At 64.2% G+C, this 55,697-nt stretch carries 59 protein-coding genes (2 of these 59 running past the window's edge); 15 read left to right on the forward strand and 44 right to left on the reverse strand.

Annotation, left to right across the window (positions count from 1 at the left end; all coding sequences use genetic code 11):
• Window positions 1-388, forward strand: partial view of a flavin-containing monooxygenase gene (locus AB3X86_RS04435; RefSeq protein ID WP_368595076.1) — the 3' end only. 1,103 nt of this gene lie to the left of the window's left edge; the window shows 388 of its 1,491 coding nt (coding positions 1,104-1,491); its start codon lies off the left edge, out of view; the stop codon is at window positions 386-388.
• A gap of 27 nt (window positions 389-415) precedes the next feature.
• Here AB3X86_RS04435 and AB3X86_RS04440 read toward each other — a convergent pair whose 3' ends face one another.
• The 5 genes from AB3X86_RS04440 to AB3X86_RS04460 all read right to left on the reverse strand — a co-directional run bounded on the left by AB3X86_RS04440 (window position 416) and on the right by AB3X86_RS04460 (window position 4,688).
• Window positions 416-541, reverse strand: coding sequence for a hypothetical protein (locus AB3X86_RS04440; RefSeq protein ID WP_255208739.1), 126 nt, complete (start codon window positions 539-541; stop codon window positions 416-418).
• A gap of 45 nt (window positions 542-586) precedes the next feature.
• Window positions 587-1,405, reverse strand: a complete 819-nt coding sequence (locus AB3X86_RS04445; protein ID WP_176108333.1) for an ABC transporter permease subunit — start codon at window positions 1,403-1,405, stop codon at window positions 587-589.
• On the reverse strand, window positions 1,402-2,334 hold the full coding sequence (locus tag AB3X86_RS04450; protein ID WP_368595077.1) for an ABC transporter permease subunit: 933 nt from the start codon (window positions 2,332-2,334) through the stop codon (window positions 1,402-1,404). The genes AB3X86_RS04445 and AB3X86_RS04450 overlap by 4 nt, the downstream gene beginning before the upstream one ends.
• Window positions 2,331-3,497 (reverse strand): ABC transporter ATP-binding protein, encoded by a 1,167-nt coding sequence (locus tag AB3X86_RS04455; protein ID WP_368595399.1) that lies wholly within the window; start codon window positions 3,495-3,497, stop codon window positions 2,331-2,333. Before AB3X86_RS04455 ends, AB3X86_RS04450 begins: the two co-directional genes overlap by 4 nt.
• A gap of 90 nt (window positions 3,498-3,587) precedes the next feature.
• Window positions 3,588-4,688, reverse strand: coding sequence for a polyamine ABC transporter substrate-binding protein (locus AB3X86_RS04460; protein WP_368595078.1), 1,101 nt, complete (start codon window positions 4,686-4,688; stop codon window positions 3,588-3,590).
• Between the two features lie 534 nt (window positions 4,689-5,222).
• Here AB3X86_RS04460 and AB3X86_RS04465 point away from each other — a divergent pair.
• The 3 genes from AB3X86_RS04465 (at window position 5,223) to AB3X86_RS04475 (ending at window position 7,780) form a co-directional block, all read left to right on the forward strand.
• Entirely contained in the window at window positions 5,223-6,524 is a 1,302-nt protein-coding gene (locus AB3X86_RS04465; RefSeq protein WP_368595079.1) for an Nramp family divalent metal transporter, read from the forward strand.
• Window positions 6,525-6,648: 124 nt separating this feature from the next.
• Window positions 6,649-6,852, forward strand: coding sequence for a DUF1289 domain-containing protein (locus AB3X86_RS04470; protein WP_090800501.1), 204 nt, complete (start codon window positions 6,649-6,651; stop codon window positions 6,850-6,852).
• A gap of 151 nt (window positions 6,853-7,003) precedes the next feature.
• Window positions 7,004-7,780 (forward strand): uracil-DNA glycosylase, encoded by a 777-nt coding sequence (locus AB3X86_RS04475; protein WP_368595080.1) that lies wholly within the window; start codon window positions 7,004-7,006, stop codon window positions 7,778-7,780.
• A gap of 103 nt (window positions 7,781-7,883) precedes the next feature.
• On the opposite strand, the gene AB3X86_RS04480 is transcribed toward AB3X86_RS04475, so the two are convergent.
• On the reverse strand, window positions 7,884-9,476 hold the full coding sequence (locus AB3X86_RS04480) for an ABC-F family ATPase (protein WP_368595081.1): 1,593 nt from the start codon (window positions 9,474-9,476) through the stop codon (window positions 7,884-7,886).
• 93 nt (window positions 9,477-9,569) lie between these two features.
• Window positions 9,570-10,511: an NAD(P)-dependent oxidoreductase gene (locus AB3X86_RS04485; protein WP_368595082.1), complete on the reverse strand. Its 942-nt coding sequence runs from the start codon at window positions 10,509-10,511 to the stop codon at window positions 9,570-9,572.
• 246 nt (window positions 10,512-10,757) lie between these two features.
• Here AB3X86_RS04485 and AB3X86_RS04490 point away from each other — a divergent pair, with 246 nt between their 5' ends.
• Entirely contained in the window at window positions 10,758-10,967 is a 210-nt protein-coding gene (locus AB3X86_RS04490) for a dodecin (protein ID WP_176125571.1), read from the forward strand.
• Window positions 10,968-11,075: 108 nt separating this feature from the next.
• Here the strand turns inward: AB3X86_RS04490 and AB3X86_RS04495 are convergent, their stop codons facing one another.
• The 4 genes from AB3X86_RS04495 to AB3X86_RS04510 form a co-directional block, all read right to left on the reverse strand.
• A complete protein-coding gene (locus AB3X86_RS04495; RefSeq protein ID WP_368595083.1) occupies window positions 11,076-12,170 on the reverse strand; it encodes a BMP family ABC transporter substrate-binding protein in 1,095 nt (364 codons plus the stop codon).
• Window positions 12,171-12,234: 64 nt separating this feature from the next.
• A complete protein-coding gene (locus AB3X86_RS04500) occupies window positions 12,235-13,164 on the reverse strand; it encodes an ABC transporter permease (RefSeq protein ID WP_176108325.1) in 930 nt (309 codons plus the stop codon).
• A gap of 40 nt (window positions 13,165-13,204) precedes the next feature.
• On the reverse strand, window positions 13,205-14,311 hold the full coding sequence (locus tag AB3X86_RS04505) for an ABC transporter permease (protein ID WP_176379244.1): 1,107 nt from the start codon (window positions 14,309-14,311) through the stop codon (window positions 13,205-13,207).
• Window positions 14,312-14,404: 93 nt separating this feature from the next.
• Window positions 14,405-16,003: an ABC transporter ATP-binding protein gene (locus tag AB3X86_RS04510; RefSeq protein WP_368595084.1), complete on the reverse strand. Its 1,599-nt coding sequence runs from the start codon at window positions 16,001-16,003 to the stop codon at window positions 14,405-14,407.
• Window positions 16,004-16,275: 272 nt separating this feature from the next.
• On the opposite strand from AB3X86_RS04510, the gene AB3X86_RS04515 reads away from it, so the two are divergent.
• Window positions 16,276-17,208: a LysR substrate-binding domain-containing protein gene (locus tag AB3X86_RS04515; RefSeq protein ID WP_368595085.1), complete on the forward strand. Its 933-nt coding sequence runs from the start codon at window positions 16,276-16,278 to the stop codon at window positions 17,206-17,208.
• 82 nt (window positions 17,209-17,290) lie between these two features.
• Here the strand turns inward: AB3X86_RS04515 and AB3X86_RS04520 are convergent, their stop codons facing one another.
• A complete protein-coding gene (locus AB3X86_RS04520; protein WP_368595086.1) occupies window positions 17,291-18,679 on the reverse strand; it encodes an 8-oxoguanine deaminase in 1,389 nt (462 codons plus the stop codon).
• Between the two features lie 499 nt (window positions 18,680-19,178).
• Here AB3X86_RS04520 and uraH point away from each other — a divergent pair, with 499 nt between their 5' ends.
• The 4 genes from uraH to AB3X86_RS04540 all read left to right on the forward strand — a co-directional run bounded on the left by uraH (window position 19,179) and on the right by AB3X86_RS04540 (window position 22,775).
• Complete coding sequence (gene uraH, locus AB3X86_RS04525) at window positions 19,179-19,532, forward strand: hydroxyisourate hydrolase (RefSeq protein ID WP_184227198.1); 354 nt, start codon at window positions 19,179-19,181, stop codon at window positions 19,530-19,532.
• A gap of 170 nt (window positions 19,533-19,702) precedes the next feature.
• Window positions 19,703-20,896, forward strand: coding sequence for a urate hydroxylase PuuD (locus AB3X86_RS04530; RefSeq protein WP_176125567.1), 1,194 nt, complete (start codon window positions 19,703-19,705; stop codon window positions 20,894-20,896).
• Window positions 20,897-21,165: 269 nt separating this feature from the next.
• Window positions 21,166-21,432, forward strand: a complete 267-nt coding sequence (locus AB3X86_RS04535) for a helix-turn-helix transcriptional regulator (RefSeq protein ID WP_008920757.1) — start codon at window positions 21,166-21,168, stop codon at window positions 21,430-21,432.
• Window positions 21,429-22,775, forward strand: a complete 1,347-nt coding sequence (locus tag AB3X86_RS04540) for a type II toxin-antitoxin system HipA family toxin (protein ID WP_368588680.1) — start codon at window positions 21,429-21,431, stop codon at window positions 22,773-22,775. Before AB3X86_RS04535 ends, AB3X86_RS04540 begins: the two co-directional genes overlap by 4 nt.
• Before the next feature lie 95 nt (window positions 22,776-22,870).
• Here AB3X86_RS04540 and AB3X86_RS04545 read toward each other — a convergent pair whose 3' ends face one another.
• The 7 genes from AB3X86_RS04545 to AB3X86_RS04575 all read right to left on the reverse strand — a co-directional run bounded on the left by AB3X86_RS04545 (window position 22,871) and on the right by AB3X86_RS04575 (window position 29,551).
• Window positions 22,871-23,383 (reverse strand): ureidoglycolate lyase, encoded by a 513-nt coding sequence (locus AB3X86_RS04545; protein WP_176368916.1) that lies wholly within the window; start codon window positions 23,381-23,383, stop codon window positions 22,871-22,873.
• Window positions 23,380-24,390 (reverse strand): allantoicase, encoded by a 1,011-nt coding sequence (alc, locus tag AB3X86_RS04550; RefSeq protein WP_368595087.1) that lies wholly within the window; start codon window positions 24,388-24,390, stop codon window positions 23,380-23,382. Before alc ends, AB3X86_RS04545 begins: the two co-directional genes overlap by 4 nt.
• 67 nt (window positions 24,391-24,457) lie before the next feature.
• Window positions 24,458-24,979, reverse strand: coding sequence for a 2-oxo-4-hydroxy-4-carboxy-5-ureidoimidazoline decarboxylase (gene uraD, locus AB3X86_RS04555; protein ID WP_368595088.1), 522 nt, complete (start codon window positions 24,977-24,979; stop codon window positions 24,458-24,460).
• Window positions 24,976-25,926, reverse strand: a complete 951-nt coding sequence (gene puuE / locus AB3X86_RS04560; RefSeq protein ID WP_368595400.1) for an allantoinase PuuE — start codon at window positions 25,924-25,926, stop codon at window positions 24,976-24,978. The genes uraD and puuE overlap by 4 nt, the downstream gene beginning before the upstream one ends.
• Window positions 25,927-26,136: 210 nt before the next feature.
• Window positions 26,137-26,931 carry an aspartate/glutamate racemase family protein gene (locus AB3X86_RS04565; protein ID WP_368595089.1) on the reverse strand — a complete coding sequence of 265 codons (795 nt, stop codon included), beginning with the start codon at window positions 26,929-26,931 and terminating at the stop codon, window positions 26,137-26,139.
• Window positions 26,932-26,986: 55 nt separating this feature from the next.
• The gene (locus tag AB3X86_RS04570; protein ID WP_368595090.1) at window positions 26,987-28,468 is read right to left on the reverse strand and encodes an NCS1 family nucleobase:cation symporter-1; all 1,482 of its coding nucleotides are present in this window, start codon (window positions 28,466-28,468) and stop codon (window positions 26,987-26,989) included.
• Window positions 28,469-28,837: 369 nt separating this feature from the next.
• The gene (locus tag AB3X86_RS04575; protein WP_368595091.1) at window positions 28,838-29,551 is read right to left on the reverse strand and encodes a GntR family transcriptional regulator; all 714 of its coding nucleotides are present in this window, start codon (window positions 29,549-29,551) and stop codon (window positions 28,838-28,840) included.
• 15 nt (window positions 29,552-29,566) lie between these two features.
• Here AB3X86_RS04575 and AB3X86_RS04580 point away from each other — a divergent pair, with 15 nt between their 5' ends.
• Entirely contained in the window at window positions 29,567-29,755 is a 189-nt protein-coding gene (locus AB3X86_RS04580; RefSeq protein WP_368595092.1) for a hypothetical protein, read from the forward strand.
• 113 nt (window positions 29,756-29,868) lie between these two features.
• Here AB3X86_RS04580 and ldcA read toward each other — a convergent pair whose 3' ends face one another.
• The 6 genes from ldcA to AB3X86_RS04610 form a co-directional block, all read right to left on the reverse strand.
• Window positions 29,869-30,795, reverse strand: coding sequence for a muramoyltetrapeptide carboxypeptidase (gene ldcA, locus AB3X86_RS04585; RefSeq protein WP_176108311.1), 927 nt, complete (start codon window positions 30,793-30,795; stop codon window positions 29,869-29,871).
• A gap of 26 nt (window positions 30,796-30,821) precedes the next feature.
• Window positions 30,822-31,436 (reverse strand): tRNA adenosine(34) deaminase TadA, encoded by a 615-nt coding sequence (gene tadA, locus AB3X86_RS04590; RefSeq protein WP_368595401.1) that lies wholly within the window; start codon window positions 31,434-31,436, stop codon window positions 30,822-30,824.
• A gap of 113 nt (window positions 31,437-31,549) precedes the next feature.
• Window positions 31,550-31,951 (reverse strand): DnaJ family domain-containing protein, encoded by a 402-nt coding sequence (locus AB3X86_RS04595; protein WP_176125601.1) that lies wholly within the window; start codon window positions 31,949-31,951, stop codon window positions 31,550-31,552.
• A gap of 53 nt (window positions 31,952-32,004) precedes the next feature.
• A complete protein-coding gene (locus AB3X86_RS04600) occupies window positions 32,005-32,196 on the reverse strand; it encodes a hypothetical protein (RefSeq protein ID WP_368595093.1) in 192 nt (63 codons plus the stop codon).
• Window position 32,197: 1 nt separating this feature from the next.
• Window positions 32,198-32,797, reverse strand: a complete 600-nt coding sequence (locus AB3X86_RS04605) for a 2'-5' RNA ligase family protein (RefSeq protein WP_368595094.1) — start codon at window positions 32,795-32,797, stop codon at window positions 32,198-32,200.
• Window positions 32,798-32,880: 83 nt separating this feature from the next.
• Window positions 32,881-33,060 (reverse strand): hypothetical protein, encoded by a 180-nt coding sequence (locus tag AB3X86_RS04610; protein WP_368595402.1) that lies wholly within the window; start codon window positions 33,058-33,060, stop codon window positions 32,881-32,883.
• Here AB3X86_RS04610 and AB3X86_RS04615 point away from each other — a divergent pair.
• Window positions 32,992-33,180 (forward strand): hypothetical protein, encoded by a 189-nt coding sequence (locus AB3X86_RS04615; RefSeq protein ID WP_368595414.1) that lies wholly within the window; start codon window positions 32,992-32,994, stop codon window positions 33,178-33,180. The genes AB3X86_RS04610 and AB3X86_RS04615 overlap by 69 nt on opposite strands.
• A gap of 129 nt (window positions 33,181-33,309) precedes the next feature.
• Here AB3X86_RS04615 and guaA read toward each other — a convergent pair whose 3' ends face one another.
• The 4 genes from guaA to AB3X86_RS04635 form a co-directional block, all read right to left on the reverse strand.
• Complete coding sequence (gene guaA, locus AB3X86_RS04620; protein WP_368595095.1) at window positions 33,310-34,893, reverse strand: glutamine-hydrolyzing GMP synthase; 1,584 nt, start codon at window positions 34,891-34,893, stop codon at window positions 33,310-33,312.
• 215 nt (window positions 34,894-35,108) lie between these two features.
• Complete coding sequence (locus AB3X86_RS04625) at window positions 35,109-35,828, reverse strand: hypothetical protein (RefSeq protein ID WP_368595096.1); 720 nt, start codon at window positions 35,826-35,828, stop codon at window positions 35,109-35,111.
• A 6-nt stretch (window positions 35,829-35,834) separates the two neighbouring features.
• Window positions 35,835-37,295 carry an IMP dehydrogenase gene (guaB, locus tag AB3X86_RS04630; protein WP_176368962.1) on the reverse strand — a complete coding sequence of 487 codons (1,461 nt, stop codon included), beginning with the start codon at window positions 37,293-37,295 and terminating at the stop codon, window positions 35,835-35,837.
• Between the two features lie 51 nt (window positions 37,296-37,346).
• The gene (locus AB3X86_RS04635) at window positions 37,347-37,493 is read right to left on the reverse strand and encodes a hypothetical protein (protein ID WP_184228378.1); all 147 of its coding nucleotides are present in this window, start codon (window positions 37,491-37,493) and stop codon (window positions 37,347-37,349) included.
• 98 nt (window positions 37,494-37,591) lie between these two features.
• Here AB3X86_RS04635 and AB3X86_RS04640 point away from each other — a divergent pair, with 98 nt between their 5' ends.
• Window positions 37,592-38,578, forward strand: coding sequence for a DMT family transporter (locus AB3X86_RS04640; protein WP_368595097.1), 987 nt, complete (start codon window positions 37,592-37,594; stop codon window positions 38,576-38,578).
• Between the two features lie 69 nt (window positions 38,579-38,647).
• Here the strand turns inward: AB3X86_RS04640 and AB3X86_RS04645 are convergent, their stop codons facing one another.
• The gene (locus AB3X86_RS04645) at window positions 38,648-38,980 is read right to left on the reverse strand and encodes an RnfH family protein (RefSeq protein WP_368595098.1); all 333 of its coding nucleotides are present in this window, start codon (window positions 38,978-38,980) and stop codon (window positions 38,648-38,650) included.
• On the reverse strand, window positions 38,977-39,414 hold the full coding sequence (locus AB3X86_RS04650; RefSeq protein ID WP_013089685.1) for a type II toxin-antitoxin system RatA family toxin: 438 nt from the start codon (window positions 39,412-39,414) through the stop codon (window positions 38,977-38,979). Before AB3X86_RS04650 ends, AB3X86_RS04645 begins: the two co-directional genes overlap by 4 nt.
• A 100-nt stretch (window positions 39,415-39,514) precedes the next feature.
• On the opposite strand from AB3X86_RS04650, the gene smpB reads away from it, so the two are divergent.
• The gene (gene smpB / locus AB3X86_RS04655; RefSeq protein ID WP_013089686.1) at window positions 39,515-39,961 is read left to right on the forward strand and encodes an SsrA-binding protein SmpB; all 447 of its coding nucleotides are present in this window, start codon (window positions 39,515-39,517) and stop codon (window positions 39,959-39,961) included.
• Window positions 39,962-40,064: 103 nt separating this feature from the next.
• Here smpB and AB3X86_RS04660 read toward each other — a convergent pair whose 3' ends face one another.
• The 3 genes from AB3X86_RS04660 to ppsA form a co-directional block, all read right to left on the reverse strand.
• Window positions 40,065-41,012, reverse strand: a complete 948-nt coding sequence (locus AB3X86_RS04660) for an SPFH domain-containing protein (protein WP_368595099.1) — start codon at window positions 41,010-41,012, stop codon at window positions 40,065-40,067.
• 147 nt (window positions 41,013-41,159) lie between these two features.
• The gene (locus AB3X86_RS04665) at window positions 41,160-41,615 is read right to left on the reverse strand and encodes an NfeD family protein (protein WP_368595100.1); all 456 of its coding nucleotides are present in this window, start codon (window positions 41,613-41,615) and stop codon (window positions 41,160-41,162) included.
• Window positions 41,616-41,732: 117 nt separating this feature from the next.
• Window positions 41,733-44,135: a phosphoenolpyruvate synthase gene (ppsA, locus tag AB3X86_RS04670; RefSeq protein ID WP_176108300.1), complete on the reverse strand. Its 2,403-nt coding sequence runs from the start codon at window positions 44,133-44,135 to the stop codon at window positions 41,733-41,735.
• Between the two features lie 495 nt (window positions 44,136-44,630).
• Between ppsA and AB3X86_RS04675 the strand changes: the two genes are divergently transcribed.
• Window positions 44,631-45,446 (forward strand): pyruvate, water dikinase regulatory protein, encoded by an 816-nt coding sequence (locus AB3X86_RS04675; RefSeq protein WP_013089690.1) that lies wholly within the window; start codon window positions 44,631-44,633, stop codon window positions 45,444-45,446.
• 57 nt (window positions 45,447-45,503) lie between these two features.
• Here AB3X86_RS04675 and AB3X86_RS04680 read toward each other — a convergent pair whose 3' ends face one another.
• The 10 genes from AB3X86_RS04680 to AB3X86_RS04725 form a co-directional block, all read right to left on the reverse strand.
• Entirely contained in the window at window positions 45,504-46,292 is a 789-nt protein-coding gene (locus tag AB3X86_RS04680) for a TrmH family RNA methyltransferase (protein ID WP_368595101.1), read from the reverse strand.
• Between the two features lie 105 nt (window positions 46,293-46,397).
• Window positions 46,398-47,147, reverse strand: a complete 750-nt coding sequence (gene rnhB, locus AB3X86_RS04685) for a ribonuclease HII (RefSeq protein ID WP_368595102.1) — start codon at window positions 47,145-47,147, stop codon at window positions 46,398-46,400.
• Entirely contained in the window at window positions 47,144-48,313 is a 1,170-nt protein-coding gene (lpxB, locus tag AB3X86_RS04690) for a lipid-A-disaccharide synthase (RefSeq protein WP_368595103.1), read from the reverse strand. Before lpxB ends, rnhB begins: the two co-directional genes overlap by 4 nt.
• A gap of 3 nt (window positions 48,314-48,316) precedes the next feature.
• Window positions 48,317-49,105, reverse strand: a complete 789-nt coding sequence (gene lpxA, locus AB3X86_RS04695) for an acyl-ACP--UDP-N-acetylglucosamine O-acyltransferase (protein ID WP_176108295.1) — start codon at window positions 49,103-49,105, stop codon at window positions 48,317-48,319.
• 97 nt (window positions 49,106-49,202) lie between these two features.
• A complete protein-coding gene (gene fabZ / locus AB3X86_RS04700; protein ID WP_176108294.1) occupies window positions 49,203-49,667 on the reverse strand; it encodes a 3-hydroxyacyl-ACP dehydratase FabZ in 465 nt (154 codons plus the stop codon).
• A gap of 185 nt (window positions 49,668-49,852) precedes the next feature.
• Window positions 49,853-50,965 (reverse strand): UDP-3-O-(3-hydroxymyristoyl)glucosamine N-acyltransferase, encoded by a 1,113-nt coding sequence (gene lpxD, locus AB3X86_RS04705; protein ID WP_368595104.1) that lies wholly within the window; start codon window positions 50,963-50,965, stop codon window positions 49,853-49,855.
• A 95-nt stretch (window positions 50,966-51,060) separates the two neighbouring features.
• A complete protein-coding gene (locus tag AB3X86_RS04710; RefSeq protein ID WP_026225318.1) occupies window positions 51,061-51,582 on the reverse strand; it encodes an OmpH family outer membrane protein in 522 nt (173 codons plus the stop codon).
• Window positions 51,583-51,671: 89 nt separating this feature from the next.
• Window positions 51,672-53,984 (reverse strand): outer membrane protein assembly factor BamA, encoded by a 2,313-nt coding sequence (gene bamA / locus AB3X86_RS04715; RefSeq protein ID WP_176108292.1) that lies wholly within the window; start codon window positions 53,982-53,984, stop codon window positions 51,672-51,674.
• A 67-nt stretch (window positions 53,985-54,051) separates the two neighbouring features.
• Entirely contained in the window at window positions 54,052-55,446 is a 1,395-nt protein-coding gene (rseP, locus tag AB3X86_RS04720) for an RIP metalloprotease RseP (RefSeq protein WP_368595105.1), read from the reverse strand.
• A gap of 7 nt (window positions 55,447-55,453) precedes the next feature.
• Window positions 55,454-55,697, reverse strand: the end of a protein-coding gene (locus tag AB3X86_RS04725; RefSeq protein ID WP_368595106.1) for a 1-deoxy-D-xylulose-5-phosphate reductoisomerase. Its footprint extends 962 nt past the window's final position; the window shows 244 of its 1,206 coding nt (coding positions 963-1,206); its start codon lies beyond the right edge, outside the window; it ends in the stop codon at window positions 55,454-55,456.

Consider the following 55,697-nt stretch of genomic DNA (forward strand, 5'->3'; position numbering starts at 1 on the left):
CACGCTATGGCTGCGCGACGGTCCGGAGGCCTATCTCGGCACGAGCATCGCGAACTTCCCGAACTTCTTCATGATCGTCGGCCCGAACACGGGGCTCGGCCATAACTCGATGATCTACATGATCGAGTCGCAACTGCGCTACATCGGCGATTGCCTGCGCGTGCTGCGCAAACGCAATGCGCGCACGATGACCCTACGCGCCGACGTGCAGCGCGAATTCAATGCGCGTTTGCAGCAGGAGATGCGGCACGCGGTATGGACGAGCGGCTGCCATAGCTGGTATCAGACCCAGAGCGGCAAGGTCACCGCGATCTGGCCCGGCTTCACGTTCAGCTTTCGCAAGCGTACGCGGCGCGTGCGGCCGCAGGATTACCGCTTCGCGCGTTGAATCGGCCTCGCGCGGCGGCAGGCGCAATCACTGCCCTCCGCCACCGCTTAGCAATCGCAACAGCTCCCATAGAAACTTCACGATGATCACGATCAGTTCCCACAGCCGATAAAGCGGCTGCCAGTCCAGCACGCGCAGAAGGGACTCGAACATCGCTATCGCCAGAAGAAATGAAGGCGCCCAACGCGTCGCGCGACCTCAAACCGCCATCACGGCCCGCTTGCGCTCCGCGCGCTGCATGAAGAAGTTCGCCGCGACCACGCCGACCGTGACGACCGCGATGAACAGCGTCGCGAGCGCATTCATCTCCGGATTCAGGCCGAGACGCACGCGCGAGAACACGACGAGCGGCAAGGTCGTCGAGCCGGGACCCGACAGGAACGCGGACAGCACGAGGTCGTCGATCGACAGCGTGAACGACAGCAGCCAACCCGACACCAGCGCCTGTGAAATCAGCGGCAGCGTCACGGAGAAGAACACGCGCAACGGAGTCGCGCCGAGGTCGAGCGCGGCTTCCTCGAGCGACGGATGCAACTCCCGCACGCGCGACTGCACGATGATCGCGACGTACGAAATACACAGCATCACGTGGCCGATCCAGATCGTGAAGATGCCGCGTTCGGCCGGCCAGCCGATCCAGCGCGCCATTTCGATGAACAGCAGCAGCAGCGAAATGCCCTGAATCACTTCGGGGATCACCAGCGGCGCGTTGATCATGCCCGTGTACAGCGTGAAGCCGCGAAAGCGGCCCATCCGCGCGAGCACGAAGCCGGCCCACGTACCGATGATCACCGACGCGAACGCCGTCAGCAAGCCGATCCGCAGCGACAGCCACGCCGACGTGATGAGCTCGTCGTCCCGCAACAGCGCCGCGTACCAGCGTGTCGAAAAGCGTGTCCACACCGTGACCAGTTGCGATTCGTTGAACGAATACACGACGAGGCTAACGATCGGGATATACAGAAACAGAAAGCCGATGCCGAGAGCAATCAGCTGCAGCATGCGATTCGGTTTCATTGGCGGCCCTCCTCCAATGCCTTCGCCTGCGCATGCTGGAACAGCGCCATCGGCACCAGCAGCAGCAACACCATCGCGCAGGTGACGGCGGACGCCATCGGCCAGTCCGCATTGTCGAAGAACTCGTTCCACATCACGCGGCCGATCATCAGCGTGTTCGCGCCGCCGAGCAGTTCCGGAATCACGTACTCGCCGACCGCCGGAATGAACACCAGCAGGCAGCCCGCGACTATGCCGTTCTTCGACAGCGGCAGCGTGATCTGCCAGAACGCCTTCCACGGCTTCGCGCCGAGGTCGTAGGCGGCTTCGAGCAAGGTCAGGTCCATTTTCACGAGGTGAGCGTAAAGCGGCATCACGAGAAACGGCAGGTACGAATAGACCATGCCGATGTAGACCGCCGTGTTCGTGTGATACAGCTCGATCGGCGTATGGATCAGGCCGACCGACATCAGGAAGTTATTCAGCAGCCCGTTGTTCTTCAGAATGCCGATCCATGCGTACACGCGGATCAGGAACGAAGTCCAGAACGGCAGCATCACGGCCATCATCAGCAGATTGCGGGTGGCTGCATTGGAGCGCGCGATGTAGTACGCCATCGGATAGCCGATCAGCAGACACAGCAGGGTCGAAATCGCCGCGACCACGACCGAATTCACATAGGTCGCGAAGTACAGGCTGTCGGTCAGCAGAAACGCGTAGTGCGATAGATCGAGCGTGATGTGCAGCGCGCCTTCCGCGAAGGTGACGAGCTGCGTGTACGGCGGAATGCCGAGCTGCGAATCGGCGAAGCTGATCTTCACGACCAGCAGGAACGGCACGAGGAAAAACAGCAGCAGCCAGATGAACGGTCCCGCCACCACCGCGGTGCGTCCCGTGAGCTTCAGACGCCGCACGGGCCACGTGAAAAACGAGCGAAGCGCTTCTTTCATGACGTCAGCACCACGCCGGCCGATGCGCTCCAGCGCACGTAGACTTCGTCGCCCCAGGACGGCGGATCGATTTCGGTGAGCGCGAGGCTCGTCACGTTCGCGATGACGGTCTTGCCGCCCTCGAGCTTCACGTGATACAGCGAATAGCCGCCCATGTACGCGATATTCGTGACGACGCCCTTGCCCCAGTTGTAGGCGCCCTCGGGCGGCTTGCGCGTGAGCGCGATGCGTTCGGGCCGCACCGAGATCGTCACCGGCATGCCGAGCGGACCGGTGATGCCGTGATTGACGTGCAAACGGCAGGTCAGATCCGGCGTTTCGATGAACACGTGATCGGGTTCGTCCTCGACCGTGCGGCCTTCGAACAGATTGGTCGAGCCGATGAATTCCGCCGAGAAACGGCTGTTCGGATACTCGTAGACTTCATGCGGCGTGCCGAGCTGCACGATCTGACCTTCGCTCATCACGGCGAGGCGGTTGGCCATCGTCATCGCTTCTTCCTGATCGTGCGTGACCATCATGCAGGTGACACCGACCTGGTCGAGAATGTTGACGAGCTCGATCTGCGTGCGCTGGCGGATCTGCTTGTCGAGCGCCGACATCGGCTCGTCGAGCAGCAGCAGCTTCGGCCGCTTGACGAGCGAGCGCGCGAGCGCGACGCGCTGCTGCTGGCCGCCCGACAGCTGATGCGGCTTGCGCTTCGCGAAGCGGCCCATCTGCACGAGTTCGAGCGCGTTGTGCACGCGGTCTTTCAGACCGGCCTTCGGCACGCCTTCCTGCTTCAGGCCGAACGCGACGTTCGCCTCGACCGTCATGTGCGGGAACAGCGCGTACGACTGGAACATCATGTTGACCGGCCGGCGATACGGCGGCAGTTGCGCGAGGTCTTCGCCATCGATCAGGATCTTGCCCGACGTCACGGTTTCGAGCCCGGCCATCATGCGCAGCAAGGTCGACTTGCCGCAGCCCGAACTGCCGAGCAGCGCGAACAGCTCGCCCTTCTTTACCGTCAGGTTGACCCCTTTGACCGCGACGGTCTCGCCGAACTTCTTCACGACGTCGACGATCTGGATGAACTGCTCCGCTGCGTCTCCCGTAACGGCGCTCGGGCCCGTCGACGGCACGGCCGTCCCGGCCAGCGCGCCCGGCTGGTCACTACTCATCATAATGCTGCTTCACTCCGGCGTTTGACGAACAAAGCCCCCGGTGAACACCGAGGGCTTCATAGGCTTCTTATCTGTTTGTTGCCGCGCTTAGCGGCCGGACTTGAACTCGGTCCACAGTCGCGTTTGCAGCCGCTGGATTTCCTGCGGCAGCGGTTTCAACAGGAACAGCGTCTTGATCGTTTCCGGCGACGGGTACACGGCCGGATCGTTCGCGACGTCCTTGTCCACGTACTTGCGCGCTTCCATATTGACGCTCGGGTAGTAGACGGCGTTGGTGATCGCGGCGTGCACCTGCGGCGTCTCGATGTAGTTGATCCACTCGAGTGCGGCTTCCTTGTGCTTCGCGTCCTTCGGAATCGCCATCACGTCGAACCACACCGGTGCGCCGCCCTTCGGCACCAAGTACTCGATCTTGTACGGCTTCTTCGCTTCGAGCGCGCGATGCTTGGCGATCACGACGTCGCCCGACCAGCCGTACGCGAAGCACACGTCGCCGCCGACGAGGTCGTTGATGTAGCCCGACGAGTTGAACTGCGTGATGTACGGACGGATTTTCTTCAGCATTTCGAGCGCGGCGCGGTAGTCGGCCGGGTTCGTGCTCATCGGGTCGCGGCCCATGTAGTGCAGCGCGGCCGCGAACATCTGGTCCGGCGCGTCGAGCACCGACACGCCGCAGGCCTTCAGCTTCGAGATGTTTTCCGGCTTGAACAGAATGTCCCAGTTATCGAGCGGCACGTCCTTGCCGAGGATCTGCTGGACCTTCGTCACGTTGTAGCCGAGGCCGGTCGTGCCGTACGCCCAGGGCACCACGTACTTGTTGCCCGGATCGGCGCCGGCGACGAGCGCCATCAGCGACGGGTCGAGGTACTTCAGGTTCGGCAGCTTCGATTTGTCGAGCGGCTCGAAGATGCCCGCGGCGATCTGCTTGCCCGCATAGTTGCTGGTCGGCACGACGATGTCGTAGCCCGAGTTGCCGGTGAGCAGCTTCGCCTGCAGCGTGTCGTCGCTGTCGTAGTTGTCGTACTTGACCTGAACGCCGGTCTGTTTCGTGAAGTTCGGGATCGTATCCTTCGCGATATAGTCGGACCAGTTATACACGTTCAGCTGCGTATCTTTCGCAGCGGCCGTCAACCACGGCGCCGCGCACAAGATCAGCGCCGCCACCTGCCCCACTATCCGTTTGTTCATCCCGTTCTCCGCTCCCGTCGTCACTCAAGCCGCGCGCTCGCGCGCACGGCCCCCTGAAAACCCCGAAAACTACCACCAATTATTGCCCACTCCAAAAAAAACCCGGAGCTGTCGCGCAAACGGTACAGGCTCTGGCCGCACCCTTGCAAAATGGCCGCAATTTTAACGGGTTATCGGCGCGTGTCTACCGGAAAATACGCGCGCCGGGGTCGCGCTTTCCCCGCGCTGGCGCAGGTTGCGGGGGTTTCGTCGCGTCGCTGTTATCTGCTTGTCAGGTCGGCGTCGGCTCGCACCTGGCCGGGGCGCCGCTCGCGCCCGCGCGGGTGCCGGAAGCTGCATGCCGGTGCAGAGCCGCGTCGGCGCGGCAGCGCACCTTTCATGCGCACCGGCTTCGCCACGAGGGCTCGAATGCTCCTATCATGATCCATTGATGCGGATTGCGCGACGTCGCCTCGCGACGGCCGGCCAGCCGCTGCGCGCCTGCGGTGGGCATATGACTTGCAACAGGCTGCGTTTCCCGGAAGCTCTGGCACGATGAACACCAATCCTTTCGCGATGCGTCCCAACCGGCGCCGGCGTCTGCCGGGCGAGCCGACGCGTCCGGCGCACTGGTTCTCGTTCCTCGGCGCCGGCGCGCTGATCGCGGTCGGCTATATCGACCCCGGCAACTGGGCGACCGCGCTCGGCGCCGGCGCGGGCTACGGCTACCGCCTGCTCGGCATCGTCTTGCTGGCGAGCCTGATGGGGATGCTGATGCAGTGGCTGTCGTCGCGCCTCGGCGTCGTGACCGGGCGCGACCTGGCGCAGCTGTGCCGCGAGCGCAATGGCCGGCGCACCACGCTGTTTCTATGGCTGACGAGCGAAGTCGCGATCATCGCCGTCGACGTCGCCGAGGTGGTCGGCAGCGCGGTCGCGCTGCAACTGCTGCTCGGCGTGTCGCTCACGGTCGGCGTGCTGATGTCGGCGGTCTGCACGTTCGCGCTGCTCGCGCTCCGGCAGAAAGGCGGCCGCAGGCTGGAAGCGGTGATCGCCGCGCTGATCGGCTTCGTCGGGCTGTGCTTCGTCGTGCAGCTCGCGCTCGCGCGGCCCGACTGGCACGCGGCGCTCGCCGGCACCGCGCCGAGCATCGAGCTGATCAGAAGCGCGGGCATGCTGTGGCTCGCGGCGGGCATCGTCGGCGCGACGGTGATGCCGCACAACCTGTATCTGCATTCGGCGCTCGTCAAGCACCACGCGCCCGAGAGCAGCGACGCGCAGATCAAGGCCGCGCTGCACGTCGTCAACATCGACACCTTCGGCTCGCTTGCGTTCGCGTTCGTGATCAACGCCGCGCTGCTGATCGTCGCGGCCGCCGTGTTCTATGCCAGCGGCCATCGCGACGTCACCGATCTGGCCGATGCGCATCGGCTGATCGCGCCGCTCGTCGGCAACCGCTGGGCCGGCATCCTGTTCGCGGCGGCGCTGCTCGCGTGCGGACTCAGCGCGACCGTCACTGGCACGCTGGCCGGTCAGGCGGTGATGGAAGGCTTCCTGCGGCTGCGCTTGCCGCGCTGGAAACGCGCACTGCTCACGCGTGCGCTCGCGATCGGGCCGGCCCTGCTCGCGGTGGGCATGTTCGGCCAGCATGGCTCGAATCAGTTGCTGGTCGCGAGCCAGGTCGTGCTGAGCCTGCAATTGCCGCTCGCGGTCGTGCCGCTGATCCGCTGTGCGTCCGACCCGACGCTGATGCGCGGCTGGCGCGTGCACGGCCTGCCGCTCGTGCTGGCCTGGCTGTCGGCGTGGTTCATCATTGCGCTCAACGGCGCGTTGTTGTGGCAGCTGGCGACCGGGGCATGACGGCGGCCGCGGACGTCGGCGCGCGGTCGTCGTGAACTTCGCATCGCGCTGACGCCGCTTGCAGGGCACGCTCCGCGCATCGGTTAACATAGCGGAACTTTGCCTCCCCGCCCCAAGGTTTCCGATGACTTCGAATCTCCACGATCTTCCCGACAGCCCGTGCATCGGCGTCTGCTCCACGCTCTTCGACGAGGTCTGCAAAGGCTGCGGCCGCACCGCGACCGAAGTGTCGAACTGGGTGTTCCTCAGCGACGAGGAAAAGCGCGCGATCTGGACCCGGATCGAACGGGAAGGCACGGCGATGCGCTTTCAGAACGACAAGGTGTGAGCCGGTCGTCTGCACGCATCGCAGTTCGAGGTTGCTTGCGACCATGAAGAATGCCGGGACGTCCCGGCATTTTTTTGGTTTGTGGTTTCCTCTGTGCGCGTTGGAAGCGCATGCATCCAAACCCGAGAACGCTGCGGAAAACTTCGGCTCCATGACCACCACCAGGGACTTCGTTCAGTGCCTCGCGCAATGGCGCCGAATGGCCCACGTGTTCAATCCGTGGTCCGAGACCGATGAACGCGATCAGCCCGGCATCAACGCGCCACTGATTCGCCAGCAACAGCTCGCCGCCTACCTGCAAGCGCGCCGGACGAGCGTCAAGGTGATTCTGATTGCGGAAGCGCTGAGCTGCCGCGGCGGACGTTTCACGGGCATCGCGATGACCTCCGAGCGGATTCTGCTTGGCAACGATGCGAAGCTCAACGGCTTCGCCAGGAGAACGGAGCGCGGCCCGCTACCGGACTATCTGCCGGGTTCGGCAACCCGCACCAGTTGCCGCGATGCGCTGCCTCGAATGACGGACCGCGCAGACGGTGTCTATGAGAGAACGGCCTCGGTCGTCTGGCAGACGATGCTTTCCAACGGCTTCGATCCAACCGAGTTTGCGCTATGGAATGCATTCCCGTTTCATCCGTTCGCGGACGAAGACACCGAAAGCAACCGCCGCCCAACGAATCCAGAGCTACATGCGACAGTCCAGATTCTGACTGACTTCATCGGCCTGTTCCCTCCAAACGTGCGGTTCGTTGCGCTTGGACGGGAAGCGGAAAGCGCGCTGCTCAGTCACCCGATGCGGCCGCTGCACGAACTCGTGAGGCACCCTACGGCGAGAGCGGCGAAACCTGCAAATAGCGCGGTTCAAGCGAAGAATCGCCCCATGGGTACGCTGGATGAAGTCATTCGACGGCTCGCGCTGAGCCGGCATTAGTCCAGCGCCTGGGGCACCGGCTAGCCACCAAAACAAAAGGCCCACGCCGGCAAACTGCCAGCATGGGCCTCTGGGGGATCGCTGAAAACCAGCGACCCAGCGCTTATTGAACGCCCTGACTCGTCAGGAAGTCCTCATAGTTGCCGCCGAAGTCGTTCAGCGTGCCGTCCGTGCGCACTTCGATGATCCGGTTCGCGAGGCCGCTGACGAACTCACGGTCGTGCGAAACAAAAATCAGCGTGCCTTCGAACTTGTCCAGCGCGATCTGCAGCGACTCGATCGACTCCATGTCCATGTGGTTGGTCGGCTCGTCCATCAGCAGCACGTTGTGGCGGCCGAGCATCAGCTTGCCCCAGATCATGCGGCCTTTCTCGCCGCCCGACAGCACCTTGACCGACTTGCGGATGTCGTCGGCATTGAACAGCAGGCGGCCTAGCGTGCCGCGCACCATCTGCTCGTCGTCGCCTTCCTTGCGGTACTGGTCGATCCAGTCCATCAGCGTGACGTCATCCGGAAACTCTTCGTACGTGTCCTGCGGCATGTAGCCGACGTTCGCGTTTTCCGCCCACTTCACCGTGCCGTGATCGAGTTGCAGATTGCCGAGCAGCGAGCGCAGCAGCGTGGTCTTGCCCGCGCCGTTCTCGCCGATGATCGCGATACGCTCGCCCGGCTGCACGCTGATGCTGAAGTTATTGAAGATCGAGCGCTCGTACTTCTTCGAAATGCTCTCGGCGACCACCGCGATGTTGTGCAGCTTCTTCTCGAACTCGAAGCGGATGAACGGATTCTGCCGCGACGACGGCTTGAATTCCTCGATCTTGATCTTGTCGATCATCTTCAGACGGCTGGTCGCCTGACGGGCCTTCGACTTGTTCGCCGAGAAGCGGCGCACGAAGTCCTGCAGATCGGCCACGCGCTCCTTCGCCTTTGCGTTGGCGGCCTGCTGACGCTCGCGCGCCTGGGTGCTCGCGAGCATGTAGTCGTCGTAGTTGCCCGGATAGACCTTCAGCGTGCCGTAGTCCATGTCGGCCATGTGCGTGCAGACCTGGTTCAGGAAGTGCCGGTCGTGCGAGATGATGATCATCGTCGAGTTGTACTGGTTCAGAATGTCTTCCAGCCAACGGATCGAGTTGATGTCCAGGTTGTTGGTCGGCTCGTCCAGCAGCAGCACGTCCGGCTTCGAGAACAGCGCCTGCGCGAGCAGCACGCGCAGCTTCCAGCCCGGTGCGACGTTGCTCATCGGGCCGTTGTGGTCTTCGATCGCGATGCCGATGCCGAGCAGCAGTTCGCCCGCGCGCGCTTCGGCCGTGTAGCCGTCGTACTCGGCGAACTTCGCTTCGAGTTCGGCCGCGTGCATGTAGTCGTCGTCGGTCGCGTCGGGGTTCGCGTAAATCGCGTCGCGCTCGGTCATCGCGGCCCACATTTCGGTGTGGCCCATCATCACGACGTCGAGCACGCGCACGTCCTCGTACGCGAACTGGTCCTGGCGCAGCTTACCCAGACGCACGTTCGGCTCGAGCATCACGTTGCCCGAGCTCGGCTCCAGATCCGAACCGAGAATCTTCATGAAGGTGGATTTACCGCAGCCGTTCGCACCGATCAGGCCATAGCGGTTCCCTTCCCCGAATTTGACCGAAATGTTCTCGAAGAGGGGCTTCGGCCCGAATTGCATGGTGATATTGGCAGTAGACAGCACGGCGCGTCCCTTTGAATGTGATATCGGCGAAAAACCCAATATTTTAGCAGGTTTAGAGATTTCAACCCGACAGTTCGCCCGCCCCGGCCCGCGTCACCCGTTCGAGCCGTCGCGCGGCGTCTGCAGAATGTCGATGAAGGCCGAAAAATCCGCGTCGGCGAGCCCCATCGCGGCACCGAGTCGCAGCAATTGCTGGACCGTCGACGCGACCGGCATCGGCGTGCCGGTCTCGTAGGCGGTCGCCGCAACCGTATCGACGTCCTTCTGAAACGTGCGCAACGCGCCGATCGGCGCGAGATCGCTTTGCGTCATCCGCGGCACGAAGATCCGCAGCAGCACCGAATCGGCCCAGCCGCCGGCGAGCGCCTCGGGCAGCTTCGCGGCGTCGATGCCGCTGCGCTGCGCGAGGCTCACCGCCTCGGCGATCGCGGCGACGGTCGCGGTGACGATCGCCTGATTGCACAGCTTCGCGGTTTGCCCGGCGCCGACCTCGCCCATGTGCGTGACGCGGGCGGCATAGGCATCGAGCAAGGGGCGCACCGCGGCGAGATCGCTGGCCTCACCGCCTGCCATGATCGCGAGCGTGCCCGCCGTGGCGCCGGCGACGCCGCCCGACACCGGTGCGTCGATCCAGCCGATCGAAGCGCCATCCCGGGAAGCTGCGGTGCCCGCAGCCCCGCCCTGCTCGGCGAAATCCGCCACCCGTCGCGCCAGCGCGCGCGTCGCGGCAGGCGCAATGCTCGAATGATCGACGATCCAGCGCACACGGCGCGGAGTCGAAGGATCGCCATCGAGCAGCCCCGCCGGGCCGAACACGGTCTGTTCGACCGCCGCCGCGTCCGCGACGCACAGCAGCACCGCGTCGCAGCGCGCGGCCAGCTCACGCGGCGCATCGACGACGTGCGCGCCCTCGGCCCGCAACGCCTCGGCCTTCGCTCGCGTGCGGTTCCACACATGCACGGTATGGCCCGCGCGCAGCAGGTGCCGGATCATCGGCGCGCCCATCAGACCGGGGCCGCAAAAACCAATTTCCACGTTCGAACCTCGTTGCGATCAGATTGAATGGGCTATGTTGCGTACACATGATAACGACCATGCGATACCGGGCACGCGACGTGCGGCATCGATGGTCCGGGCGCGACGTTTGATCCGCCGCGCAGGCGATGACGCTCGCGAGCACGCATATGTTCGACGGACTGCGCGAACCGTTGCCTATACTTTTTCCATGCGCGTTTCCGAGCAGCGTTTTATCGACCAGCGGCGCACACCAAGGAGGAATTCATGTCAGAACACGTTTACAAGAAGATCGAACTGACCGGTTCGTCGAAGACATCGATCGACGACGCGATCACCACCGCGATTGCCAAAGCGTCGGAAACGCTGCGCAATCTGCACTGGTTCGAGGTCACGGAAACGCGCGGCCAGATCGAGAACGGCAAGGTCGCGTACTGGCAGGTCACGCTGAAGGTCGGCCTGCGCATCGAGGACTGAGCGGCGACCGCACGACACGCTTGCGCGCTGCCACGCGCAGGCCGCAAACAGAAAAGCTGCATCGAGCCCAGGCTGGATGCAGCTTTTTTCAACAGCGGACCGCCCGCGTTACTTCGGCAGCGACCCGTCGACACCCTCGACGTACCAGTTCAGGCGCTGCAATTCCGCATCGGTCAGGGTCTTGCCTTCCGGCACCTTCACCGTGCCCGACTGATCCTTGATCGGGCCAGTGAACACGTCGCGCTTGCCGCTCGCGAGTTCTTCGCGCCTGGCGGCGACCTGCTTCTGCCCATCGGCCGGAATCGCCGACGTGTTCAGGTTTTCGAGGTTGACGGCCTTCTGCGGAATGCCCCACCACACCGGATCGTTCTTCCACTTGCCGTCGAGCACCTGCTGGATCACCGCGCTGTAGTACACGCCCCAGTGCGCGACCACCGAGCCGAGATGCGCATCAGGACCGAACTTCTTCATGTCCGAATCCCAGCCGAACGCGTGCACGTGCTTCTCCGAAGCTGTGGCGAGCGTCGCGCTCGAATCGGTGTTTTGCAGCAGCACGTCGGCGCCCTGGCCGATCAGCGTTTCGGCGGCCTGTTTTTCCTTGCCCGGATCGAACCAGCTGTTGATCCAGATCACCTTCGTATGCACCTTCGGGTTCACCGAGCGCGCACCCAGCGTGAACGCGTTGATGTTACGCACCACTTCCGGAATCGGCACCGATGCGACGAAGCCGAGCGTGTTGCTCTTCGTCACGTAGCCCGCGGCGACGCCGGCAAGATACGCGCCCTGGTACATGCGTACGTCGTAGGTGCCGAAGTTCGGCGCCTTCTTGTAGCCGGTCGCGTGCAGGAAGATGGTGTCCGGGAAGTCCTTCGCGACCTTCAGCTGGAAGTCCTGGAAGCCGAAGCTCGTGCCGAAGATGATCTTGTTGCCCTTGTTGGCGAGATCGCGGAATACGCGCTCCGAGTCGGCCGATTCCGGCACGTTCTCGACGCGCGTGATCTTGATCTTGTTGCCGAACTTCGCTTCGGCTTCGCGTGAGCCTTGATCGTGCGCGAAGGTCCAGCCGGCATCGCCCGGATTGCCGAGATAGACGAACGCGACGCCCGGCACATCGGCGGCCTGCGCGGTTTGCGCGAGCGGCGCGGCGAGTGCGAGCGACGCCGCACCCCACGCGAAAGCGGTCAGCAGATTTCTTCTCTTCATGTTTTCCCCTGTCGTGATGAGCGAATAGTAGTGAGCGGAATCGATAAAAAAACCCGTTTCGCCGTCAGCCCGCCGAGAAAAACGGCTTGCCGAGCGACGCGGGCGCATTCAGGCGAATCGTGTTCGGATTGCGCGAGATCAGCGCCAGCACGACGATCGTCGCGACGTAGGGCAGCATCGCGAGGAACTGCGTCGGCACCGGCACGCCGATCGCCTGCGCGTAGAACTGCAGCCCCGTCACCGCGCCGAACAGCAGCGAGCCGATCAAGAGACGTCCCGGGCGCCACGTCGCGAACACGACGAGGGCCAGCGCGATCCAGCCGCGGCCCGAGGTCAGGTTCTCCTGCCACAGGTGCAGATTGACGATCGAATAGTAGCCGCCCGCGAGCCCCGCCATGCCGCCGCCGAACGCGACCGCGCCATAGCGCACGCCCACCACCGGAAAGCCGACCGAGTGCGCGACCTGCGGCGATTCGCCGACCGAGCGCAGCACGAGCCCCGCGCGCGTGCGATACAGAAACCAGCCGATCGCCGCGAACATCAGGAACGCGAGGTAATCGAGCGGCGTGAGCGTAAACAGCGCGGGACCGAGCACCGGGATTTTCGACAGGCCGGGGATCGTCCACGTATCGATCGTCGCGCGCACCGCGGCCGACGTGTACGGCTTGCCGACGTACGCGGACAATCCGATGCCGAAGATCGTCAGCGACAGGCCGGTCGCGACCTGGTTGGCGAGCATCGTCAGCGTCAGGAACGCGAACAGCAGCGACATCGCGAGACCGGCGCCAATCGCGGCGAGCACGCCGAGCCACGGGCTGCCGGTGATCGACGTGACCGCGTAGCCGCTGACCGCGCCCATCAGCATCATCCCTTCCACGCCGAGATTGAGCACGCCCGATTTTTCGGCGACGAGTTCGCCGGCGCCCGCGAACATCAGCGGGATCGACGCGGTGATCGCGCTCGACGTGAGCGCGCTGGCTTGCTGGATATCCATATCGAGTTCTGAAAGCGGTTTAGCGAGCTGATTGGCAAGCTCAATGACCCACTGCCACGGTCGAGCGGCGCCGCACGCGGTAGTTCACGAACAGGTCGGCGCCGAGCAGGCAGAACAGCAGCAACCCCTGAAATACGCCCGACAGCGCCTGCGGCAATTGCATCGAGGTCTGCACCGCTTCGCCGCCGAGATACAGCAGCGCCATCAGCAGACTGGCGAGCACGATGCCGAGCGGATGCAAGCGGCCGACGAACACGACGATGATCGCGGTGAAGCCGTAGCCCGGCGACCACGTCGCCTGCAACTGGCCGATCGGACCGGCGATCTCGCCCATGCCGGCGAGGCCCGCGAGGCCGCCGCTAATCAGCAGCGAGGTCCAGATCGTCTTCTTGTCGGAGAAGCCGGCGTAGCGAGCGGCGAGCGGCGCGAGTCCGCCGACGTTCATCCGGTAGCCCGCGAAGCTCTTGCGCATAAACAGCCAGACGAGTGGAATCGCGATCAGCGTGAGGAACACGGACGCGTTCAGGCGCGTGCCGCGCAGAAATTTCCAGTGCCAGTCGCCGTACAGCGTCGGAAACAGCGCGTCGCCGCTGAACATCTCCGACAGCGGGAAGTTCATGCCCTGCGGATCGCGCCACGGGCCGCTCACCAGGTAGATCAGCAGTTGGGTCGCGACGTACGTGAGCATCAGGCTCACGAGAATCTCGTTGGTATTGAAACGGCTCTTCAGGAACGCGGGAATCGCAGCCCACGCCATGCCGCCGAGGATGCCCGCGAGCATCATCGTCGGCAGGATCCACCAGCCGCTCGCCTGATCGAAATAGATCGCGACGCCGCTTGCCGCGATGCCGCCGAGCAGCATCTGCCCTTCGGCGCCGATGTTCCACACGTTCGCGCGGTAACCGATCGCGAGCCCAAGGCCGATCAGGCACAACGGCGACGCCTTAAGCAGCAGTTCCGACCAGCCGTTGATGCTCGACAGCGGCTCGATGAAGAACGCGTGCATCGCCTGCAACGGGTCGCGGCCGACGAGGCCGAAAATAAGAAAGCCGATCGCGAGCGTCAGCACTGCGGCGATCAGCGGCACGGCGAGCTGCATCGTGCGCGAGGGCGTGGTGCGGGCTTCGAGTCGATAAGGAAGCATCATGGGTGGCGTGGGTTTGTTCGGGTTCTGTTCTTCAGGGTCCGCATTCGAGTGCGTGCTTAGCGTTTTGGCGTGGCCGGCGGGCAACGCCTCGCCTCACGCATGCGCCGGTTGGTCTGCTGCAGGCGCCGCGCCCTCGCGGTCGCCGAATAGCCCCGCCATCCAGCGGCCGATTTCCTCGGCGTTGGTCGCACCGGTCGCGCGCACCGGCGAGAGCCGCCCGCCCGCGAGCACCGCGATGCGATCGCAGATATCGAACAGCTCTTCCAGCTCCTCCGAGATCACCAGAATCGCGACGCCGCGCGCCGACAGATCGAGCAGTTGCTGACGGATGAATGCGGACGCGCCGACATCGACGCCCCATGTCGGCTGCGCGACCACGAGCACCTTCGGCGCCTGCAAAATCTCGCGGCCCATGATGTATTTCTGCAGATTGCCGCCCGACAGACTTTGCGCGAGCGCGTCGGGGCCGCCGCAGCGCACGTCGAACGCGTCGATGCAGCGCTTCGCGAACGCGCGCATCGCGCCCGCCCTGATCCAGCCCGACTTGACCATGTTCTGCCGATGTGCGGTCAGCAACGCGTTGTCGGCCAGGCTCATCGCCGGCACCGCGCCGCGGCCGAGCCGCTCCTCGGGCACGAAGCCAAAGCCGAGCGCGCGCCGGCGGCCCGCGCCGAGGCGCGCGGCCGGCCTGCCGCAGATCTTGATCGCGTCGGCCGGCAGGCTGCGTTTTTCAGCGCGCTTTTCTCCCGACAACGCCGCGAGCAGTTCCGCCTGGCCGTTGCCCGACACACCGGCAATGCCGAAGATCTCGCCCGCATGCACGCTGAACGACACGTCGCGCAACGACGTGCCGAACGGATCGTCGCTCGCGACCGACAACTGCCTGACGTCGAGCAGCACCGCGCCCGGCTTGTGCTCGCGCCGCGTGTAGTCGGGCAGCGAGTGGCCGACCATCAACTGCGCGAGCGACGCATGCGTCTCGTTCTTCGGCGTCACATTGCCGGTCACGCGGCCGCCTCGCATCACGGTCGCGGTGTCGCACAACTCCTGGATCTCGTCGAGCTTGTGGCTGATGTAGAGAATGCTGCAGCCTTCGGCCGCGAGCCGACGCAGCGTCGTGAACAGCTTGCGGACCGCCTGCGGCGTCAGCACCGAGGTCGGTTCGTCCATGATCAGCAGACGCGGATTCTGCAGCAGGCAGCGCACGATTTCGACGCGCTGGCGCTCGCCGACGGTGAGGCTGTGCACGTGCCGTTGCGGATCGATGTCGAGCCCGTAGTCGGCCGACACCTCGCGAATGCGTTTCGCAAGGGACTTCAGATCGAACGGTTCGTCGAGCGCGAGCGCGATGTTTTCGCCGACCGTCAGCGTTTCGAACAGCGAGAAGTGCTGGAACACCATGCCGACGCCGAGCTTGCGCGCGGCCGCCGGGCTCGCGATGTCGACCGTCTCGCCTTCCCAGCGGATCTCGCCGGCATCGGGCCGCACCGCGCCGTAGATGATCTTCATCAGCGTGCTCTTGCCCGCGCCGTTCTCGCCGAGCACCGCGTGGATCTCGCCGGGCGCGACGACGAGCGTGACGTCGTCGTTGGCGCGCACGGCCGGGTACTGCTTGGTGATGCCCGTCAGCGCGAGCCGGGGCACCGCCTGGCCGGTGAGTCGTGCGCCGTCGCTAAGTGGAGTGTCGCTCATGAGATTCCGTAGTGCGTTTGAGACGCCGCTTGCTGCCTGAATATCGCCGGGTCGGCGTCGATGACGTCCACCGTGCCGACGGGCGATCCGTCACCACAACCGAATGACGATACCTAATTCGACCCACTCAGTCGAGTTGACAAAATTCCCGCAAACCCGCGCCGCTACAAGCTCTGCGGGTATGTCACCCTTGACGTCGTTTTTCGTCCATATTAAAACGCATATACCCCTACGTCCGCTCGATCAGCCAGCACATATATTTCGGAGAATCCATGAGCCAGCAACGCGAGGCGATCGACACGTACCTGCTGCGCGTGTTGCACACGCTACTGATGGAGCGCAGCGTCACGCGCGCCGCCGTCAAACTGAATCAGTCCCAACCCGCGATCAGCGCGGCGCTGCGCCGTCTGCGCGACATCACCGGCGACCCGCTGCTGGTGCGCGGCAAGTCCGGCATGGTGCCGACCGAATACGGTTTGCGCCTGCTCGAACCGGTGCAGAACGCGCTGCGCGAAATCGAGCGCATCAAGTTCCAGCAGCACAACTTCGATCCGGCCACATCCATCCGCTGCTACCGGATCGGCTGTCCCGACTACCTGAACGTGCTGTTCGTGCCGACAGTCGTCGAACGTTTTCGCCAGGCCGCGCCGAACGCGACGCTCGAATTCCATTCGCTCGGCCCCGCGTTCGACTACGAACTCGCGCTCGAGGACGGCAAGCTCGACATCGTGGTCGGCAACTGGCCGGAGCCGCCCGAGCAATTGCATCTGTCGAACCTGTTCGTCGATCAGATCGTCTGCCTGATGAGCAACTCGCATCCGTTCGCCAAACGTGGCGGGCTCACGCTCGACCAGTACCTGAACGCACCGCATCTCGCGCCGACGCCGTACTCGGTCGGCCAGCGCGGCGCGATCGACGTGCATCTCGCGCGCGAGCGGTTGAAGCGCCATGTGGTCGTCACGCTGCCCTACTTCAATCTCGCGCCGTACGTGCTGATCAAATCCGATCTGATCTTCACGACGACGCGCCTCTTTGCCGACTACTACGCGAAGTTCCTGCCGCTGACCGTGGTGCCCGCGCCGCTCGACTTCCCGCCGATGCAGTACTACCAGCTGTGGCACGAGCGCGTGCACTACTCCGACGAAGTGCGCTGGCTGCGCAGTCTGGTTGGCGAGGCGACCCGGACGTTGATCGACAAGCCCTGAGCCCGCACGCGGCGCCGCTCAGATATCAACGACTCGCGGCATCCGCGCATCAGAGCGTGAGTGCCGCCCCTTCCGCACAAGCTCAAGCTGCCGTCTCGTAAAGCTGCCGCGCGAGCGCGTTATGCCGCTCGATCACCGGCCCGAGTTCGAGCGTCGCCAAGCGCCCTTCTTTCACCACCACCTTGCCGTCGATCACGCTATAGCTGACCTGCGACGGCGCGCAGAATACCAGAGCCGCCACCGGATCGTGCAGTGCGCCGGCAAACTGCGGCGCACGCAAATCGAACGCGACGAAATCCGCGGCCATGCCAGGCGCGAGCGCGCCGATGTCGTCGCGATTGAGCACCCGGGCGCCGCCCAGGGTCGCGATTTCGAGCGCCTCGCGCGCGGTCATCGCATCGGGTCCGAAACCGACGCGCTGCAGCAGCAGCGCCTGGCGCACTTCGGCGATCATCTGCGCAGCGTCGTTCGACGCCGAGCCGTCGACACCGAGCCCAACCGGCACGCCCGCGAGCCGCATGCGCTTGACCGGCGCGATGCCCGACGCGAGCCGCATGTTCGAGCACGGACAGTGCGCGACGCCGGTGCCGGTGTGGGCGAACAGCGCGATGCCCGAGTCGTCGAGTTGCACGCAGTGCGCATGCCATACGTCGCGGCCGACCCAGCCGAGATCGTGCGCATACTCAGCCGGCGTCATGCCGAACTTCTCGCGGCTGTACTCGACGTCGTTGACGTTCTCCGCCAGATGCGTGTGCAGCGACACGCCGTACTGGCGCGCGAGCAGCGCCGATTCGCGCATCAGGTCGCGGCTCACGGAAAACGGCGAGCACGGCGCCACGACGACGCGCAGCATCGCGTAGCGGCCGTCGTCGTGATACGTCTCGATCAGGCGCTGCGTGTCCTTCAGGATGTCCGCTTCGCGCTCGACCACCGAATCGGGCGGCAAGCCGCCGTCTTTCCGTCCCACGCTCATGCTGCCGCGCGCCGCATGAAAGCGCATGCCGATGCGGCGCGCCGCGGCGATGCTGTCGTCCAGACGGCTGCCGTTCGGATAGATATACAGATGGTCGCTCGACGTCGTGCAGCCCGACAGCAGCAGCTCGGCCATCGCGGTCAGCGTCGATACTTCGATCATGTCGGGCGTGAGGTTCGCCCACACCTTGTACAGATTCGTCAGCCAGCCGAACAGCTCGGCGTTCTGCGCGGCGGGAATCGCGCGCGTGAGGCTCTGGTACATGTGGTGATGCGTATTGACGAGGCCAGGTATCACCAGGTGGCCGCGCAGGTCGAGTACCTGATCGGCCGTTTGCGGCAGTTGCGCGGTCGGCCCGACCGCGACGATCCGGTTGTCCTCGATAAATAGACCGGCGTCGCGCAATTCGCGCCGCTCGCCATCCATCGTGACGAGCACGTCCGCGTGCTTCACGAGCATCGTTTTGCCGGGTTGTTTCAGTGGTTCATTCATCGTCATTCGTCTGTCCGCCTGATCGCCTGCATGCAAAGCCGTTCGAACGCGATGCGGCGGCACGCCACCGTGCCGCCGCGTTCGGTTGAACGCCGTTGGCCCGGTTACCCAGCGCGAATCGCCGTCTTCGGGGTTTGCCGTGCCAAAGGCCTGCCTTTGCACGGGTGTGTCGCACAGCGCTTACCTTCGGTAGCCAAAATCCCGCTGACAACTCGCGCGGTTGCGATACCCAACTTCACACCGCCAATATAGTGGTGCATTTTTGGCGCCGGTACGATCGGCCGATGAGCCGGCGCGGCTTTCGACTGGCTGTCCATCATGCGCGAACTATTATCTTTCCTATCGCTCGCGCGCTGAACGGGGCATCCTTTTTACAATGGCTGCCACGGCGCTCGCTTCAATTCGCCGACGGGTATGTAGCCACTGACGTGGAGCCTCGATCCGCCGCAAACGTAATGGATCGGGCCGCCGCCGACACCTCGCATTCACACAAGGACAATTGCGAATGGGCAAGCTCACTACCCATGTGCTCGACACCGCGAACGGCCGTCCCGGCGCAGGCATCAAGGTCGAACTCTTCGCGCTCGCCGGAGACACGCGCCGCGCGCTCAAAACCACTGTCACCAATCACGACGGCCGCTGCGACGAGCCGCTGCTCGAGGGCGACGCGCTCGTCGCTGGCGAGTACGAACTCGTGTTCGGCGCGGGCGACTACTTCGCGTCGCTCGGCACCAGCTTGCCGGAGCCGCGCTTCGTCGATCGCGTCGTGCTGCGCTTCGGCGTCGCCGATGCCAGCGCGCACTATCACGTGCCGCTGCTGGTGTCGCCGTTTTCGTACAGCACGTATCGCGGCAGCTAGCCCTGCCGGATGCAAGCCGCGTCCGCTTCGGCACGAACAGACACAAATACGCACAAGCGCCCCGCGATACCCATAACAAGCCGCGCTGCGTCTTCTATCCGCAGTCGGCGCGATGACCGGCGACGTCGAACGTCATCGCGCGCACAACGAATCAGAAGTGGAGGAGTTTCATGGAAGGCTTTATCACCGACTGGTTGAACCTCGCGATTCGCTGGTTCCACGTCATCGCCGCCATCGCATGGATCGGCGAATCGTTCTATTTCGTCGCGCTCGACAACAGCCTGAAACCGCCGACCGATCCGAACCAGCGCCGTCGCGGCGTGTTCGGCGAGCTGTGGCACGTGCACGGCGGCGGCTTCTACAACATGCAGAAGTACACGGTCGCGCCGCCGGAAATGCCCGAAGACCTGCACTGGTCGAAATGGCCGTCGTACACGACGTGGCTGTCGGGCTTCGGCCTCTTTACCGTGCTGTATCTGTTCTCGCCGAGCACTTACCTGATCGACAAGAACGTGCTCGACATGGGACCGGTGGTTGCGGTCTCCTCGGCGATCGGTTTCCTCGCGGCCGGCTGGATCGTCTATGACTCGCTGTGCCGCATTCTCGGCACGCGCGACAAACTGCTCGGCGTCTGTGTCGGCGTATATGTGCTGATCGCGGCGTATCTCGCCTGTCATATCTTCGCGGGCCGCGCGGCGTATCTGATCATGGGCGCAATGCTCGCGACGATCATGTCGGCCAACGTGTTCTTCGTGATCATTCCGGGCCAGCGCAAGATGGTCGACGCGATGCTCAAGGGCGACACGCCGAACCCGATCTATGGCAAGCGCGGCAAGCAGCGCTCGGTGCACAACACCTACTTCACGCTGCCGGTCGTGTTCGCGATGCTGTCGAACCACTACGCGATGACCTATACGCATCCATACAACTGGGCGGTGCTCGTCGTCATCATGCTGGCCGGCGCGCTGATCCGTCAGTTCTTCGTAATGCGCCATCGCGGCCAGGTGTTGTGGTATCTGCCGCTCGTCGGCGTCGCGCTGATGTGCACGGCGCTCGTGTGGACCATGCCGCGTCCGGTGGTGCCGCAGGCGCAGGCCGCCAACGCGCCGACGCTGAAGGTCGCCGACATCGCGCCGGTGCTGCAGCAGCGCTGCGTGGCTTGCCACTCCTCGCATCCGACGATGATGGGCAGCGCACCCGCCGGCGTGCTGATGGATACCCCCGACGAAATCTCGCAGAACGCGCAGCGCATTTACCAGCAGGCGGTCACGTTGAAAGCGATGCCGCTCGGCAACGTCACGCACATGACCGACGACGAGCGGATGAAGATCGCCGCGTGGTTCGAAGGCGGCGCGGCGAAGTAAAGACGTCTGACCGGATCACGGATCCGGTTCCGAGGTAGAGGCTGGTGTGTGTACGGGCTTGTCGCGAGAGCGGCAAGCCCGTTGTCGTTTGGGAGGATGGTGGGTGCAATCAGTGGCATCGATGCATTAAATTTGTCGCCCTTGGGCTACAAAATAGGCCATAGATATGTAAAACGTAGCCCTAAAGGCACAAAAACAAACAACCTTATTGTGGCTCTTGGGCTACAATAAATCGCAAATACGCTGAATTTGACGCCCTGAGGCCACAAATGACCAACCTCGCCGATGTCTCGGACATGCTGAAAGCCGTACGCCGCGACAGCAAGCTATCGCAGGAAGAGCTTGCGCGCCGCGCGGGCGTGGCCCGCACGACCGTCGCGCGGATGGAGACGCTCGCCAAAAACGATATGAGCGTGTCCGTGCTGGTGCGCCTGCTCGAAGCCGCCGGTTACGACCTCAAGTTCGTCGCGCATGGACATGGCCGCACGCTCGAAGACATCCTCGCTGAACAGCGCAGCCCGGACGCGCAGCCATGAAGCTCGACGTTCAGGTACTAGGCAAGAACGTTGCCACGCTGTTTCGCGAGCGCGACGACTATGTCCTCAAATACAACCGCGACGCGAGCGCGGCCGACTTCGTCAGTCTGACGATGCCGGTGCGCGAAGAGGCCTGGCGCTGGCCGCGCGACCTACATCCGTTTTTCCGCCAGAACCTGCCCGAGGGCTACCTGCTGAATCTGATCCGCGAGCAATTCGGGCCCTTGCTCGACGGAACCGATCTGTCGCTGCTCGCCGTGGTGGGCTCGATGGGGATCGGCCGGGTCACCGTCACGCCAGAAGGCGTGGCGCCGGGCACCGAACTGGAGGCGCTCGACGTCCAGCACATTCTGCACGGCGACAACACCGCCGAACATTTCGCGCAACTGGTGCGTGAATACGCGCGAGCGGCCATTTCAGGTGTCGTGCCGAAGTTCATCGCGCCGGAAGCGCAGCCTGCCGCATCGACACCGTTGCAGCTCGGAAAGCCGACGATTCGAACGAGCCGTCACATCGTCAAAGGTTCGGACGACAACACGCCATTTCTCGGTTTCAACGAGTTCCATTCGATGCGGGTGCTGGAGCGGCTGGGGGTGGCGCCCGTTGCGCGCACGCAGATGTCGGACGATGGCCGGGCGCTCGTCGTCGAGCGCTTCGATGTCGACGCACAAGGACTGCCGGCGTACGGCGTCGAAGACCTGTGCGGCCTGCTCGGTTTGCCGCCGCACGAAAAATACAATTCGACCAGCGAGAAAATGCTCAACGCGGCAAGAGCGTATCTGCTCGATCGCGACACCACGCGAACGCAGCTCCAGCAGCTCGGCTGGCATCTGCTGACCAACTACGTCGTGCGCAATGCGGACTGCCACACCAAGAACGTCGCGCTGTTCTATACGTCGGTCGACGATGTCGCGTTCACGCCCGTCTACGATGTCGTGACGACCCAGGCTTATCCGCGCTTCGCCGCCAATCCGCCGGGCCTCGCCATCGACGGCCGCAAGACCTGGGCAGCCGGTAAAACGCTGGAACGCTTTTTCAACACGCGCATGGGCATCGCTCCGCGGCAATATGCGCAAATGGTCGAGGCGCTGTGCGACTCGGCTGTCGACGTCGGTCACGAGTTGATCGAGGCAGCGCGCAACGAACCGCAGTGGCGCACGGTCGCCAAGCAGATGCTGCATGCGTGGGACGACGGCATGACATCGCTGCGTTCGCCAAAGAAGAGCCTGCAATTCAGGGGTCTCAAGCCGGCCATCGAAGCAGCGGGATTTTCGGCGCCGGAGCCGCCCGAGCGGTCAAGAGAAGTCATCGGGCATTCGCCGCTGCTCGGCAGGCGCAAGTGATCGTGATCCATGCAAGAAAGCCCGCGACGTAACGCACGTCGCGGGCTTTTCTTTTCAACCGCAACGCTACCGGCTACACGGCAGCTGCATTGCCATCAAACCGCCACCGCGCTCAACGCATCTTCCGTGAGCCAGAGCGACTCCGCCAGATCCTGCTCGTTCAGATTCAGCCCCTCGCCGCCACGATCGACGACGATAAAGTCGCTCACCTCGCCCAACGCGATCAGCGGATGGTGCCATACGCCCTTCGCGTAGTTGACGCCCTGCCAACCACTCGTGACGAACGCGCGAATCTTCGCCGCGTCCAGTTCGCCCGCGGGTGCGACGACGACCAGATACGGCTTGTCGTTCAGCGGCACGAATGCCTGGCTGCCGAGCGGATGACGCTCGAGCATCTTCACTTCGAACGGCAGCGCGCGCGGCTGGCCACGAAACAGATTGACGAGCGTGCGGCCGTGCTCGTCGGTCACGTCGACTTTCGCGAGGTCGTGATAGCGGATCGTCGTGCCGCGGTTAATCGGAATCTGCTTCGCGCCTTCGAGTTCGATCACGTCGCCGAATGCGGCGAACGCCTCTTTCGTCAGCGGTTCGATGGCGAGCGTTTTCATTCGAGCGTACCCCACAGACGCAGACGCGACACACCGCCGTCCGGATAGATGTTGAAGCGCACATGCGTGACGGGTCCGAGCGCCGCGATCTCGCTTTCGAAGAAATGCTGCTTGTCCATCTGCAGTTTCTGCTCGCCGAGCAGCACCGGCCAGAACATCGCCTGCGTGACGAGCGAACTGTCGGTGCCTCCCTTCACGTACGCGGCCTGGATCGAGCAGCGATCCGGATAGTTGCCCTTGAAGTGGGCGGTGTCGACTTCGATCTTGCGGATCACACCCGGCTGCGCGAGCGCGATGATCGCCCAGTCGTTGCCCGGCTCGCGACGACGACGCGTTTCCCAGCCATCCCCCATATTCGCGCCGCGGCCCGGCATCAGCAGCGTCGAGGCCGCGCCGAAGTGCTGGTTGTTCGCGCCGACCAGATACGCGCCGTTTTCCATCGCGGCGAGATCGAACTGCTCGGTGCGGCTCGCGCCCGCCCAGTCCACCTGCGGCTGACCGTACACACGCAGACGCGCGATGCCGCCGTCCGGATAGATGTTCACGCGCAGATGCGTGTACGCGTTCGCGTCGGCGACTTCGAGGTAGTGGTGGCTATTGCCCTGCAACGTGGTGGACGGCACGATCTCGGTCCATTGCGTCGACTGTTTCGGCTCGCCATCGACGACACGCGCCGCTTCCACCGACGCCGCCGGCGGGAAGTTGCCGGTGAAGTGGCTGGTGTCGAGGTCGAGTCCCTTGATCACACCGGGCCGCGCGAGCTTGACGACACACCAGTCGTAGCCGGTCGTGCGCTTGCGGCGCGTTTCCCAGCCGTCCATCCACTTGCCGTTGTCGTCGTACTTGCCCGGAATGAAGACGGCCGGTTCCGGATTCAGCATGCGGTCCTTCGGCGCGAAGAATTCGTCGCTAGCCTCGAGCGCCTGCGCGCCCAGACGCGGGTCCGCCAGGTTCACGTAACGGCGCGTGAATTCCGGTGCGTTGGGGTCGAGAATCGGAAGTGCCATCTTTGTCGTCCTTGATATCGATTGGTGCGGGAAAAACGTTGCGGCTCGTTGCGTGACGCGGTGCGCGTCACACGCCGATCAGGTCGTCGAGCCGCAAACGTGCAATGCGATAGATCTGATCGAGGCTCGCGCGCATCTCGTCGGCGCGGCTATTGTTCATGCGCGATTCGAAGTTCGCGATGATGCCGTGGCGGTCGTAGCCGCGCACCGCGAGAATGAACGGAAAGCCGAACTTCTCGCGATACGCGTGATTGAGCGCATGCAGCTTGTCGAACTCTTCCTGCGTGCATTGCGCGAGCCCGGCGCCGCTTTGCTCGCGGGTCGATTCGGCGGTCAGCTCGCCGCGCACCGCGGCCTTGCCGGCCAGCTCCGGGTGCGCGTTGATCAGCGCGAGCTGCCTGTCCTCGCCCGAGGTTTCGACGATCTGCGACATGCTGCGATGCAGCTCGTCGATGCTCGCGAACGGCCGCTGCCGCGCCGCAATCTCCGCGACCCACGGCGAGTGCTCGAAGATGCCCGACAGCGTCGCAACGAACGCGTCGGTCGAGAGGCTGTTGAGTTGGTCCAGGGTGTATTGCATCGCCTTCATGCCGCAGCCTCGCGGTTGTCCTGTTGATAAGGATGAGTCTCGTGCCAGTGCCGCGCAATATCGACGCGCCGCGATACCCATACGCGATCGTGCTGTTCGATGTGATCGAGAAAGCGCTGCAGCGCGCGGAAACGCCCCGGCCGTCCGAGCAGCCGGCAGTGCATGCCGATCGACAGCATCTTCGGCACTTCGTCGCCCTCTTCGTACAGCACGTCGAACGCGTCGCGCAGGTAGGTGAAGAAGTGGTCCGCGGTGTTGAAGCCTTGCGGCGTCGCGAAGCGCATGTCGTTGGTGTCGAGCGTGTACGGCACGATCAGTTGCGGGACGCTCTTGCCGCCCGCCACCTCGACGTCCATCCAGAACGGCAGGTCGTCGCCGTAGTAATCGGAGTCGTACAGGAAGCCGCCGTATTCGGCGACCAGCCGATGGGTGTTCGGACTGTCGCGGCCGGTGTACCAGCCGAGCGGCCGCACGCCGGTCACGCGCTCGATCGCCTCCATGCCGAGGCGCATGTGCTCCGCTTCCTTCTCCGGCGACATGTCCTGATAGTGAATCCAGCGATAGCCGTGGCACGCGATCTCATGCCCGAGTTCGACGAACGCCCGCGCGACTTCCGGATTCCGCTCGATCGCCATGCCGACGCCGAACACCGTCAGCGCGAGGTCACGTCTTTCGAATTCACGCAGGATGCGCCACACGCCCGCGCGCGAGCCGTATTCGTAGATCGACTCCATGCTCATGTGCCGCGCCGGATACGCCGCCGCGCCAACGATCTCCGACAGGAACTGCTCGGAACCGGGGTCGCCGTGCAGCACGCAGTTTTCGCCGCCCTCTTCGTAGTTGAGGACGAATTGCACCGCGATGCGCGCTCGCCCCGGCCAGTTCGCGTGCACCGGGTGGCGGCCGTAGCCGATCAGATCGCGTGGGTAGTTCGGGTCGAGTGGCATGGTTTGACGGATGGGTAGTGACGGCACCAGGAATTTGCGTGAAGCTCGCGCATGAAGCTCGGGCTCGAAACCCCTCGGCAACGACGCCGGAACTGACCTTTGCAAGCGCTCGTTCGGAGGCTTCAGCGGCGGCCGAAGCCGCCGCACCGAGTTGACCCAGTGTAGCGAAAACGCCCCGGTGAGCCCATACGGCCGGGCAGATAGTGCGTGTTACAGCAAGTGTATGTGCGCGTCCGCCTGGGTCTCCGCCGAGTCGGCGTTTACCCGCAGCGGGCCGGGGCTGAACGAGGCGAGCGCGCCGTCGTAGCGCTTCGTGAGCGGGTGTGCATAGTCGCCGCGCTTGGCCGTCGCGAGACGCAGCGCCACCAGTGCCTCGGTCCATTTGACGGCCGCCGTCACGCCTTCGATCACCGGCGCGCCGAGCGCGTCCTCGATCTCCGCGCATAGCTCGGCCATGCCCGCGCAACCGAGCACGATCGCGTCCGACCCATCCTCGTCGAGCGCGCGCCGGCATTCGTCGAGGATGATGCGACGCGCCGCCGAGCCGGGCTTGTCGAGATCGAGCACGGCGACGTCGGTCGCACGCACGTTGCGGCAGAAGCGCTTCATGCCGTAGCGCTCGGCCAGATGCCAGGCCATGCCGCAGGTGCGAGCGAGCGTCGTCACGACCGAAAAGCCCGGCGCGAGCACGCTCGCCGCGTGCATCGCCGCCTCGGCGATGCCGATCACCGGCCCGCGCGCCAACTCGCGGGCCGCGTAGAGACCCGGGTCGCCGAAGCACGCGATCACGTAGCCGTCGCAGCCTTCCCGCTCGCCCGCCGCGACTTCGGCGAGGAGACCCGGTGTGGCGAGCGCTTCGTCGTAATAGCCTTCGATCGACGGCGGGCCCATCGTCGGATTGACGGCGATCACTTCGGTGCCGGGCGCGGCGATCTCGCGCGCGCAGCGCCCCATCGCCTCGGTCATGCGGCGCGTCGTGTTCGGATTGATCAGTTTGATACGCATGGCGACTCCTGTTCGACTCATATTGCAGCGGCGAAAACGTGGCGCTCCATGAAGCTCAGCGCGCGAGCATCCGGTAAAACAGCGCGCCGAGTCCCGCGCCGATGAACCATGAGAAATTCGCGAGGCCGTCGAGGCCCGGCACCATCACGCAGATCACCGCGATCACCGCGGCCGGCAGCAACGCGGCCACCGCACGATAGTTGACGCCGTTGCGATACCAGTACGAGCCGTTCGGCGCGACCGTGTACAGATCGTCGAGCACGATCTTCTGACGCTTGATCAGATAGAAATCGACGATCAGGACGCCGTACAAAGGTCCGATGAAGCTGCCGAGCACGTCGAGCGTGTAGTGAATCACGGCCGGATTGTTGAACAGGTTCCACGGCGTGATGAACACCGACGCGACCGCCGCGAGCATGCCGCCCGCACGCCAGCTGATGAGGCGCGGCGCGACGTTCGAGAAGTCGAAGGCCGGCGACACGAAGTTCGCGACGATGTTGATGCCGATCGTCGCGATCGTGAAGGTCAGCGCGCCGAGAATCACGGCCATCGGATAGTCGATGCGGCCCACCGTTTCGACCGGGTCCGTGATCAGCTCGCCGAACACCGGCAGCGTGGCCGCGGTCGTGATCACCGTCACCAGCGAGAACGCGAGGAAGTTGACCGGCAGGCCCCAGAAGTTGCCGCGCTTGACGCTGCGAAAGCTCTTGCTGTAGCGCGAGAAGTCGCCGAAATTCAGCATCGGTCCGGAGAAGTACGACACCACCAGTGAGATCGCCGTGATCATCACCGGCACCACTTCCATGCCGTGATATTTGACGCCGCCGAGGTTGATGCCGATGTTGCGCCAGCCCGCGCGATACACCATGTAGCCGGCGAGAATGAACATCACGACGTAGACGGCCGGCCCGGCGAAGTCGATGAACTTCTTGATGGTCTCCATGCCATGCCAGAACACCAGCGCCTGCAGTACCCACAGCAGCATGAAGCCGGCCCAGCCGAGCGTCGACAGACCGAGCAGGCCATGCCGATGCACGTCGGCATACGGCAGCAGTTGCGGCACGAACTTCAGCACGACGATCACGAGCGCGCTCGACGCGAGATAGGTCTGGATGCCATACCACGCGACCGCGATCAGGCCGCGGATCACCGCGGGAACATTCGCGCCGAGCACGCCGAAGGTCGCGCGGCAAGCGACCGGATACGGCACGCCGTTCAGCTGGCTCGGCTTTGCGATCAGGTTGCACAGCACGTTCACGAGCGTGATGCCGACGAGCAACGCGACCAGCACCTGCCAGCTCGTCAGGCCGAGCGCGAAGAGACTCCCCGCGAAGACATAGCCACCCACGCTGTGCACGTCCGACATCCAGAACGCGAAGATGTTGTACGCGGTCCAGTTCTGCGCGCGCAGCGGCGCGAGGTCCGCGTTGTAGAGCCGCTCGCTGTAGCCGGCCGGCATCGACGGTTCGGTCTGGGCCGTGCCGTCCGGGTAGTTGGAGATGGGGTGACTGCCTGGCGCTGCACTGAACTGAGCCATGATTCCTCCTTTGGATAGGGACCGTCGAAAGCGCATCGACGGACATTGCATCGGCCATGCCAGTTGCTCGCTTCTTGCCCTGCGTGGGTCGCAGAAGTCGGCGTCGTGGTCCCGGACCGTGCCGCGCGTGTCTCCGTACTGACGTACTTGTGGTTGTCGCATCGCCGGCCGCCGCGGATTTCCGGCGATGCGTCGCTACCCTAAGGTCCGTCGTCTCGCGACGGACGTGCGTGTTCAGGCCGGCGGCGCTCACGCGAGGCCGCCGTGCCGTGCATCTATCGGTTCAGTTCAATTCAGTGCGACGCGCACCACCAACGGGCGCTCGCCTGCTACTTGCCTCAGCCTGGGGGTGGAGTCGGCTTCGGCTCTTTACGTGGATGTTTCTTTCGGCGCGAGCGCACCGAATACTTCCTGCAGATCCGCAGCACCGCGCGCGGGGCGCTCCAGCATCTTCAACTCGACGCTTTGCAGGTGGCGCGACATCAGCGCGGCCGCCTGCTTCGCATCGCCGGCGTCGAGCGCGGCGAGAATCGCTTCGTGGTCCTCGAACGAGCACGGGCTGCGTCCGAGCGATTCGTACAGCGCGGAAATCAGCGTGGAACGCGCGACCAGCCCGTTCAGGCAATCGCACAGCACCGAGTTGCCGGTCAGGTTCGCGAGCTCCGTATGAAACTCGCCCGACAAACGGATCCATGCCGGAAAATCGCGCGTTTCGAATGCCTTGCGTTCCCGGCCGATCATGCCGCCGATGTTCTTCAGACGCCGCATGCCGTGTCCGCTACAGATCTTTTCGACGACGGCCAGCTCGATGATGCGGCGCATTTCGAACACCTCGTGCACCTCCTGCAACGACGGACTCGCGACGAACGCGCCACGGTTCGGCTCGAGATCGACGAGCCGCTCACCCGCCAGCTGCGACAGCGCCTGACGGATCGGGCCGCGCTTTACGCCGAATACTTCGCATAGCTGAGCTTCGGTGAGCTTCGCGCCGGGTGCCAGCCGATGCTCGAGGATCGCCGCGCGGATGCGCTCGGCGATTGCTTCGGGCTTCGAACTGTTCGCGACTGATTCGGTGTCGGACATGATTGGCGTCTCGGTATGTTGGTCATCATAGGATGGACACAAATATTGTCAACAATTTTTGCGTCGATTTTCGACAGTTCTTGTGCTGCGTTGCGTCAGGAAAGGCCTGCAAGTCAAGCTGCGCGGCTGTCTGGCGGAAATATTACCCGTTTTCACGGCGCGAAGCCGACTGTTGGCGGCTGGGATTTTGTCAACAAAAATTGAAAACATTGACGACGGGTTTGAGTGGTGGTGAGCTGCATAAGCAGACAGTTAGTTGCGTTAATAACGCGAAAAAAAGCGCCGATCCGCCCGCCTCTGCCCCACCCACGCGGGCTTCAGCCAAGGCTCGGATAGCCCGATGCCGTCAGCCTGAAGCCATGCGCATTCGCGACCAGATGCGCATTAGCGCCAACCGGCAGCGTCACCATGTTGTGGACATGCCCGAACTGCAGCCCCGTCACGACTGGAATGCCGATCAGCGAGCGCACTTGCTCGACCATCGCCTGCAGGTCGTAGCCATTGTCGTAGTCGTAGGGCTTGCCGCCCGTGAAGTCGCCGAGCACGAGCGCCTGCTGCTGCGCGAGGATGCCGGCCAGATGCAGCTGATAGATCATCCGCTCGATGCGGAACGGCTGCTCGTTGACGTCTTCGACGAACAGGATGCCGCCCTGCACCGGCGGCATGTACGGCGTGCCGACCAGCGACGCCACCACCGCCAGATTGCCGCCCCACAGCGTGCCCGTCACATCGACGTTCTGCGCTTGCGGCGTGTTGCTCGCGATCGTGAGGGTCGGCTGCGTCAATGCCGACCAGAAATGCCGCATCGTGAATTCGCTGAGCTCCTCGGCGCCGAAATCGCTCATCAGCATCGGGCCGCCAAAGGTCTTCAAGCCGGCGCGCGCGAGCAGCGCCAGTTGGATCGCGGTGAAGTCGCTGTGACCGACGAGCGCGATCGGCTGATCGGTGAGCCGCCGCTGCAGGCCTTCGTAGTCGAGACCGTGCAGAATCCGCACCGCGCCGTAGCCGCCGCGCACCGCCAGCACGACATCGGGCAACTCGCGCGATGGATCGGCGAGCCGGTTCAGATCGGCCGCGCGCTCGCCGTCGGTGCCGGCGAAGCGCTGGTAGCGGCGCTTCGCGGCCGCCTCGCCGTCGACACGATGCCCCTGCGCCCGCAGCCGATGTAACGCGCGATGCAACACCTCCGGATCATGCGGATAGCCGGATGGCGCAATCAATTCGATGGTGCGATGAGCGGTCATGGCGAGACCCGTTGGGCGTTGTTGTTTTAGAGCGGCGTGGTTGGGAGCGGTTCGTTGCTTGGGGGTGTTGCGGGGTCAGTGGCGGTGCCAACGGACCCTTCAGCCACTTCACCACGAGCCGCCGCGCGCGCTGCGCGGCTCGCGCGACGCCGCTCGGCAAAAAACGACTTGAGCGCGGCACCGCATTCGGCTTCGAGGACACCGCCGCTGACCGTCGTGTGATGGTTCAGCTGGGGATTCGCGAACGCATCGACCACGCTGCCGCACGCGCCGGTTTTCGGATCGCGCGCACCGAACACGACACGCGCGATGCGCGCGTGCATGATCGCGCCGGCGCACATCAGGCAAGGCTCGAGCGTCACATAGAGCTCGCAACCCGGCAGACGATAGTTTTCGAGCGACTGCGCGGCGGCGCGCAGCGCAACCATTTCGGCGTGCGCGGACGGATCGTGCGCGCCGATCGGATGATTGAAGCCCGTGGCGATGACTTCGTCACCGCGCACCAGCACCGCGCCGACCGGTACTTCGCCGGCCGCGCGCGCTTCTTCGGCGGCGGCCTGAGCGAGCGCCATGAAGCGCAAGTCGCGTTCGGAGACGATGGGAGCTTCGGAATTTCCGGGAGGGATGGCAGGACCGGCCACAGGCCGATCAGCCGCCGGCGCGGACACTGCGCCGATGCTAGCGTCAACGGATTTCTCGCCGTCCTCGGTTTGCGCCGAAGAGCCGATCGAGGCGGGACACGCGAGCGGCTCGTTCACTGTGAACCTGCTCCCGCCACATCGACATTGCCCACGCGTTCCGACAGACGTTCGGCGATGCGGCGGCAATATTCGCGCGGCAGGACCATCGGGCCGCCGCGCAGCGATTCGAGCGCCATATCGAGCGCGAGCATGCGGGCCTGGAGACGGCAACGGGTCGCCTGATCGCTCACGGCATTCAGCTCCGTTTGCAGGTCGCGCAACGCGCGAAGCTGCTCGACGGCGGGCGGCACGAAGCCCGCGTTTTTCAGAATCCGGTTGGCGACGCGCACCTCTTCCGGCACCAACGCATCATCATCGAGGGCCAGCGGCGCGCCCGCGCCCGGCAAGTCGTCGAACTCTCCGCGCGCGGCGGCGGCGGCAATACGCTGTTCGACAAGCGCATCAAGCAATTTCATCTGCAATCCACTACGTTGCGGCCCGAGCATTCTATCAGGGAGTGCACGCGCGTTCAGTGCTCCCCGGACGGCATAAAAGCGCCGATTTGCCGGCTATTCGGCGTTTGACGGTGCTTCAGCGTCGACTTAGAGTAGGTCATCGAGCCGTACGACGCGCGCAGCGCTTGACTGGCGCGGCAAGCCATGATTTTTCCTCTCGTCGAAGCCGATGCCGCGATGTCGTTCAAACCGATCAGCCGTCCCACCTCAGCTTCGCCCCACCAACGGCCAGCGCGCGAGAACGATATGTTTGGATCGTCCCAGCAGGCTGTGCATCAGCGCAAACTCGCGCACGTTCCAGCATGCCGGCTCGGCCGGACGGCGCTCGATCCACGGCATCCCGTACGCCAGCGTCACGTGCGGCGTAAAACGTGCATCGGGCTCGATGCCGTCGTCCCGCAAGCTCGCTTCGAGCGCATCGTGAAGCGCCTGCAGTCCGCGCACACCGTGCTCGCCGACGAGCACCGCCGGCCCGAGCCGCGGCTTTTTCGCGAAGCTGGCGATCGCGTCGAATTCGACCGTAAACGGCGCCATGCTGACCGCGGCGGCCGCCCGTTTCGCCGCCGCGACCACATCCGCCGGCAAGCCGCCCGCGAAATTGCCGAGATGCCTCAGCGTCACGTGCAAACGGTTCGCCGCGAGCGCTTTGCCGCGCACGCCGCTGCGCCCGCGTACCTCCGCGCAAAGCTGTTGCGCGAACTTCGCCATGCCGGCCGCGGTATTGGCATCGGGATAAACCGCGAAAAAGAGCCCGTCGGTGGGCGGGGGCGGCGCCTCTAGCCCGGGCAACCACAGTTGTTCAGGCATCGCGCCTCGTTCCCTAGCTGAATTTTTATGCCGATTCGCATACCGCCGCACAAGCGGCCCATTGCAGCCATGTTACTGTATATTCATACAGTATGACAGGCCCATGCGCAATCACAGCGCGCCACTGGCCGGCCGGCTTGCCGATGCGCTTGTACCAAAAGCTCGATGAAGGACTGAGCGGCCGACGACAACGAATGCTCGGCGCGTCGGATCAGATTCACGTCGCGCGTAACGAGCGGCGCTTCGAGCCGGCGCGCGATCAAATCGCGTTGCGAAAACGACGCCAGCGGAATTCCCGGAAAAATCGCGAGGCCAAGACCGCCCACCTGGGGTTACCGCCGAATCGTGTCGTCGAGATGGGGGCGCGGCTCGATCTGGTCTGACATGCCCGCGTCAATCGCGGCGCCGTTCAAAACCTGCGAATCCAGCGGCCCAAAACAAAAAAACCCGCGAAAACGCGGGCTTTGATGTGTTGTGTTGCCAGGTCGTGCCGGTACGGTCGGGACGGCTGATCACTCCCACTCGATTGTCGCAGGCGGCTTGCCGGAGATGTCATAGACAACCCGGTTGATCCCGCGCACTTCGTTGATGATCCGGTTCGACACATGCCCGAGCAGTTCATGCGGCAGATGCGCCCAATGCGCGGTCATGAAGTCGAGCGTTTGCACCGCGCGCAGCGCGACGACGTACTCGTAGGTGCGGCCATCGCCCATCACGCCGACGCTCTTCACCGGCAGGAACACCGCGAACGCCTGGCTCGTCAGCTCGTACCACGACTTGCCGGTTTCCTTGTCGATCGTGTTGCGCAGCGTCTCGATGAAAATCGCGTCCGCGCGGCGCAGCAGGTCCGCGAAATCGCGCTTCACTTCGCCGAGAATCCGCACGCCCAGACCCGGGCCCGGGAACGGATGGCGATACACCATCGAGTGCGGCAGACCGAGCTTCACGCCAAGCTCGCGCACTTCGTCCTTGAACAGCTCACGCAGCGGCTCGAGCAGCTTCAGGTTCAGCGTCTCCGGCAGACCACCGACGTTATGGTGGCTCTTGATGGTTTGCGCGGCCTTCTTGCCCTTGCCCGCCGATTCGATCACGTCCGGATAGATCGTGCCTTGCGCCAGCCATTTGGCGTCGGTCAGTTTGCCGGCTTCGGCCTGAAATACTTCGACGAACTCCGCGCCGATGATCTTGCGCTTCGCTTCCGGATCGGTCACGCCCGCGAGCTTGCCGAGGAATGCTTGGCTCGCGTCGACGTGAATCACCTTCACGCCGAGGTGATCGGCGAACAGCGCCATCACCTGCTCGGCTTCGTTCAGGCGCAAGAGGCCATGATCGACGAACACGCAGGTCAGCTGATCGCCGATCGCGCGATGCAGCAGCGCCGCCGCCACCGACGAATCCACGCCGCCCGACAAGCCCAGAATGACGTGCTCGTTACCGACCTGCTCGCGAATCTTCGCGACGGCTTCGTCGATGTAGTGGCCCATTTCCCAATCGGCCTTCGCGCCGCAGATCTGCAGCACGAAGCGCTCGAGCATCGCGCGGCCCTGCACCGTGTGCGTGACTTCCGGATGCCATTGCAGGCCGTAGAAGCGGCGCTGTTCGTCGGCCATCGCGGCGATCGGGCACGATTCCGTCGATGCCATCAGCGCGAAGCCCGGCGGCATTTCCAGCACCTTGTCGCCATGGCTCATCCACACCTTGAGCATGCCGTGGCCTTCGGCCGTGGTGAAGTCGCTGATGCCTTCGAGCAGGCTCGTATGGTTGCGCGCGCGCACTTCGGCGTAGCCGAATTCGCGCAGATGGCCGATGTCGACCTTGCCGCCGAGCTGCTGCGCCATCGCCTGCATGCCGTAGCAGATGCCGAGCACCGGCACGCCGAGTTCGAATACGGCTTGCGGCACGCGCGGCGTGTCTTCCTCGGTGACCGAGCTCGGGCCGCCAGACAGAATCACGCCCTTCGGCGCGAAGTCGCGGATGAACGACGCGTCGACGTCGTACGGATGGATTTCCGAATACACGTTGGCTTCGCGAACGCGACGTGCAATCAGTTGGGTGACTTGCGAACCGAAGTCGAGAATCAGGATCTTGTCATGCATGGCAGCGGACGGAATCAGAAGTGAGCGGATACGGAATGCCGCGCACGAGGCGCGGCGACGAATTCAAAGCGGTCCACGCGGCGACGGTCTCGGCGCGGCGCTGACAGCAAACATTGCGATGAAGCACGAAGGCCCGACCAATGGCGGAACTTGCCGCCTGCGATGCGCGCGAACGAAACCGGGTAGCTTCGGCAAACGGCCTGGCGCGCGGCGCTTCAGCCATGAAACGGCGGGCGCGGTGCGCCGGGCACGTCGTTGCTGGTGTCGCGCGCGGCGCGTTCGGATTCGCTCAGGCCAGGCTCGCTTGCAGCCGGACCAAGCGGCGCGGCAGTGGCAACGGGAGCCGCGCCAGCCGGATTGACGGGTCGCGTGACCGGCACGACGGGCTCTGGCACCGGCTCCGCCTGATAGATCGGAAAGCCCGCTGAGGCACGTGGCTCGCGCTTCTGTACGGCATCCTTTTCGGCTTCTTTCGCGGCACGCTGATCAGCCCGGCTGTCGGCCTTGCTCGACGAGGACTTGACCACGCCCCCCTTCTCGCGCCGCCGCACCACACCCGACAGTCGCACGCCGCCAAGGCCGATCACCACCAGCGCGACACCGGCCAGCACCGCCACCATCTGCCCGAAGCCAGTCAGCGACGGCGTATGCAGCCCCAGCAGCCAGACCAGCATCAGCACGCCGATCAGCCAGTGCACATGACCGACCACCTTCGCGACCGTCGAAGTCAGCGCCCCGTCGAACGACGCATGCAGCGCGAGCCATGCGAGCCCGATCAGCGCGACGCCGAACGCCTGGCCGACCAGCATCGGCTCCGTTGGCACCAGTTGCAGCGCGTCGTACAGCGAGGTCCACGGCGTCAGCACGAACAGCAGGCCGAACGCCAGCAGCACCAACGCATCGAGGATCAGTACAACGCGCAGCAGTGGCTTCATCGGCGTTTAGTCCACGTGGTAGTTGGGCGCTTCCTTGGTGATTTGCACGTCATGCACATGCGACTCGCGCAGGCCCGCGCCGGTGATTTGCACGAACTCGGCCTTCTCGTTCATTTCGGCGATGGTGCGGCAACCGCAGTAGCCCATGCTCGCCCGCACTCCGCCGATCAGCTGGAACAGGATCGCGTTGACCGAACCCTTGTACGCGACGCGGCCTTCGATGCCTTCCGGCACCAGCTTGTCGATGTTCGCTGAGTTGTCCTGGAAGTAGCGGTCCGCGGCGCCGTCCTTCATCGCGCCGACCGAGCCCATGCCGCGGTACGACTTGTACTGGCGGCCCTGGAACAGGAACACTTCGCCTGGCGACTCTTCGGTGCCGGCGAACATGCTGCCCATCATGACCGCGCTCGCGCCCGCCGCGAGCGCCTTGCTGACGTCGCCCGAGAAGCGCACGCCGCCGTCGGCGATGACCGGCACGCCGGTGCCGTTCAGCGCTTCGGACACGTTGGAGATCGCGGTGACCTGCGGCACGCCGACGCCGGCGACGATTCGCGTCGTGCAGATCGAGCCCGGGCCGATACCGACCTTGACGCCGTCCGCGCCGTATTCGACGAGCGCCTTGGCAGCCGCGGCGGTCGCGATGTTGCCGCCGATCACCTCGACGTGCGGGAAGTTCTGCTTGACCCACTTGACGCGCTCGAGCACGCCCTTGCTGTGGCCATGCGCGGTATCGACGACGATCACGTCGACACCGGCCTGCACGAGCAGTTCGACGCGCTCTTCGTTGTCCGCGCCGACGCCGACCGCCGCGCCCGCGCGCAGCTTGCCGTGCTCGTCCTTGCACGCGTCCGGATGTTCGGTCTGCTTGGTGATGTCCTTGACGGTCATCAGGCCGCGCAGCTCGAACGAGTCGTTGACGACCAGCACGCGCTCGAGGCGGTGGCTGTGCATCAGCGCCTTCGCTTCGGCGAGCGGCGTGCCTTCCTTGACGGTGACGAGGCGTTCGCGCGGCGTCATGATGTTGCGCACCGGCTCGTCCAGACGCTCTTCGAAGCGCAGGTCGCGGTTTGTCACGATACCGACGAGCTGCGCACCCTCGACGACCGGAAAGCCCGAAATGCCATGCTGGCGCGACAGCGCGATCACGTCGCGCACTTTCATTTGCGGCGGCACGGTGATCGGGTCGCGCACGACGCCCGATTCGAAACGCTTGACCTTGGCGACTTCACGCGCCTGCTCGGCCGGCGTGAGGTTCTTGTGGATGATGCCGACGCCGCCCATTTGCGCCATGGCGATTGCCAGACGTGCTTCGGTGACCGTGTCCATCGCGGCGGACACGAGCGGCATGTTCAGGGAGATGTTGCGGGTCAGCCGGGTCTTGAGGCTGGTGTCGCGCGGCAGAACATCGGAGAAGGCCGGGACGAGGAGCACGTCATCGAACGTGAGTGCTGTTTGGATCAGACGCATGGCAAATCCTATAGGCGCAAAAGCGAATTATACGCGATACCACCCCGGTTTTCACTGCGCGAACAGCAGCTTAGCGAATTTCAGACGATTTTTTACCGCTCCCGCACGCGCCGATTTCGCTTCGCTTTTCGCGTCGGGTTCGATCGGGTTTCGTTTGCGCGTTCGCAGGCAAACGCTGGAGCCTTGGCCGGCGGCCATCGGCGATCGAGCGACGCGAATGCAGGATCGAACAAGACGCCCCGTCCGCGAACCCGCTATTCTGCCGCCCATTCCAGTTTATCCAGCAGGGGCAGTCGATGCAGCGCGGTGTCATATATGGTGTCATGGCCGGAGCCTTGTGGGGCATGGTGTTTCTGGTGCCGCGGGTGCTGCCCGACTTCTCCCCTCTGCTGCTCGTCGCCGGCCGCTATTCGATGTACGGCGTCGTGTCGCTCGCCGCGGCCCTGCCGATCGCGCGCTCGCTCGCCAAACGGCTGAGCCGCGAGGACCTGATCGCGCTCGTCAAGCTCGCGCTGGCCGGCAACATCGTCTATTACCTGCTGCTGACGGCCGCCGTGCACCTGATCGGGATCGCGCCGGCCTCGCTGATCGTCGGCGTGCTGCCGGTCACGGTCACGTTGATGGGCCGGCGCGATCACGGCGCCGTGCCGCTCGCGCGCCTCGCATGGCCGCTCGCGACCGTGATGGCGGGCATCGTGTGCATCAATATCGACGTGTTTACGGTGGCCGGTGCGGCGCCGGTGAGCATCGCGACGCGCTTGCTCGGCGTCGCCTGCGCGGTGGGTGCGCTCCTTTGCTGGAGCTGGTTCGCGGTTGAAAACGCCCGCTACCTGCAGCGTCAAACGCATTTCAGCGGCAACGAGTGGTCGGTGCTGTGGGGCGTCGTGACGGGCGCGCTCGGCGGCGCGTTGTGGCTGGTGGTCGCGGTGCTGCCGGCCGGCGGCCCGCAGGGCCAGCTTGCCGATGCCCGCTGGCACACGTTCTGGCTGCTCAACCTGGTGCTCGCGATCGGCGCGTCGTGGCTCGGCAACGGGCTCTGGAATGCCGCGGCAAAACGGCTGCCGCTGACGCTGTCCGGCCAGATGATCGTGTTCGAGACGCTATTCGCGCTGCTCTACGCGTTCATTTACGACGAGCGCCTGCCGCGCCCGCTCGAACTCGCGGCGATCCTGCTGCTGGTGGCGGGGGTCTGGTGGTCGGTGCGCCGACATTCGGACGACGATTCGTCGGGTACGGCGCGCATCGAGGGCATGGACGAGAAGGCGCAAACGGCGGCGCCTTGAGTGATGTGACGTGATGATGTGACACGGGCAGCGGGTGAAAAAATTCACCGCCCCGCCGACGCGCGCCGCCTAGCGCGAATCCTTGTTCAACCAGCGCCGCCCCTCGATCGACCCAGCCTTGCGTGTCTTTTCGACGCGCCGTTGGCGCGACACCTTCGGATCGACCAATAAAGGCCGGTAAATCTCGACGCGATCATGGTCGGCCAGCACCGTATCGAGCGGCTTGAGCTTGCCGAACACGCCGACCTTCTGCGTGTTCAGATCGATCGACGGAAAACGCCGCAGAATCCCGCTTGCGTCGATCGCCTGCTCCAGCGTCGCGCCCGCGGGCAACTCGACCGCAATCAACGCCTGCTCGCCGGCGAGCGCATAGCAGACCACAACCGTTAGCCGCGCGCTCATGCCTGACCATAGCGCTGATTGGCGCGCTTCACGAAAGATTCGACGAAGGTATTGGCGATGTGATTGAACACCGGCCCGATGATCTTCTCGAGCAGGATGCTGGTGAACTCGTAGTGCAGCGCGAATTCGATCTTGCACGCATCCGCGCGCAGCGGCGTGAAGCGCCAGAAACCGGTGAACTTGCGAAACGGACCGTCGGCGAATTCCATGTCGATGCGCGTGGGGCGCTCCATCGAGTTGCGCGTGGCGAAATGCTGCTTGATGCCCTTGAAGTTGATATCGATTCGCGCCTCCATGCTGGTGTCGTCCCGGTGACGAATTTCGATGCCGCCGCACCATGGCAGGAAGTTGGGGTAATCGTCGACGTCGGTGACGAGGTCGAACATCTGTTCCGCCGAATGGCGAATCAACACGGTTTTCTGGACATCTGCCATAAATTGAACAGCGCGTGGCAAGGGTGGATGAGCGCGGCGGGCTTTCCTTGTCCCGCTTTGCTAAAATCGTAATTTTAAACGAGTTGGGCACTTTCCATTCATGAGCATCATCGACAACAGAAAAGCCTTCTACGACTATTCGGTCGAGGAACGCTATGAGGCCGGCCTCGTGCTCGAAGGATGGGAGGTCAAGGCGTTGCGCGCAGGGCGCGGCCAGATCAAGGAAGGCTACGTGGTGATCCGCAACGGCGAGTTGTTTCTGATCGGCACGCACATCAGCCCGCTGCCCGAAGCGTCGACGCACATCCATCCCGATCCGGTGCGCACGCGCAAGCTGCTGCTGCATAGCGAGGAAATCAGCAAGCTGATCGGCAAGGTCGAGCAGCGCGGCTACACGCTCGTGCCGCTGAACTTTCACTACAAGAACGGTCGCGTCAAATGCGAGATCGGTCTCGCGAAGGGCAAGAAGATGCACGACAAGCGCGAGACCGAGAAGAAGCGCGACTGGGAGCGCGAGAAGGCGCGTTTGATGCGCTCGCCGACGTAAGCGCGATTCGTTTGCGGCTCACGCAGAAAAATTGGCCCGCACATCGATGTGCGGGCCAATTGCTTTTTGTCACGCGCTCATTGCGCGCCGATTGCTCAATTCGTCAGCGCAGGTCGCTTCGCGGCGGCTCCGCTGCCGCCCTGCCCTTGTTCACGATCGTCAGCGCAGACGCGATCATCGAACTCATGTTCGACATGTCGCCCGGCACGATCAGTGTCGTGCCCTGCTTCGCGAGGTTCGAAAACGCGTTCACGTACTGTTCGGCCACCTTCAGATTGACCGCGTCCATGCCGCCGTTCAGTTGGATCGCCGCGGCGATCTTCTGGATCGCCTGCGCGTTCGCCTCGGCCACCGCCAGAATCGCCGCGGCCTGGCCCTGCGCCTGGTTGATCGCCGCCTGCCGCTCGCCTTCGGACCTCTGGATCGCCGCCTCGCGGCCGCCCGACGCGATATTGATCTGCTCCTGCTTGCGCCCTTCCGAGGCCGCGATCAGCGCGCGCTTCTCGCGCTCGGCAGTGATCTGCGCCTGCATCGCGTGAAGGATTTCCTTCGGCGGCGTCAAATCCTTGATCTCGTAGCGCAGCACTTTTACGCCCCAGTTCGAGGCCGCCTCGTCGAGCGCGGACACGATGCTGTGATTGATGAAATCGCGCTCCTCGAAAGTCCGGTCGAGCTCCAGCTTGCCGATGACCGAGCGCAGCGTGGTCTGCGACAACTGCGTGATCGCGAACACGAAGTTGCTCGATCCGTACGATGCCTTCATCGGATCGGTGACCTGGAAATACAGCACACCGTCGACCTGCAGTTGCGTGTTGTCGCGCGTGATACAGACCTGACTCGGCACTTCGAGCGGAATTTCCTTCAGCACGTGCTTGTACGCGACCCGATCGACGAACGGAAACGCGAAGCTCAGACCCGGCGTCAGCGTCGCGTGATAGCGACCGAGGCGCTCGAGCACCCACGCATGCTGCTGCGGCACGATCTTGATGGTCTGCGACGCGAGTACGATCACGACGATCAGCAGCACTGCCCCGACGATGGTTGAATCCATATCGCTACCCTCCGCTTCTGCTTCGAATTGTTGTGCGCAGGTTGGTCGGGCCTGCGTGTTCAGATTAGGCTCTGGTGCTTCACTTTGTGAAGGGACATCGATGAGCGCGTGTGGCGAACACCGCACCCAACACTCGGGTTCAGATCGTCAGGTCGCGCTCGCGCGCGCCTTCGGCTGCCGGCTCGCGACGACGACCAGACAACTACCGCGCAACTCCCTGATCTCGTAGACCTGTGCGTCTTCAGGCTCGCCCGCGGCCAGCTCGACGTCCCATGCGGCGCCACGATAGGTCGCGCGTGCTTTGCGGCCCCGCCAGGCCGGCACGTTCAACGTCTGCCCGATGTCCAGATTGACATCGGGATTGCGCGACGCCTGCTCGCGCCTGCGACGGGCAAAGCGCGAGCGTCTGAGCGCCACGACCGCCGCAAGCGCGACCAGCGCCGCCACCACGAACTGCAGATCGGGCCCGGCGCCGGCAATGCGCGCAAGCGCGGCCGCGACGAAGCCGAACGCGATCATCAACAGATAGAAGGTGCCGCTCATCAGCTCCAGCACGACAAGCACACCCGCCCCGATCCACCAGAACAGTCCACCAGGCGCCACGTCGACCTCCACAAAGCAAAACACCCCGGATCTACCGGGGTGTTTATAGCACGAAGCGGACGTGCGTTTAACGCGTGCTTAATGCCGCCTGCGAAGCGGCATTCGATACCTCGCGAGTTACGCCTTTGCCTTTGCCAGCTGCTGCCACGTATCGATGATCGTGTCGGGGTTCAGCGAGATCGACTTGATGCCTTCGTCCGTCAGCCACTGCGCGAAGTCCGGGTGATCCGAAGGACCCTGACCGCAGATACCGACGTACTTGTCCAGACGCAGACAGGTTTCGATTGCGCGCTTCAACATGAACTTGACCGCCGGATCGCGCTCGTCGAAATCGACGGCGAGCAGTTCCATGCCCGAGTCGCGGTCGAGGCCGAGCGTGAGTTGCGTCAGGTCGTTCGAGCCGATCGAGAAACCGTCGAAGTACTGCAGGAACTCTTCGGCGAGGATCGCGTTCGACGGCACTTCGCACATCATGATCAGGCGCAGGCCCTTCTCGCCGCGCTTCAGGCCGAACTTTGCGAGCAGCCCGACAACGCGCTCCGCCTGCTTCAGCGTACGCACGAACGGCACCATGATCTCGACGTTGTCGAGGCCCATCTCTTCACGCACCTTCTTCAGCGCGACGCATTCCATCTGGAACGCCTCGGCGAAGTCTTCGGCGATATAGCGCGATGCGCCGCGGAAGCCCAGCATCGGGTTTTCCTCGTCCGGCTCGTAGCGCGAACCGCCGATCAGCTTCTTGTACTCGTTCGACTTGAAGTCCGACATACGCACGATGACGGGCTTCGGATAGAACGCCGCCGCGATCGTCGCGATGCCTTCGGTCAGCTTGTCGACGTAGAACGCGCGCGGCGACGCGTGACCGCGAGCGACGCTTTCGACCGCCTTCTTCAGGTCCTGATCGACGTTCGGGTACTCGAGGATCGCCTTCGGGTGCACGCCGATGTTGTTGTTGATGATGAACTCGAGACGCGCGAGACCCACGCCTGCGTTCGGCAGTTGCGAGAAGTCGAACGCGAGCTGCGGATTGCCGACGTTCATCATGATCTTCACCGGAATCGGCGGCAGTTCACCGCGCTGCACTTCGGTGACTTCCGTTTCGAGCAGGCCGTCGTAGATCTTGCCTTCGTCGCCTTCCGCGCACGACACGGTGACGAGCGCGCCGTCCTTCAGCACGTCGGTCGCGTCGCCGCAGCCGACCACCGCCGGCACGCCCAGCTCACGCGCGATGATCGCCGCGTGGCAGGTGCGCCCGCCCCGGTTCGTGACGATCGCCGACGCACGCTTCATGACCGGCTCCCAGTTCGGGTCGGTCATGTCGGCGACGAGCACGTCGCCCGGCTGCACGCGGTCCATCTCCGACGGATCGTGGATCACGCGCACCGGACCCGCGCCGATCTTCTGACCGATCGCACGGCCCGTTGCCAGCACGTTCGACTGGCCCTTCAGCTTGAAGCGCTGCTCGGCCTTGCCGCCGCCCTGGCTCTTCACCGTTTCCGGACGCGCCTGCAGGATGAAGATCTTGCCGTCGCGGCCGTCCTTGCCCCACTCGATGTCCATCGGACGCTGGTAGTGCTTTTCGATGATGACCGCGTACTTCGCGAGTTCGATCACGTCTTCGTCGGTGATCGAGAAACGGTTGCGCTGCTCGTGCGCGACGTCGACGGTCTTCACGCGGCCCGGCTCGCCCGGCTTCGTGAACTCCATCTTGATCAGCTTCGAGCCGATCGAGCGGCGGATGATCGGGTACTTGCCCTGCGCGAGCGTGGTCTTGAAGACGTAGAACTCGTCCGGATTCACCGCGCCCTGCACGACGGTCTCGCCGAGGCCATAGCTCGACGTGATGAAGACGGCGTCCTTGAAGCCCGATTCGGTATCCAGCGTGAACATCACGCCGGCGGCGCCGACGTCCGAGCGCACCATGCGCTGCACGCCCGCCGACAACGCGACCTCAGCATGCGTAAAGCCCTTGTGGACGCGATAGGAGATAGCGCGGTCGTTGTACAGCGACGCGAACACGTGCTTCATGCGATCGAGCACGTCGTCGATGCCGACCACGTTCAGATAGCTTTCCTGCTGACCGGCGAACGATGCGTCGGGCAGGTCTTCCGCGGTCGCGGACGAACGCACGGCAAACGACAGCTCTTCCGGCGAGCTCTTTTGCAGCGTGTCGAACCCCGCGCGAATGTCAGCCTCGAGCTGCGGCTGCAGCGGCGCGTCGACGATCCATTGACGGATCTCCTTGCCCGCTTCGGCGAGCGCCTTCACGTCGTCGACGTCGAGCGTCTCGAGACGTTTGGCGATGCGTTCGGTCAGGTTGTTGTGCTGCAGGAAGTCACGGAACGCGAGCGCGGTGGTCGCGAAACCGGTCGGCACGCGCACACCGGCTTCCGCGAGCTGGCTGATCATCTCGCCCAGCGACGCGTTCTTGCCGCCGACGATTTCCACGTCGGTCATCCGCAACTGCTCGAACGGAACTACATACGCCTTGTCCTTTGCGCCGGTAACTGCGTTAGTCATACAAGCCCCTAAGTGTGAAAGAAATTCACGACTGTGCAAGTGGGCTTGAACACGGGCAGCCCATTGGAAGCTCGACCCGTGTCTTGCACAACCTGTTAGATAAGCAATCGCCGTTAAGGCAGAGATGCGTTGCATGGAGACGCCGGCCCCCGGCGTGACCGAGACGGCGGCGGCGAAGAACGCCAATCAACGCACTTACCGCACGATCTCTTACGTTCAACGCATATCTACGCCAGATGACGTGAGGTTGAACGACCGTTCGCGGCAATTTAGCGACCAATCGCCTGCAATTGCTTATCCAACAGGTTGCCGCTATTCTACCGTGCCGACTCCCCAAATGTGGCAGTCGGTCGAGAATTGCGTCTCGAATCGCGCCCCGGCCCAGCCAGCCGGCTTTTGCGAGGCCGGCCGCGCGCCGCTGCGCGGTTTGATCCAAGCGCGTTCCAGCGCCGCGCTTTGCTGGCTCATTTGCCTTTCACGTTCACAGCCCCACTGATGCCGCCCACCGTATTCATCGTCTCAGACGGTACCGGGATCACTGCCGAAACCTTCGCGCATTCGATCCTCTCCCAGTTCGACCAGAAATTCCGCCTGGTCCGCGTGCCATTCGTCGACTCGACCGAGAAGGCCTACGCAACGCTCGAAAAGATCAACGAAGCGGTCGTGCAGGACGGCCGTCGTCCGATCGTGTTCACCACGCTTGTCGACAGCTCGTCGAATCAGATCGTGAAGGATTCGAACGCACTCGTGCTCGACATGTTCCAGACCTTCGTCGAGCCGCTCGAGCAGGAGCTGGAGCTGAAGTCGAGTCACGCGATGGGCCGCGGCCACCAGAACGCGGACACCGAGGAGTACAAGAACCGGATCGAGGCCATCAATTTCTCGCTCGCGCACGACGACGGTCAATCGAACCGCAATCTCGCGGACGCGGACGTGATCCTCGTCGGCGTGTCGCGCAGCGGCAAGACGCCGACGAGCCTTTATCTGGCGATGCAGTACGGCGTGAAAGCGGCGAACTATCCGCTGATTCCAGAAGATTTCGAACGCGGCAAGCTGCCCACGCCGCTGCTCGAGCATCGGCAGAAGATGTTCGGGTTGTCGATCGATCCGCAGCGCCTGTCGGAGATCCGCAACGAGCGGCGGCCGGGCAGCAAGTACGCGGCGCTGGAAAACTGCCGCTATGAGATCAACGAAGCGGAAGCGATGATGCGGCGCGAGGGGATCAAGTGGCTGTCGTCGACGCACAAGTCGATCGAGGAGATCGCGACGACGATCCTGCAGGAGATCAAGCTGGATCGGCCGTCGTATTGAGCGACCGCCGAGCAGGCGTAGCGTTGCCGGCCAGCGCCCGCGCAACGCCACTGACGTCTACTTTTTACGGCCGCGCTGCTGCCGGCACTGCTCGAACACGCAGACGGCCGCCGCGGCCGCCACGTTCAGCGATTCCATGCCGCCAGGCTGCGGAATCGTCACCCGCAACGACACGGCATCGCGCCACACCTGCGACACGCCCGCCCCTTCGTTGCCGAACACCCACGCAAGCGGCCTGCTCAGGTCGCAGTCATAAATCGCTTCGGCGCCGTGCGAATCGGTGATGACGATCGGGACCGCGAGACGTTCGATCAACGCACTCGCGTCGACATCCTCATGAATCTGCAACAGGAAGTGCGCGCCCATGCCGGAGCGCAGCACCTTCGACGACCACGCGTACGCGGTGCCCGGCGCGCAGAACACGTGCTCGATACCCGCGGCCGCCGCACTGCGCAGAATCGAGCCGACGTTGCCCGGGTCCTGCACACCGTCGAGCACCAGACAGTTTTGCTCGACGCGCTCGGGCAGCGGCGCATCCAGCTTCTCGACGAGCAGCAGAATCCCGACGCCATGCACGACATTCGACAACTGTCCGAATAACGCATCTGGCAGCGTCACGAGCCGATGCTCGTCGATGCGCGAAACGATCGCCTGCGCTTCGTCGTGACGCAGCGCGCCATCGGTGACGACGCAGAGCTCGGGCTGACCGGCGACGTCGAGATACGCGCTCGCGAGATGGAAGCCCTCGAGCAGCGCGTGGCCGCTGCGGCGCTGTTGATGCGTCGAGCCGGCCAGTGCCTTCAGGCGCTTGTAGAGCGGATTGTCCCGCGAGGTGATGGCTTTCACAGGCAGCGAAGGCGGTGAGAAATGGAAATGGGAGCAGCGACGAATCAGTGGCAAATCAGCGGCGCTCGAGCGCGAACCGCGTTCGAGCCGCGCTGATGGGGTCGATCACGCGAGCCCGGCCTCGCCGAATGCATCGTCGTCGAGCAGCAGCGCGTCGGCCACGATGACGGCATCCGCCGATGGCAACGGCACACCTGTGCCGAACCGCAGGTGCGCTTCGCGCACCGGCGCGAACGAGCGCCGATGATGCTCGCACGGCCCATGATCGCGCAGCGCCGCGAGATGCTGCGGCGTGCCGTAGCCGGCATGCGCGTCGAAGCCATACACGGGATACACCTCGTGCAGTTCGAGCAGCATGCGGTCGCGCGCGACCTTCGCGAGAATCGACGCCGCCGAAATGCTCTTCACGAGCGCGTCGCCGCCGATCACCGCCTCGCTACGGATGCTGAGCGTCGGGCAACGGTTGCCGTCGACCTTCACGAGCGTCGGCACGACCGACAGGCCCTCGACCGCGCGCTTCATCGCGAGCATGGTGGCGTGCAGGATGTTGAGCGAATCGATTTCCTCGACCGTCGCCGATGCGATGCAATACGCGAGCGCGCGATCGACGATCTTGTCGTACAGCGCTTCACGCTTGAGTGCGGTGAGCGCCTTCGAATCGTCGAGGCCGCGGATCATCGGTTTGGTGGGATCGAAAATCACCGCCGCCGCGACGACCGGTCCGGCCAGCGGTCCGCGCCCTGCTTCGTCGACGCCGCAGACGATGTCGTCGGCGCTCTCGAAGTTCAGGCCGGCTTGCGCGACCACCCGAACGGCGGCCGCGGTCTTGCGGCGAGGCGCGCGCGGGGGGGTCATGGCCGCCCCGCCCGTTGCTCGACGACGCTCGCCACGACTTCGGCCGCGCGCTGCGCGGTGTTCTGCTTGAGCACGTGGTGCATCTCCGTGAAGATTTCCTTCAGCGTGCGCCGGTTCGCTTCGTCGCGCAACTGTTTCAGCGTCGCCTCGGCGAGCGCCTGCGGCGTCGCGAAGTGCTGCAGGATCTCCGGCACCACGAAACGCCCGGCCAGGATGTTCGGCAGGCCGACGTACGGCAGATAGCCCTGGCGGCGCATGATCTGACCGGTCAGCCAGGGCACCTTGTACGAAATCACCATCGGCTTTTTCAACAGCGCGGCTTCCAGCGTGACGGTGCCGCTCTTCACGAGAATCGCGTCGGCGGCGGTCATCGCGAGTTGCGACTGGCCGTCGATGATGGTCAGCGCGAGGCCCGGGTGCGCATCGACGAGCGGCTGCAGGAGCGCGCGCAACGCGGGCGTCGCCGCCGGCATCACGAAGCGCACGCTGGGCTCCTGGTGCTGCATCATCTCCATCGCCGCGAAGAACGTCGGGCCGATCAGGTCGATCTCGGAGCGCCGGCTGCCCGGCAGCACCGCGATCACCGGCCCGCCTTCCGCCAGACCGAGCGCGCGGCGCGCGCCGAGCGTGTCGGGTTCGAGCGGGATCTGATCGGCCAGCGGATGCCCGACGTACGACGCCGCGACGCCCGCCTTTTCGAGCAGCGCGGTTTCGAACGGGAACACGCACAGCATGTGGTCGACCGCCTTGGCGATCTTCTTGATGCGCCCGCCACGCCACGCCCAGATGGACGGGCAAACGAAGTGCACGGTCGGAATGCCGGCGTCGCGCAGCGCATGCTCGAGCCCGAAGTTGAAGTCGGGCGCGTCGACGCCGACGAACACGGACGGCGGCTCGGCAAGCAGCTGACGCTTGAGCTCGTTGCGGATACCGAGGATTTCGGGGATGTGCCGCAGTGCTTCGACATAGCCGCGCACCGTCAGCTTTTCCATCGGCCAGTGGGCGTCGAAGCCGGTGGCGATCATGCGCGGACCGCCGATGCCGTAGTACTGCGTGGCGGCCGGCAGCCGGCTGGCGAGACCGTCGAGCAGCGACGCGGCGAGCAGGTCGCCGGACGGCTCGCCGGCCACCATCGCGATGCGCGGCGAACTGGGTTGCAACGTCATCGGTTAGCGGATGATGCCGCGCTGCGACGCTTCGACGAACGCGAGCAGCGTCTGCACCGGGGCGTCGCCGTCACCGCCGGCCGAACCGAGTTCCTTCAATTGCACCTTCGCTTCTTCGAGCGACAGGCCGTTCTTGTACAGCACGCGATATGCGGAGCGCAGCACCGAGATCGCGTCAGCCGAGAAACCGCGGCGGCGCAGCCCCTCGACGTTGATGCCGTGCGGCTCGGCCTTGTTGCCCGCGGCGATCACATAGGGCGGCACGTCCTGCACGAGCGCCGACGCCCCGCCGAGCATCGCATGCGCGCCGATGCGCACGAACTGATGCACGCCGGACATGCCGCCGATGATCGCGTGGTCGCCGATCGTCACATGGCCGGCCATTTGCGCGTTGCTCGACAGGATCACGTTGCTGCCCACGTGGCAGTCGTGACCGATGTGCACGTAGGCCATGATCCAGTTGTCGTCGCCGAGCGTGGTGACGCCCGCATCCTGCACCGTGCCGGTGTGGATCGTCGTGAATTCGCGGATCGTGTTGCGGTTGCCGATCACGAGCCTGGTCGGCTCGTCCCGGTACTTCATGTCTTGCGGACGGCCGCCGACCGATGCGTAATGGCCGATGCGGTTGTCTTCGCCAATCGTGGTATAGCCTTCGATCACGCTGTGCGAGCCGACCGTGCTGCGCGCACCGATCGTCACGTGTGCGCCGATCACCGCATAGGGCCCGACTTCGACGGATTCGTCGAGCTGCGCTCCCGCTTCGATGATCGCGGTGGGATGGATCCTGCTCATGCGTCCTCGCTTCTGATTCTGTTGCGTTGTGTGGATGGCCTTGCCGCCGGGGCCGCGCACCTGCCGTGCCACGCTGCGACCTGCCCGGACGCCAGCTTCACGCGTCTTTGTCCGTGTGGCGCACTGCGCACATCAGATCGGCTTCCGCCGCGACGACGCCATCCACTTCGGCGCGCGCCTTGAACTTCCAGATGCCGCGCATGTGACGCTCGAACGTGCAGTTCAGGATCAGCTGATCGCCCGGTTCCACCACGCGCTTGAAGCGCGCGTTGTCGATGCCGACGAACAGGTACAGCGTGTTCGACGGATCGCTCGGCTCTTCCGAGAACGTCAGCAGCGCCGCGGTCTGCGCGAGCGCTTCGAGGATCAGCACGCCTGGCATCACCGGCCGCGTCGGGAAATGTCCCTGGAAATACGGCTCATTGATCGACACGTTCTTCAACGCTTTGATGCTCTTGTGCGGTTCGAGTTCGAGCACCCGGTCGACCAGCAGGAACGGATAACGATGCGGCAGCAGCGTGAGAATCTTATGAATGTCGAGATTGATTTTTTCGGTGCTCATGGTGTTTCTGCTCACGCATTGAATGCGCGATGATGACTGCGGATGCTGGTGCAGGTGGGTTGAAAACGCGCGCGACCGGTGCCTTGATTGACCGGTGGCCGTGCCACCCGGTCACGGCCACCGGCTTTGCTTCATGATGCTCGACCACTATTTTACGCGGTGCCGGTGGGTCGCCGGGATAACTGTCAGATCTTGTTGCCTGCGGGTTGACCTGCGGCGCCGTCAGTGGCACTGCCGGCCTTGTCGGCGGCGGCGCTCTCCAGCGCCTTGATGCGATCGCGAAGCTTGTCGATATTGCGCAGCAGCGCGGCGCTCTTGTTCCAGTCCGCGTGGTTCACGGCCGGGAACGCACTCGTATACATGCCGGGCTTCAGCAGCGATTTCGACACGCCCGACTTCGCGGTGACGATCACGTTATCGGCCAGCGTCACGTGTCCGGCAATGCCGACCGCGCCGCCGATCATGCAGTGACGCCCGATGGTCGTGCTGCCCGCGATGCCCGCACAGCCCGCGATCACCGTGTAGGCGCCGACCTTGCAGTTGTGGCCGATCTGCACGAGGTTGTCGATCTTCACGCACTCCTCGATGATCGTGTCGGCCATCGCGCCGCGGTCGATCGTAGTGTTCGCGCCGATCTCGACGTCGTTCGCGATCGACACGCCGCCGACCTGCGGAATCTTCACCCAGCTGCCGGTGCGCGCGTCGCCCTCGCCGACGAAGTCGGGCGCGAAGCCGAAGCCGTCCGAGCCGATCACCGCGCCCGCGTGCACGATCACGCGCTCGCCGAGCTTGCAGCCGTGGTACACGGTCACGTTCGGATACAGATGCGCGTTCGCGCCGACACGCGTGCCGCGGCCGATCACGACGTTGGCGTCGAGCCGCGCATGCTCGCCGATCACCGCACCCGCTTCCACGCTGACACGCGGACCGATCACCGCGCTCGCGGCGACCTGCGCGGAAGGGTCGATGGTTGCGCTCGGATGCACGCCGGGAACGGGCTTAGGCGCAGCGAGGTCGATGAAGGTTTGCGCGATGCGCGCAAAGTAAGCGTAGGGATTCGGCGTGACGATGAAGTTTCGACCTTCGCGCGAGGCGAGCTTCGCGAGGTCGCCGGCATTGATCAGCACCGCGCCGGCGCGGGTCGTTTCGACTTGCGACAGATATTTCGGATTGGCGAGGAACGCCAACTGGTCCGGGCCTGCCTGGTCGAGCGGCGCGAGACTGCTCACGCGCTGCGACCCGTTACCGACAACCTCACCGCCGAACCGCTGGACGATGTCCTCGAGCTTAAATGCCATGCCTATCCTGTCTCCAACCTGTTCAATCATTGCGAGGGCGCGCACCAACGCGCGCGGGGCGACCGTGCGCCGCCCTCGGTTGCCCTCAGTTGCCCTTAGTTGCCCGATGCCGCCAGTGCCTTCAGCACCTGGTCGGTGATATCGATGCGCGGGCTCACATACACCGCTTCCTGCACGATCAGATCGTAGTGCTGCGTTTCGGCGATCTGCTTGATGACCTTGTTCGCGCGATCGAGCACCGCCGCGAGTTCCTCGTTGCGGCGCTGGTTCAGGTCTTCCCGGAACTCACGCTGCTTGCGCTGGAAGTCCGAGTCGAGCTGCGACAGGTCGCGCTGCTTCTGCGCGCGATCGGTCGCCGACATTGTCGCGCCATTCTTGTCGAGTGCATCGGACATCGACTTGAGCTTTTGCGCCATGTCGGCGAGATCCTTGTCCCGCTTCGCGAATTCGGCCTCGAGCTTTAGCTGCGCGGCTTTCGCCGCAGCCGATTCGCGCAGGATGCGGTCGGAATTCACCGCGGCGATTCTCGCCTCCTGCGCGTGCGCCATGCCGACCCCGAGGGTCATCGCCAGCGCCAATGCGCACGCTACACGTTTCGAAAACATACCGGTTAGCAAAGTCATCCTCTCGATACTGTAGTTTGGCCGGGCTCGCCGCCGGGAGCGCCCGCCGCCGCAGCCGGCCGCCGGGAGCGCCCGCCGCCCAATCAGAACGCGGTCCCGATCTGGAACTGGAACTTCTGATACTGGTCGCCCGTGTGCTTCGTGAGCGGGAAGCCAAGGCTCAACTTGAGCGGACCGATCGGCGAGATCCACGCGAGACCCACACCGTAGCCGTAACGCAGACCGTTCGCGCCAGTCGACGTCGCTGCCGTGCTCGCGTCCGCCCAGACGTTACCAGCGTCCAGGAAGGTGAACACACGCAGCGTCCGGTCATAACCGGTCCCGGGCAGCGGGAACGTCAACTCGATATTGCCCACCAGCAGCTTCGAGCCGCCGATCGGGTCGCCGGTCGTTTTGTCACGCGGACCCAGTGAGCTCGGCTCGTAACCACGCACCGAACCGATACCGCCCGCGTAATAGTTCTTGAAGATAGGATAAGGCTTGCCAGCAAGGCCGTTACCATAGCCGCCCTGGAAGTTGAAGCCCAGCACAAAGCCGCGCGCAAACGAGTAATAGTACTGCGCGTTGATGTCGGCCTTGTAATACTGGGTACCGCCGATCGGCGTGCCGTATTCTGCGTTCGCCTGCGTGAAGTAGCCGCGGCTTGGCACGAGCGCGCTGTCGCGCGCATCACGCGACCAGCCAATCGTGAGCGGCACGTTGTTCGACACCCGGCCGAAGTCATTCACGTATTGCTTATATGAAGCCGGGGTATTTGCATCGACGTCCAGCTGGTTCTGTTCGAAGCCCGCGCCGAAGTAGACGGTATCGACTTCGGAGAACGGAATGCCGAACTTGAGGTCGCCGCCCATCGTGACGATCTTGAAGCTCGAATCGGTCGAGTAGTACAGCGGCTGGTACGTACGGTAGTAGACGTCGGTGATCCGCTTGATGCCGTCAACCGTGAAGTACGGGTCGACCTGCGTGACCGTCAGCGTACGGTACGTCTTCGCGGTATTGATGTTCACCGCGAGGCTCGTGCCGGAGCCGAACACGTTGTCCTGCGAGATACCCGCCGACAGCACCACCTTGTCCGTCGACGAGAAACCTGCGCCGAGCGTAATCGCGCCGGTCGGCTTTTCGGCGACCTTCACGTCGATGTCGACCTGGTCGGGCGTGCCTTCGACCGGCACCGTGGTCACGTCGACGTCGGTGAAGTAGCCGAGACGGTTGATACGGTCCTTCGACAGTGAGAGGCGGTTCGAATCGAACCATGAGCTTTCGAGCTGGCGCATTTCGCGGCGCACCACTTCGTCGCGCGTGCGCGTGTTGCCGACCACGTTGATGCGGCGCACGTACACGCGACGGCTCGGGTCGACCTGCAGGGTCAGGTCCACCGTGTGGTTGTTCTGGTCGATCTGCGGCTGGGCATTGACGGTCGCGAACGCGTAACCGTATTCGCCGAGCTTGTCGACGATCGCCTTCGTGGTGGCTTGCAGCTTTTCGGCCGAGAAGCGGTCGCCCGGCTTGATCTTGATGAGCTTCTTCAGCTCCGCTTCGCGGTCGAGCAGATTGCCGGCGAGGCGGATGTTCGAAATCGTGTACGGCTGGCCTTCATGCAGCGTGATGGTCAGGTACATGTCCTTCTTGTCCGGCGAGATCGACACCTGGGTCGATTCGATGCTGAACTCGAGGAAGCCGCGATTCAGGTAGAACGAGCGAAGGTTCTCGAGGTCGCCGGTGAGTTTGTCTTTCGCGTACAGGTCGTTCTTGGTGTACCACGAGAACCAGTTCGGCGTGGACAACTGCATTTCGTCGCGCAGCGTGCCGGTGCTGAATGTCTTGTTGCCGATGAAGTTGATCTGGCGGATCTTCGCGCTCGGACCTTCGGCCACCGAGAACAGGATGCCGACGCGGTTGCGGTCGATCGGCGTGATCGTCGTGGTGACTTCGGCCGCGTAGAAACCGCGCGTCAGGTACTGGCGCTTCAATTCCTGCTCGGCCTTGTCGACCAGCGCCTTGTCGAAGTAGCGGCCTTGCGACAGCCCGACCGCACGCAGCGCCTTGATCAGGTTATCCTTTTCGAACTCGTGAATGCCGGCGAAGTCGATCGTGCCGATGGCCGGGCGCTCCTGCACCTGCACCACCACCACGTTGCCTTCGGTTGCGATCTTGACGTCGTTGAAGAAGCCCGTCGCGTACAGCGCGCGAATCGCTTCAGAAGCCTTGTCGTCGGAAAAGGTATCGCCTTGTTTGATGGGCAGGTACGCGAACACCGTACCCGGTTCGACGCGTTGCAATCCCTCAATGCGAATGTCTTGCACCACGAAGGGCGTCGTTGCATGAGCAACCAGCCCATGCGCGGCGAACGCCGCGGCTATAACCGTCTTTGGACCAAAGCGATGAGGTTTGAACAACGTGCTTCCCCAGTGTGTATAGCTGCATCAGGCCTGGCGGCCGCCCTCGAGAACGCCGCCGGACACTTTAAAAATGGATTAAACGAGCCAGATCGTTGAACAGCGCAATCGCCGACAACGCGACGATGCAGGCAAGACCCGCCCTCTGAAAAACGAGTTGCCAGCGATCAGAGACAACTTTACCGGTCACAGCTTCAACCAAATAATATAACAGATGACCCCCGTCCAATACCGGAATTGGTAGCAGGTTCAGCACGCCAAGGCTAATGCTGACAAGGGCCAGGAACGACAAAAACGCGGCAGGACCCAGACGTGCGCTCTTTCCCGCGTAGTCGGCGATCGTCACCGGACCGGACAGGTTCTTCAGCGATGCCTCGCCGACGATCATCCGGCCAAACATCCGCACCGAGTACACCGCGAGATCCCACGTGCGGCGCGCGCCGAGGCGCAGGCTGTCGAGCGGGCCGTAGCGCACTTCGATCGACGGCACCTGGGTCGCCAGCTCCGCGCCGATGCGGCCGATCTGCTGCCCGCTCGCCGCATCGCGCTGCAGTTGCGGCACGATCGCGATCTCTTCGAGCGCGCCCGCCGTATGTCCGCCGCGGCCACCGCGCTCCACCCGCAGCGTGACCGGCACGCCGGCGTGCGATTTTACAAAGGCGATGAAGGCCGCGGCATTATCCGTCGGCGTACCGTTGATCGCGCGCAGCCGGTCGCCCGCGACGAGCCCCGCCTTCTGCGCGGCGCTGCCCGCCTGGACGCCGGCCACCGTCAGCTTGCCGCCACCTGGCTCGAAGCCGAGGCGCGACATCAGATCGTCGTCGACGTCTTTCTCGCCAATGCCGCGCAGGTCCATCGGAAAATCGGAGGTGCCGTGCGCGTCTTTTGCACTGAGCACGATGCGCTGCTGATCGAACGCGGCACCGAGCAGCTTCCAGCGCAGATCCGACCACGAGCGCACTGGCTCGGTCTCGTCGCTATGGCCGGTGCGCACACCGACGATCGTCTCGCCGCCCTCGAAGCCCGCCAGCGCGGCGGGTGTATTCGGCGCGGGCGTGGCGATCACGGCCGCCGGTTCGGTCACGCCAGTGGCGAACACGAGTGCGAACAGCACGATCGCAAGCAGGAAATTCGCGACCGGACCGGCCACGACGATCGCGAAGCGCCGCCACACCGACTGGCGATTGAACGCATGCGGCAGATCCGCGTCGGCAACCGAGCCGGGGCCGGCCTCGCGCTCGTCGAGCATCTTCACGTAGCCGCCTAGCGGCAGCGCGGCAATCGTCCACTCGGTGCCCGTCTTCCGACTGACCCACTGAACCAGCGGCTTGCCGAAGCCAATCGAAAAACGCAGCACCTTCACGCCGCACAGACGCGCGACGCTGTAGTGCCCGTACTCGTGGACCACCACGAGTACGCCAATCGCAACCGCGAAAGCGAGCAGTTCGATCAGCAGATTCATAAACGCCTCACTGGACGGCGCGTTCCGTGCGACGGACGCCGTCGGGCAGACGCGCGATGAATTCGGTAGCAGCACGGCGCGCCGCGGCGTCCGCTTCGATGATGTCGTCGAGCGCGTGCGCGCTGCGGTTCGGCAATGCGTTCAGCACCGAGTCGACCACCTGCGCAATCGCCATGAAGCCGATGCGGCGCGCGAGGAACGCCTCCACCGCGATCTCGTTGGCGGCGTTCAACGCCGCGCTCGCGACACCG

It is taken from the genome of Paraburkholderia sp. BR14374 (genome assembly GCF_040948685.1).
In the GTDB taxonomy this organism is placed as follows: domain Bacteria; phylum Pseudomonadota; class Gammaproteobacteria; order Burkholderiales; family Burkholderiaceae; genus Paraburkholderia; species Paraburkholderia youngii.

Coding starts and splice junctions, on each gene's coding strand:
- AB3X86_RS04440 (WP_255208739.1), bottom strand. CDS start 541: ATGTTCGAGTCCCTTCTGCGCGTGCTGGACTGGCAGCCGCTTTATCGG.
- AB3X86_RS04445 (WP_176108333.1), bottom strand. CDS start 1,405: ATGAAACCGAATCGCATGCTGCAGCTGATTGCTCTCGGCATCGGCTTT.
- AB3X86_RS04450 (WP_368595077.1), bottom strand. CDS start 2,334: ATGAAAGAAGCGCTTCGCTCGTTTTTCACGTGGCCCGTGCGGCGTCTG.
- AB3X86_RS04455 (WP_368595399.1), bottom strand. CDS start 3,497: ATGAGTAGTGACCAGCCGGGCGCGCTGGCCGGGACGGCCGTGCCGTCG.
- AB3X86_RS04460 (WP_368595078.1), bottom strand. CDS start 4,688: ATGAACAAACGGATAGTGGGGCAGGTGGCGGCGCTGATCTTGTGCGCG.
- AB3X86_RS04465 (WP_368595079.1), top strand. CDS start 5,223: ATGAACACCAATCCTTTCGCGATGCGTCCCAACCGGCGCCGGCGTCTG.
- AB3X86_RS04470 (WP_090800501.1), top strand. CDS start 6,649: ATGACTTCGAATCTCCACGATCTTCCCGACAGCCCGTGCATCGGCGTC.
- AB3X86_RS04475 (WP_368595080.1), top strand. CDS start 7,004: ATGACCACCACCAGGGACTTCGTTCAGTGCCTCGCGCAATGGCGCCGA.
- AB3X86_RS04490 (WP_176125571.1), top strand. CDS start 10,758: ATGTCAGAACACGTTTACAAGAAGATCGAACTGACCGGTTCGTCGAAG.
- AB3X86_RS04495 (WP_368595083.1), bottom strand. CDS start 12,170: ATGAAGAGAAGAAATCTGCTGACCGCTTTCGCGTGGGGTGCGGCGTCG.
- AB3X86_RS04500 (WP_176108325.1), bottom strand. CDS start 13,164: ATGGATATCCAGCAAGCCAGCGCGCTCACGTCGAGCGCGATCACCGCG.
- AB3X86_RS04505 (WP_176379244.1), bottom strand. CDS start 14,311: ATGATGCTTCCTTATCGACTCGAAGCCCGCACCACGCCCTCGCGCACG.
- AB3X86_RS04510 (WP_368595084.1), bottom strand. CDS start 16,003: ATGAGCGACACTCCACTTAGCGACGGCGCACGACTCACCGGCCAGGCG.
- AB3X86_RS04515 (WP_368595085.1), top strand. CDS start 16,276: ATGAGCCAGCAACGCGAGGCGATCGACACGTACCTGCTGCGCGTGTTG.
- AB3X86_RS04520 (WP_368595086.1), bottom strand. CDS start 18,679: ATGACGATGAATGAACCACTGAAACAACCCGGCAAAACGATGCTCGTG.
- uraH (WP_184227198.1), top strand. CDS start 19,179: ATGGGCAAGCTCACTACCCATGTGCTCGACACCGCGAACGGCCGTCCC.
- AB3X86_RS04530 (WP_176125567.1), top strand. CDS start 19,703: ATGGAAGGCTTTATCACCGACTGGTTGAACCTCGCGATTCGCTGGTTC.
- AB3X86_RS04535 (WP_008920757.1), top strand. CDS start 21,166: ATGACCAACCTCGCCGATGTCTCGGACATGCTGAAAGCCGTACGCCGC.
- AB3X86_RS04540 (WP_368588680.1), top strand. CDS start 21,429: ATGAAGCTCGACGTTCAGGTACTAGGCAAGAACGTTGCCACGCTGTTT.
- AB3X86_RS04545 (WP_176368916.1), bottom strand. CDS start 23,383: ATGAAAACGCTCGCCATCGAACCGCTGACGAAAGAGGCGTTCGCCGCA.
- alc (WP_368595087.1), bottom strand. CDS start 24,390: ATGGCACTTCCGATTCTCGACCCCAACGCACCGGAATTCACGCGCCGT.
- uraD (WP_368595088.1), bottom strand. CDS start 24,979: ATGAAGGCGATGCAATACACCCTGGACCAACTCAACAGCCTCTCGACC.
- puuE (WP_368595400.1), bottom strand. CDS start 25,926: ATGCCACTCGACCCGAACTACCCACGCGATCTGATCGGCTACGGCCGC.
- AB3X86_RS04565 (WP_368595089.1), bottom strand. CDS start 26,931: ATGCGTATCAAACTGATCAATCCGAACACGACGCGCCGCATGACCGAG.
- AB3X86_RS04570 (WP_368595090.1), bottom strand. CDS start 28,468: ATGGCTCAGTTCAGTGCAGCGCCAGGCAGTCACCCCATCTCCAACTAC.
- AB3X86_RS04575 (WP_368595091.1), bottom strand. CDS start 29,551: ATGTCCGACACCGAATCAGTCGCGAACAGTTCGAAGCCCGAAGCAATC.
- AB3X86_RS04580 (WP_368595092.1), top strand. CDS start 29,567: ATGTTGGTCATCATAGGATGGACACAAATATTGTCAACAATTTTTGCG.
- ldcA (WP_176108311.1), bottom strand. CDS start 30,795: ATGACCGCTCATCGCACCATCGAATTGATTGCGCCATCCGGCTATCCG.
- AB3X86_RS04595 (WP_176125601.1), bottom strand. CDS start 31,951: ATGAAATTGCTTGATGCGCTTGTCGAACAGCGTATTGCCGCCGCCGCC.
- AB3X86_RS04605 (WP_368595094.1), bottom strand. CDS start 32,797: ATGCCTGAACAACTGTGGTTGCCCGGGCTAGAGGCGCCGCCCCCGCCC.
- AB3X86_RS04615 (WP_368595414.1), top strand. CDS start 32,992: ATGCTCGGCGCGTCGGATCAGATTCACGTCGCGCGTAACGAGCGGCGC.
- guaA (WP_368595095.1), bottom strand. CDS start 34,893: ATGCATGACAAGATCCTGATTCTCGACTTCGGTTCGCAAGTCACCCAA.
- AB3X86_RS04625 (WP_368595096.1), bottom strand. CDS start 35,828: ATGAAGCCACTGCTGCGCGTTGTACTGATCCTCGATGCGTTGGTGCTG.
- guaB (WP_176368962.1), bottom strand. CDS start 37,295: ATGCGTCTGATCCAAACAGCACTCACGTTCGATGACGTGCTCCTCGTC.
- AB3X86_RS04635 (WP_184228378.1), bottom strand. CDS start 37,493: ATGGCCGCCGGCCAAGGCTCCAGCGTTTGCCTGCGAACGCGCAAACGA.
- AB3X86_RS04640 (WP_368595097.1), top strand. CDS start 37,592: ATGCAGCGCGGTGTCATATATGGTGTCATGGCCGGAGCCTTGTGGGGC.
- AB3X86_RS04645 (WP_368595098.1), bottom strand. CDS start 38,980: ATGAGCGCGCGGCTAACGGTTGTGGTCTGCTATGCGCTCGCCGGCGAG.
- AB3X86_RS04650 (WP_013089685.1), bottom strand. CDS start 39,414: ATGGCAGATGTCCAGAAAACCGTGTTGATTCGCCATTCGGCGGAACAG.
- smpB (WP_013089686.1), top strand. CDS start 39,515: ATGAGCATCATCGACAACAGAAAAGCCTTCTACGACTATTCGGTCGAG.
- AB3X86_RS04660 (WP_368595099.1), bottom strand. CDS start 41,012: ATGGATTCAACCATCGTCGGGGCAGTGCTGCTGATCGTCGTGATCGTA.
- ppsA (WP_176108300.1), bottom strand. CDS start 44,135: ATGACTAACGCAGTTACCGGCGCAAAGGACAAGGCGTATGTAGTTCCG.
- AB3X86_RS04675 (WP_013089690.1), top strand. CDS start 44,631: ATGCCGCCCACCGTATTCATCGTCTCAGACGGTACCGGGATCACTGCC.
- rnhB (WP_368595102.1), bottom strand. CDS start 47,147: ATGACCCCCCCGCGCGCGCCTCGCCGCAAGACCGCGGCCGCCGTTCGG.
- lpxB (WP_368595103.1), bottom strand. CDS start 48,313: ATGACGTTGCAACCCAGTTCGCCGCGCATCGCGATGGTGGCCGGCGAG.
- lpxA (WP_176108295.1), bottom strand. CDS start 49,105: ATGAGCAGGATCCATCCCACCGCGATCATCGAAGCGGGAGCGCAGCTC.
- fabZ (WP_176108294.1), bottom strand. CDS start 49,667: ATGAGCACCGAAAAAATCAATCTCGACATTCATAAGATTCTCACGCTG.
- lpxD (WP_368595104.1), bottom strand. CDS start 50,965: ATGGCATTTAAGCTCGAGGACATCGTCCAGCGGTTCGGCGGTGAGGTT.
- rseP (WP_368595105.1), bottom strand. CDS start 55,446: ATGAATCTGCTGATCGAACTGCTCGCTTTCGCGGTTGCGATTGGCGTA.